This window comes from Aeromicrobium sp. SORGH_AS_0981 (genome assembly GCF_031453195.1).
Classification (GTDB): domain Bacteria; phylum Actinomycetota; class Actinomycetes; order Propionibacteriales; family Nocardioidaceae; genus Aeromicrobium.
Map to the genome: position 1 here is coordinate 2363163 of NZ_JAVIZD010000001.1, position 56761 is coordinate 2419923.

Consider the following 56761-nt stretch of genomic DNA (forward strand, 5'->3'; position numbering starts at 1 on the left):
GCGCCGGAGGCGCTGCGTGCTGCAACGACGGCGCAGGACGCTGCTCGTCGGGCGCTGCGGCACGTCACGAAACTGCCGGAATTTCCGCTGTGTCGCGTTGACGGTGGGGGAAGGTGGGGTAGGGTGGTGCGAAATGGAGCACTTGGGGATCTCTTCACGACGGTGGAGGGCCCGACGCGGGAGACGAGGTGAGGGGAGGTGGGCATCGATGCGGACAACTTCTTCGGCACCTACACGCCCCGCCTCGACGACAAGTCGCGCCTCTTCCTGCCGGCCAAGTTCCGCCCGCGGCTCGAGGGCGGCATCGTGCTGACCCGCGGGCAGGAGAACTGCATCTACGGCTGGACGACCGAGGCCTTCGGCGCGTTCACCGACCGCATCCGCGAGACGCCGTTCACCAACCGTGAGGCCCGCAACTTCGTGCGCATGCTCTACTCGGGCGCCTCCTCGGAGGTCCCCGACAAGCAGGGCCGCATCTCCATCCCGCCGGTGCTGCGCACCTGGGCCGGGCTCGAGCGCGACGTCGCCGTCGTCGGCGCGATGGACCGCATCGAGATCTGGGACGCCCGCCGCTGGGACGAGTACTCCGCCGGCCAGGAGGAGCAGTTCTCCGACATGTCCGACGAGGTGATGCCCGGCATCTTCTGAGCCCGCGAGGTCCGACCTCCGCCTGTCCGGTCCTGGCATCACTTCCCCGGTGCCAGAGCCGTACGGACGGGGATCAGGCCGCACGGTCGCCCTCCGCACCACCGTCCACCCCCACAGCCCGCTCCACGGAGCCCCGAGCACCCGAGGAGGTGCGATGCACCAGCCCCGACGCGTCCGGCACGAGCTCGCCGACGCCGCCGTCCTGATGGCGTTCTCCGCCGGCGTCTCCGTCGCCCTCGCGCTGCTCATCGGGCTGGCCGTCACCCTCGTGGCCGGTGCCGCGTGACGCAGGACGACGGGGTGGGCACCCCGGACGCCCGGCACGTGCCGGTCCTGCTCGACCGGTGCCTGGAGCTGCTCGAACCCGCCCTGACCGCGCCCGGCGAGCGCCGCCGCGTCGTCGTCGACGCGACCCTCGGGCTCGGCGGCCACACCGAGGCGATGCTCCGGCGCTTCCCCGACGTGCACGTCGTGGGCGTCGACCGCGACACCGAGGCCCTCGCCCGTGCCCAGGCGCGCCTCGAGCCCTTCGGCGACCGCGTCACCTACGCCCACGCCGTGTACGACGAGCTGCCCGACGTCCTCGCCGACGCCGGGCTGCGCCGCGTCGACGGCGTGCTCTTCGACCTCGGCGTCTCCTCGATGCAGCTCGACCTCGCCGACCGCGGGTTCGCCTACGCGCAGGACGCGCCCCTCGACATGCGCATGACGCCCGGGGTCGGGCCCACGGCCGCCGACGTGCTCAACACCTACCCGGCCGACCGGCTCGCGCGCGTCCTGCGCGTGCACGGCGAGGAGAAGTTCGCCCGACGGATCGCCGACGCCGTCGTCGCCGCCCGGGAGACCGAGCCCTTCACCCGCAGCGCCCGCCTGGTGGAGCTCGTCCGCGACAGCATCCCCGCCGCCGCCCGCCGCACCGGGGGACACCCGGCCAAGCGGACCTTCCAGGCGCTGCGCATCGAGGTCAACGACGAGCTCGCCGTGTACGCCCGCGCGCTGCCCGCCGCGCTCGACGCCCTCGCCGTCGGCGGTCGCGTCGTCGTCCTGTCCTACCACTCGCTCGAGGACCGCATCACCAAGCGCGCCCTCGCCGACGTGACCACGCTCGACGTGCCGCACGGGCTGCCCGTCGTGCCTGCCGGCCTCGAGCCGCGCTTCAGGCTCCTCACCCGCGGCGCCGAGCAGGCGAGCGAGGCCGAGGCCACCGACAACCCCCGCGCCCGGTCGGTCCGGCTGCGCGCCGTCGAGAGGGTCGCCGCATGAGCACCATGCACGCCGCGCGTCCGCGCCAGAGGACGGCCCGTCAGGCCCGCCCGACCACCCTCCCGCTGCGGCTCGTCGCACCCGTGCGCAGCCGCGCCGGCCGGGCGCCCTTCGTCGTCGTCGTGCTCACCGTGCTCGGCATCGGCCTCGTCGGGCTGATCCTCCTCAGCACCGTGCTGCAGGCCCAGGCCTTCGAGATCGCCCGCCTGCAGTCCAGGGCCGACGCGCTGACCGTGCAGGAGCAGGACCTGCGCCGCGAGGTCGAGCGGCTCCAGGCGCCCGCGGACCTCGCGCAGCGCGCCGTCCTCCTCGGCATGGTGCCCAACACCAACCCCGTCTTCCTCCGCTCGAGCGACGGCAAGGTCGTCGGCGACCCCGTGCCCGCCGAGCCCCGCAGCAACGTCGAGAGGGTCGATCGATGAAGCGTCAGCGTCTCTCCCGCACCCGGCTGCGGGTCAGCCTCCTGCTCGTCGTCAGCCTGTTCATGCTCTTCGGCGTCCGGCTCTTCTGGATCCAGGGCCTCGACGCCCAGGCCTACGCCGCCATGGCGCGCAACGCCAGCACCCAGCCCGTCACCGTGCCCGCGCCGCGCGGCGACATCCTCGACCGCAACGGCGAGGTCATCGCGACCAGCGTCGACTCGCTCACCCTCACCGCCGACCCCACCCTGACGACGAAGAAGGCCCCGCAGATCGCGCGCATCCTCGTCTCGAGCCTCGGCGAGGACCGCGTCGACTACTTCGACCTCATCGAGAAGCTGCGCACCCCCGACACCCGGTTCGTGGTCCTCGAGAAGAACCTGCCCGCGGCCAAGGGCCAGAAGGCGCTCCAGGCGCTGCGCAAGGCCGGCGCGGCGGGCGTCTTCAGCCAGAAGACGACCATGCGCACCTACCCCGGTGGCCGGCTCGCCGCCAACCTCGTCGGCTACATGAGCCAGACCAAGGACTCCGACACGCCCGTCGGCGTGCAGGGCATCGAGCGCCAGTACGACGCGCTGCTCACCGGCAAGGACGGATCCGCCACCTACGAGGTGTCGCCGACCGGGCAGCGGATCCCCATGGCCGACAGCACCGTCGTGCCGATGAAGCCCGGCCAGGACGTCCAGACCACCATCGACCGCGACCTGCAGTGGTACGCCGACCAGCGCCTCGCCGACGCCGTGCGCTCCGCGGGCGCCGACTGGGGCCTGGCCATCACCATGGACGTGCGCACCGGCCAGGTCGTCCAGCTCTCGCAGGCCCCCACCTTCGACCCCGGCTCGAAGGCGACCATGCAGGACTCCAACACCGTCTCGCGGTTCGTGCAGACCGTCTACGAGCCCGGCTCCGTGCTCAAGACCATCACCATGGCGGCGCTCGCCGACCAGGGCAAGATCGCGCCGGACACGCAGATCAGCGTCCCCGGCAAGATGGTCATCGACAAGTTCCCCATCGGCGACTACTGGCAGCACGGCACGCTCAACCTCACCGCCGCCGGCGTCATCGCCAAGTCGTCGAACCTCGGCACCATCGTCGCCGCGCAGCAGATGAGCAACCAGACGATGCACGACTACCTGCGCAAGTTCGGCTTCGGCGTCGGCTCCGGCGTCCAGCTGCCCGGTGAGTCCAGGGGCATCCTCGCCCCCGCCGCCAGCTGGACCAAGGCCAACCACGCCACCATCTCCTTCGGACAGGGCATCTCCGTCACGGCGCTGCAGGTGGTGCGCGCCGTCGGCGCCATCGCCAACGGCGGCGTCATGGTCGACCCGTCCGTCGTCAGCGGGTTCGTCGACGCCGACGGCCACCGCACCGACGCCAAGGAGGTGCCCTCCCGACGCGTCGTCTCCAAGAAGGCGGCCGCCGAGGTCACCCGCATGATGGAGGCCGTCACCGCCGACGACGGCACCGCGCCCGCCGCGCAGATCCCCGGCTACCGCGTCGCCGGCAAGACCGGCACCGCCTGGCGGGTCAACCCCGTCACCGGACGCTACGTCCGCGGGCAGAACACCGTCTCGTTCATCGGCTTCGCACCCGCCGACGAGCCCCGCTTCATCACCTACGTGGTGCTCGACAAGCCGTTCGCCAACGCCGGCGGTGGCTCGACCGCCGCCCCCGTCTTCCACGACATCATGTCGATGGCCCTCGAGCGCTTCGGCGTCGCGCCCACCGGGTCGCGCTCGCCGAAGGTGGCGCAGACCTGGTAGCCGGGCGCGCTCGTTCCTCGCGCTGCAGCACGGCTCGGCTTCGCTCGCTGGCGCTCGCTCGCCGCTGAAGTGAGTTCGGGGCTCGGTTGGCGTGGCTTGCACGGGGTGGGGGTGGAACGAGTTCCGGGGTGGGGTGAGGGGATGGCGGGGAGTCGCTACGTTGGACCGGTGACCGACAGCGAGGACCTCCCGACGACCATGCGGACCCGGCCACGTGAGGTGGCGCGGCGGACGCTCGCCGACGTCGCCCAGCACCTCGACGCACCGCAGCCGGTGGGGGAGGACCCCGTCGTCACCGGCATCAGCCTCAGCACCCGGACCCTGCAGCCCGGCGACCTCTACGCCGCCCTGCCGGGCAGCCGGGTCCACGGCGCCGACTTCGCCGACGCCGCGAAGGCAGCCGGAGCCGTCGCCGCGCTCACCGACGCCGACGGCGCCGCCCGCACGGCGGGCCTGCCGACCGTCGTCGTCGACCGTCCCCGCAGCCGGCTCGCCGAGCTCAGCGCCTGGTTCCACGACCACCCCACGCGGGCGTTCACGACCTTCGGCATCACGGGCACCCAGGGGAAGACCACCACCACCTACCTCGCCGAGTCCGCGGTCGGCAGCGCCCGCAGCGCCGTCGTCGGCACCATCGGCACCCGCGTCAAGGGCGTCCCGGCCGCCTCCGCGCTCACCACCCCGGAGGCGCCGGACCTGCAGGCGCTGTTCGCCGTCATGCGCGAGGAGCAGGTCGAGGTCTGCGCCATGGAGGTCTCGAGCCACGCGCTGGTGCAGGGCCGTGTCGAGGGGTTCGCCTTCGACGTCGCCGCCTTCCTCAACCTGGGGCGCGACCACCTCGACTTCCACCGTGACCTCGACGACTACTTCGCGGCCAAGGCCAGCCTCTTCACGCCCGAGCACGCCGAGCGGGCCGTCGTCAACATCGACGACGAGCACGGCCGACGTCTCGTCGACCTCACGCCGCTGCCCGTCGTCACCTTCTCCACCGCCGGACGCGTCGCCGACTGGCGGGCCGCCAACGTCCGACCCCACCGGCTCGGCACCGACCTGGAGGTGCTCGGACCCGACGGGCTCGAGCTCGACCTGCACGTGCCGCTGCCGGGCGTGTTCAACGTCGCCAACGCGCTCGCCGTCATCGCCTCCCTCGCCACGGTCGGCCACGACCCGGTTGACCTCGCCGCCGGCATCGCGACCAGCCCCGGCGTCCCCGGCCGGATGGAGCGCGTCGACGCCGGGCAGGAGTGGACCGCCGTCGTCGACTACGCGCACAAGCCCGACGCCGTCGAGGCGGTCCTCACCGCGCTGCGTCCGGTCACCCCCGGCCGGCTCGTCGTCGTCATCGGCGCCGGAGGCGACCGCGACCTCGGCAAGCGCCCCCTCATGGGCGAGGTCGCCGCCCGGTACGCCGACCTCGTCGTCGTCACCGACGACAACCCGCGCACCGAGGACCCCGCGGCCATCCGGCGGGCCGTCCTCGCCGGTGCGGAGGGCGGGGCCGCCGAGGTCGTCGAGATCGCCGGTCGACGCGATGCCATCGCCCACGCGGTCGCCGTCGCACGACGCGGGGACACGGTCGTGGTGGCCGGCAAGGGGCACGAGCAGGGTCAGGAGATCGGCGACGTCGTCCACCCGTTCGACGACCGCGAGGTGCTGCGCCGCCTCGTCGAGGAGCACGCATGATCCCCCTCAGCCTCGCCGCGATCGCCCAGGCCGTCGGCGGCGTCGTGCACGGCGACGGCGACGTCGTCGTCACCGGACCCGCCACCCTCGACTCGCGCGCCGTGACGCCCGGCGGGCTCTTCGTCGCCCTGGCGGGGGAGCGGGTCGACGGGCACGACTTCGTCGGCGCCGCCCTGCAGGGCGGCGCGGTCGCCGTGCTCGCCTCGCGACCCGTGGAGGCGCCGACCGTCGTCGTCGACGACGTCACCGACGCCCTCGGCCGGCTCGCCCGGCACGTCCTCGACCTGCTCGACGTCCAGGTCGTCGCGCTCACGGGCTCCCAGGGCAAGACCAGCGTCAAGGACCTCCTGGCCCACCTCCTCGGCCGGGTCGGGCCCACCGTCGCCACGGCGGGCAACTACAACAACGAGCTCGGCGTCCCGCTGACCGTCCTGCGGGCCGATCTCGCCACCCGCTACCTGGTGGTGGAGATGGGGGCCCGGGGGATCGGGCACGTCGCACGCCTGTGCCGCGTCGCGCCGCCGCACGTGTCGACCGTCCTCAACGTCGGCAGCGCGCACGTGGGCGAGTTCGGGTCGGTCGACAACATCGCGATCGGCAAGGGCGAGATCATCGAGGGGCTGCGACCGGGTGGCACCGCCGTGCTGAACGCCGACGACGCGCGCGTCGACGCCATGGAGCCTCGCGTGCCTGCGGGCTGCGCGGTCGTCCGGTTCGGCCGCGCCGCCCAGGGTCCTGACGACGTGCGCGTCGTCGACGTGACGCTCGACGCCCACGGCGAGCCCGACGTCGTGCTCGAGCACGGGGCGGAGCGCTGGACCACGCACGTGCCGCTCCTCGGCGTGCACCAGGCGTCCAACGCCGCAGCCGCGCTCGCCCTGCTCGCCGGGCTCGGGCTGCCGGTGGCCGGCATCTCGCTCGATGACTACGCACCCGCCACCGCGCAGCGCCTCGAGCGGCACGAGCGGGCCGACGGAGTCGTCGTGCTCGACGACTCCTACAACGCCAACCCCGAGTCGGTGCGTGCGGCGCTGGAGGCGCTCGCGGGGCTCGGTGCGCAGCGCCGCGTGGCGGTGCTGGGGGAGATGCTCGAGCTCGGCGCCGACGCCCACGCCCGGCACGTCGAGGTCGGGCGGGCCGCGGCAGAGCTCGGGACGTCGCTCGTCGTCGCGGTCGGCGACGGGGCACGCGGCATCGCGGAGGGCGCCGGCGACGTCGGCCTCGCCGTGCCCGACGTCGACGTGGCCCTCGACACGCTCCGGGCGTGGCTCTCCCCGGGCGACGCGGTCCTCGTGAAAGCATCGAGAGGCGCGCGCCTCGAGCGGGTCACGGCGCGCCTGCTCGAGCCCTGACCGGCATACTCGACCCGGACCACCCCAGCCCGACCAGCCCAGCCCGACCAGCCCAGCCCGACCAGCCCCGCCCGACCAGCCCCGCCCGACCAGCCCGCTCCCGCCCAGCCCCGCCCCCCGAGAGGACCACCGCCCGCATGCTCGCCGTCCTGATCGCCTCAGCCCTCGCCCTCGTGGGCACCCTGCTGGGCACGCGCGTGGCCATCAACGTGCTGGTCAAGAAGGGCTACGGGCAGCTGATCCGCGACGACGGCCCCACCTCGCACCACGTGAAGCGCGGCACGCCGACCATGGGCGGCACGGTCATCATCCTCGCGTCGCTGCTCGCCTACGCGATCGCGAAGCTGGTCACCGGCTACCCGCCCAGCGCCTCGGCCCTGCTGCTGCTGTTCCTCTTCGCGGGGCTCGGGCTCATCGGCTTCCTCGACGACTACATCAAGATCTCCAAGCAGCGCAGCCTCGGGCTGCGCAGCAAGGCCAAGATGATCGGCCAGGTGCTCGTCGGGCTCGTCTTCGCGGTGCTGGCCATCGGCTGGGAGGACGAGAACGGACGCACCCCGATCTCGCACGCGGTCTCCTTCGTGCGCGACATCCCCGGCACGCAGCTGCCCACCGTGCTGCTCGTCGTCTGGGTCCTGCTCATGATCGCCGGCGCCAGCAACGGCGTGAACCTCGCCGACGGCCTCGACGGCCTGGCCACCGGCGCGTCCGTCATGGTCTTCGGCGCGTTCGTCGTCATCAACGTCTGGCAGTACAACCAGAGCTGTGCGACCGAGCAGGTCAGCCGCTGCTACGAGGTGAGGGACCCGCTCGACCTGGCGGTGGTGGCCGCGGCCATCACCGGGGCCTGCTTCGGCTTCCTGTGGTGGAACGCCTCGCCCGCGAAGATCTTCATGGGCGACACCGGGTCGCTGTCCCTCGGCGGCGCCATGGCCGGGTTCGCGCTCATGACCCGCACCGAGCTGCTCCTGGTGATCATCGGCGGCCTGTTCGTCGCCATCACGTTCTCGGTGATCCTCCAGGTCGCGTACTTCAAGGCCACCGGCGGGAAGCGGATCTTCCGCATGGCACCGCTCCAGCACCACTTCGAGCTGCTCGGCTGGGCCGAGATCACGATCGTCGTCCGGTTCTGGATCATCAGCGGACTGTGCGTGGCCGCCGGTCTCGGCGTCTTCTACTGGGAATGGCTCGCCTTCCGATGAGCGCGGAGCACCCGCGTCGCGACGTCGAGAGCCTCGGCGTCGGCGACGACTGGACGGACGTGCGCGCGGTCGTCACCGGCTTCGGGGTCAGCGGGTTCGCTGCGGCCGACACCCTGCAGCACCTCGGGGCGAGCGTCACGGTCCTCGACGAGCGCGTCCCCGACGCCGGCTCGGCCCGCGCCGAGCAGGCCACGCTGCTGGAGACGCTCGGCGTCACGCTGCGTCTCGAGCCCGGCGCCACGGCCACCCTGCCCGACGACGTCGACCTCGTCGTCACCTCGCCGGGCTGGCGCCCGGAGTCGCCGGCGCTGCGCGCAGCCGCCGAGCGCGGCGTGCCCGTCTGGGGCGAGGTCGAGCTGGCCTGGCGCCTGCGCGGTCCCGACGCGCCGCCGTGGCTGTGCGTCACCGGCACCAACGGCAAGACGACCACCGTGCAGATGCTCGACGCGATCCTGCGCGCCGGCGGGCTGCGCAGCGCCGCGGTCGGCAACGTCGGACGCCCCGTCCTCGAGGCGGTCATGGACCCCGAGCCGCTCGACGTCCTCGCCGTCGAGCTCTCCAGCTTCCAGCTGCACTGGAGCTCCTCGCTCGCCGCGGAGGCGTCGGCCGTGCTGAACATCGCCGACGACCACCTCGACTGGCACGGCACGCTCGACGCCTACGCCCACGCCAAGGGCCGGGTGTACGAGAACGTCGAGCGGGCGTGCGTCTACAACGTCGAGGACCCCCGCACCGAGCAGCTCGTGCGCGACGCCGACGTGCAGGAGGGCGCCCGCGCGATCGGGTTCACCCTGGGCGTCCCCGCACCCGGCATGCTCGGCGTCGTCGACGGCCTGCTCGCCGACCGTGCCTTCGCCCCGGACCGTCAGACCAGTGCCGCCGAGCTCGGCTCGGTCGCCGACCTGCCCGACGACGCGCCGCACACCGTGGCCAACGCCCTCGCCGCCGCGGCGCTCGCCCGCGCGCACGGGGTCGAGCCGAGGGCCGTGCGCGACGGGCTGCGCGGGTTCCGCCGGGGACCGCACCGCGCCGACCTCGTCGCCGAGGTCGACGGTGTCCGCTACGTCGACGACTCCAAGGCCACCAACCCCCACGCCGCCCTGGCGTCGCTGCGCGGCGTCGAGTCGGCCGTGTGGATCGCCGGCGGGCTCGCCAAGGGTGCCCGCTTCGACGAGCTCGTCGAGGCCGCCCGCGAGCGGCTGCGCGGTGTGGTGCTCATCGGCACCGACCGCGCCGTGGTCGCGGAGGCGCTGGCCCGACACGCGCCGGATGTGCCCGTCACGGAGGTCGTCGGCGGGGAGGATGGCCTCATGGACGACGTCGTCGCGGCAGCGGCCGCCCTCGCGCGCACAGGTGACACGGTGCTGCTGGCGCCCGGCTGCGCGTCCATGGACCAGTTCCGTGACTACGCCGCACGGGGCGACGCCTTCGCCGCGTCGGTGCGCCGGCTCCCCACCGCGTGAGCGTGCGATGAGCACCACCGACAAGTCGCCGCGGTCCTCCGGCAGCGCCGTCGCGGGCGCCCAGCGTCTGCTCGACCGTCCGCTCGCGTCGTACCAGCTCGTGCTCGGCACCACGGCGCTGCTCCTCGGCCTCGGCCTGATCATGGTCCTCAGCGCCAGCTCGGTGCTCTCGCTGCAGGTCTACGGCAACTCCTTCGCCATCGTGCAGCGCCAGCTCGTGCTCGCCATCGTCGGCCTGGCCGGCGCCTACGCGGTCACGCGCATCCCCATGACGCTGCTGCGCCGCCTGATCCTGCCCGGTCTGCTGGTCTCGATCGCCCTCACGCTCGCCACGTTCATCCCGGGCGTCGGCGTCGAGGTCAACGGCAACACGAACTGGATCCCCGTGGCTGCCGGGTTCCGTCTGCAGCCGTCGGAGTTCCTCAAGCTGACCCTCGTGCTCTGGATCGCCGACCACTACGCGCGCCGCCAGAAGCACCTCGACAACCCGCGCCTCGTGCTGCTGCCGATGACGCTCGTCGCGGGCTTCTGCGCCGCGCTCGTCGTCGCCCAGAACGACCTCGGCACCGCCCTGGTGCTCTTCGCGGTCATCGTCGGCATGCTGTGGGTCGTCGGCCTGCCCGGACGCTTCCTCGGCGCGATCGTCGCGTTCGTGGGCGTCCTGCTCGTGTTCTTCGTGGCCACGGCGCCGCACCGCGTCGCGCGCATGCTGAGCTTCCTCAACCCGATGGCCGACCCCGACAAGGACGGCTACCAGGCCGTCCACGCGATGATGGGCTTCGCGCGCGGCGGCTTCGGCGGCGTCGGGCTCGGCGGCAGCCGCCAGAAGTGGGGCTCGCTGCCCGAGGCGCACACCGACTTCATCCTCGCCGTCGTCGGCGAGGAGCTGGGGCTGCTCGGCAGCCTCGTCGTGCTGGTCCTGTTCGTGCTGCTGGCCGTCGCCGGCGTCCGCATCGCCACCCGCAGCCGCGACCCGTTCGCGCGCTACGCGGCCGCGGGCGTCACCATCTGGATCACCGCGCAGGCGGCCATCAACATCGCCATGGTGCTCGGGCTGCTGCCCGTCATCGGCATCCCGCTCCCGCTGCTGTCCTACGGCGGCTCGAGCGTCCTCGTGACCCTGGTCGGCTGCGGCGTCCTCCTGCGCTGCGCCACCACCGAACCAGGCGCCGCCCGCGCGCTGGCCGCCGGCAAGGCGCGCCGCGCGCGCAGCAGCGCCGCCCGGAGGCGTTGACCGTGCGTGCTCTCCTCGCCGGCGGTGGCACCGCCGGCCACACCTCCCCGCTCCTCGCGACGGCCGCCGTGCTGCGCGACGAGGGCGTCGACGTGACCTGCCTGGGCACCCCGCGGGGCCTGGAGACCACCCTCATCCCCGAGGCCGGGTTCCCGCTCGAGCTCGTGCCGCCGGTCCCGCTGCCCCGACGCCCCGGTGCGGCGCTGCTGCGCGTTCCCGGACGGCTCCGCGCGGCGGTGCGCGCCACGCACGACGTCTTCGAGCGCGTGCAGCCCGACGTGGTCGTCGGCTTCGGCGGCTACGTCTCCGTCCCGGCCTACCTCGTGGCGCGACGTCGCGGCGTCCCGCTGGTCGTGCACGAGGGCAACGCCAAGCCGGGCATCGCGAACCGCCTCGGCGCGCGCTTCACCGAGCACGTCGCCACCAGCTTCCCCGACACGCCGCTGCGGCACGGGAAGTACGTGGGGCTGCCGATCCGTCGCCAGATCTCCGGGCTCGACCGCTCCGCCGCGCGGGCCGAGGGTCGCGCGCACTTCGGGCTCGACCCCGACCGACCGACGCTGCTCGTCACGGGCGGCTCGCAGGGCGCCCGCCGCATCAACCAGGCGGTCAGCGGTGCCGCGCGCGACCTCGCCGGGGCCGGCGTCCAGGTGCTCCACGCCGCCGGGCGGCCCGAGGAGGTCGTGCTCGAGCGTCCCGCCGACGCCCCGCCGTACGTCGTCGAGCAGTACATCGACCGGATCGACCTCGCCTACGCGGCCGCCGACCTCGTCGTCTGCCGGGCCGGGGCGAACACCGTCACCGAGGTGGCCGCCGTGGGGCTGCCGGCGGCGTTCGTCCCGCTGCCGATCGGCAACGGCGAGCAGGCCCTCAACGCGCACCCGGTGGTGCAGGCGGGCGGCGGCCTGCTCATCGACGACGAGGCCATGACCTCCGCCTGGGTCGACCAGGTCGTCGTGCCGCTCGTGCAGGACACCGAGCGCCTGGCCCTCATGTCGGCGGCGGCGACCGACCTCGTGCCGCGCGACGCCGACGCCCGGCTCGCGCGCATGGTCCTGGCCGCCGCAGGTCGGGAGCTCGGTCGATGAGGGTCCCCGTCCCCGACCACGTGCCCGGCCCGCACGACCTCGGCCGCGTCCACCTCGTCGGCATCGGCGGGGCGGGCCTGTCCGCGATCGCACGGCTGCTCGCCCAGCAGGGCGTGACCGTCAGCGGCAGCGACGCCGCCGACGGTGCCGTCGTGCGCGCGCTGCGCCAGGAGGGCATCACGGTCCACGTCGGGCACGCGGCGGAGCACGTCGAGGGTGCCGACACCGTGATCGTCTCCACCGCCGTCCGCGAGGACAACCCCGAGGTCGTGGCCGCCACGTCGTCGGGCGCCCGGCTCTGGCCACGGTCGGCGGGCCTGCGCTCGGTCATGACCGACCGGCGCACGGTCGCCGTCGCGGGCACGCACGGCAAGACCACCACCACCGCCATGCTGACCTGCGCCCTCGTGGCCGCCGGTGCCGAGCCGTCGTTCGCCATCGGTGCCGAGGTCGCGAGCCTCGGCACCAACGCACGCGTGGGCACCGGCGACGTGCTCGTCGCGGAGGCCGACGAGAGCGACGGCGCGTTCCTGCACTACGACCCCGCGCTCGCGGTCGTGACCAACGTCGACGCCGACCACCTCGACACGTGGGGCACGGAGGAGGCCTACGCCGCCGCCTTCGAGCAGTTCGTCGCGACGGTCGGCGAGGTGCTCGTGCTCGGTGCCGACGACCCGGGAGCCGCCGCCCTCGCCGCCGCGGGCACCGCGCGCGGGCTCGACGTCGTCACCACGGGCCTGGGCGACGGCCACGACCTGCGGGCGCGCGACGTGCAGGTGGCCGCCGGGGCGACGACCTTCACCGTCGACGGCCTCGGTCTCTCGGGCCTGCCGGTCCGGCTGGCCGTGCCCGGCGCCCACTACGCGCAGGACGCGCTCCTCGCGCTCGCGGTCGGCCTGCGGCTCGGTCACCCGGCCGAGGCCCTCGTGGAGGGCCTGGCCGCCTACGGCGGCGCGCGTCGCAGGATGGAGCGGCTCGGCGAGGTCGACGGCGTGGTCGTCTACGACTCCTACGCCCACCACCCGACGGAGATCCGCGCCGACCTCGCGGCGGCCCGCTCCATCGCGGGGGAGGGGCGGCTCGTCGTGGCCTACCAGCCGCACCTGGTGAGCCGCACGCGTCTCTACGGCGTGGAGATGGGCCGAGCCCTGTCGGCGGCCGACCTCGTCGTGGTCGCCGACCTGTACCTGGCCCGCGAGGACCCCGACCCCGCCGTCACGTCGGTCCTCGTGGTCGACGCCGTCGACGGTCCGCCCGCCTCCGTGGGTGGGCCCGTGGCCGACCTGCACGACGTCCTCCTGCCGCAGGTGCGGCCGGGCGACCTCGTCCTCACGCTCGGTGCCGGCGACGTGACCGTCGTCGGTCCGCGTCTGCTCGACGCGCTGCGCGCCCGCGGGACGGGCGGGGCATGACCGAGCAGCGCTTCCACGAGCGGCGTCGACGCGACCGCCGGAAGCGGCTGCTCCGCTGGGCCGGCGGCCTCGGCGGCGTCGTCCTCGTCGGCGTGCTCGTCTGGCTCGTCTGGTTCTCCCACGTCCTCGGGGTCCGCGACGTCGAGGTGGAGGGCACCAGGACCCTCGGGGTCAAGCAGGTGCGCTCGGTCGCGGACGTCCGCCTGGGTACGCCGCTGGCGAGGCTCGACACCGCCGCGGTCGAGGCACGCGTGGCGGGACTGCCGGCGGTCGAGCGCGTCGAGGTCCGACGCAGCTGGCCCCGCACCGTCCGCGTCGAGGTCACCGAGCGCACGGCCGTCGCCTGGACCAGGGTCGACGGCGACGTGCGCGCCCTCGACCGCTTCGGCATCGACTACCGGACCCTGCGGCAGCCGCCCCGAGGCCTCGTCGAGGTCAGCACCTCGGCCACCGACCCGCGGCAGCGCCAGCTGGCGGTCGTCGCCGCGGCCGCGGTCGTGGCCCGGCTGGAGAAGGACGACCCCGACCTGGTGAAGGCCGTCCGTGCCGTCGAGGCGCCGAGCCGCGACGCCGTGACGCTGCGGCTCTCGCGCGACCGCACGGTCACGTGGGGGAGCGCGGCCAAGCCGGAGCAGAAGCTGAAGGTCCTGCGGGCCCTGCTGCGCATCCGGGCGCGCGGCTACGACGTCAGCGCGCCCGAGCAGCCCACCACGCGCCAGTAGCGGCGCCGGCCCTCGTGGCCCCGGTCGAGCGTGGCCGGACCGTGACGCGTGACGTGCGTGGGCCAGAGCGCACGCGACGCGCGGCGTGTCGTCCGTGACGGCGTCCGCGCGCCGCGTAGCGTGATCCTCGGACGACAGGTTGACATAACTATAACCCTGACGTTCACGTTCAGACTTGAGGGAGACCCCCTCCAGCCCTCCTCCTGAAAGGCATCGCACATGGCGGTCCAGAACTACCTCGCCGTGATCAAGGTCGTCGGCATCGGCGGCGGCGGCGTCAATGCCGTGAACAGGATGATCGAGGTCGGCCTCAAGGGCGTCGAGTTCATCGCCATCAACACCGATGCGCAGGCGCTGCTCATGAGCGACGCCGACGTCAAGCTCGACGTCGGCCGCGACTCCACGCGCGGCCTCGGTGCCGGCGCGAACCCCGAGATCGGCAAGCGTGCCGCCGAGGACCACGCCGAGGAGATCGAGCAGGCCATCAAGGGCGCCGACATGGTCTTCGTCACCGCGGGCGAGGGTGGCGGCACCGGCACCGGCGGCGCCCCTGTCGTCGCACGGATCGCGCGCTCGCTGGGCGCGCTGACCATCGGCGTCGTCACCCGCCCGTTCACGTTCGAGGGTCGCAACCGCTCCGGCCAGGCCGACGCGGGCATCCAGGCGCTGCGCGAGGAGGTCGACACCCTCATCGTCATCCCGAACGACCGGCTGCTGTCGATCAGCGACCCCAACGTGAGCCTGCTGGACTCCTTCCGCCAGGCCGACCAGGTCCTCCACCAGGGCGTCTCGGGCATCACCGACCTCATCACGACCCCCGGCCTGATCAACCTCGACTTCGCCGACGTGAAGTCGGTCATGTCCGACGCCGGGTCCGCGCTCATGGGCATCGGCTCGGCGCGCGGTGAGCAGCGTGCGGCCGTGGCCGCAGAGATGGCCGTCTCCAGCCCGCTCCTCGAGGCCTCCATCGAGGGCGCGCGCGGCGTGCTGCTGTCGATCGCCGGTGGCTCCGACCTCGGCCTGTTCGAGATCAACGAGGCCGCGGGTCTCGTCGCCGACGCCGTCCACCCCGAGGCCAACATCATCTTCGGTGCCGTCATCGACGACGCCCTCGGCGACGAGGTGCGCGTGACGGTCATCGCGGCAGGATTCGACGGTGGCGAGCCGAAGGCGCGCGACGCCTCCCAGCCGGCGCTGCTCAAGGAGCAGGCGGCGCAGGAGCCGGCCACGCCGAGCACGCCGCCGCCGACCGCCGAGACCTACACGGGGCAGAAGTACTCCTCGTCGACGCAGGCCGACCCGCTGCCGTCGGGCGACCCGCGCTCGGTCCCCACGCGCGAGCCGCGTGAGGTGCCCTACGGCGACGACCTCGACATCCCCGACTTCCTGCGCTGAGCACGGCGTCGCCCGCGCGCGCTACCGTCGACGACGTGTTCTTCCACCAGGACCTCGGCTGGGCGCAGGTCGGCTTCACCGACGCCAGCACCGACCTCGGCCGCAGCGACGCGGCCGAGTCGGTGCAGGCGCGACGTCGGGCCGCGCGGTCGGTGGCCGGAGGGCTCGACGCAGGATCCGACGGCACGCTGGACGTCGTGTCGATGCACCAGGTCCACGGACCCGACGCGGTGCTCGTCGGTCGCGGCACGCCGACCCCCACCGCCGACGCACTCGTCACCCGGACGCCCGGGGTCGCGCTCGTGGTGAGGGTCGCCGACTGCACGCCCGTGCTGCTCGCCAGCGAGGACGGGTCCGTCGCTGCCGCGGTGCACGCCGGCCGGGAGGGGTTGGTGCGCGGCGTCGTCCCCCGCGCGGTCGAGCGCGTCGCCGCCGACGGGCCGACCGCACCGCTGCACGCCTGGGTCGGACCCCGCGCGTGCGGTCGCTGCTACGAGCTGCCGGCCGACCTCGCCGACGCGGTCGACGCCGCCGTCCCGGGCACCCGCTCGACGACGTCCTGGGGCACCCCGGCGGTCGACGTGGGCGCCGGTGTGGTCGCGCAGCTGGAGGCGCTCGGCGTCACCGTGCACGACGTCGGCGCCGGAGCCTGCACGATCGAGGACGACCGGTTCTGGTCGCACCGACGCCAGGGCGAGCGCGCGGGCCGCATGGGCGGCGTCGTCGTGCTCGCCGCGGAGGGCAGCCGATGACCCGGGCCGAAGAGCTCGCTGCCAACCTCGCCGAGGTGCGGGCCCGCGTCACGCAGGCGTGCACAGCCGCCGGTCGCGCACCCGAGGACGTCACCACCATCGTCGTCACCAAGACCTACCCCGCCTCCGACGTCGCCACGCTCGCCGGGCTCGGCGTCACCGACGTGGGGGAGAACCGCCACCCCGAGGCCGGCGACAAGGCCGCCGAGCTGCCGTCGCTGCTGGCCGACGGGGTCACGGCGCCGCGCCAGCACTTCGTCGGTGGGCTGCAGACCAACAAGGCCGGCGCCGTGGCACGCTACGCCGACGTCGTCCAGAGCGTCGACCGCGCGAAGCTCGCCCGGTCCCTCTCGCGAGGGGCCGAGGCCGCCGACCGCGACCTCGTGCTGCTCCTGCAGGTCGACTTCGACCTCCAGGACCCCGGTCGCTCCGGCGCCGCGCCCGACGACGTCGCGGCGCTCGCCGACCTCGTCGCCGAGCTGCCCCGCGTGCACCTCGGCGGCCTCATGACGGTCGCCCCGCTCGGCGTCGCCCCCCGGCCCGTGTTCGAGCGCCTGCGCGAGCTGTCCGAGCAGGTGCGCGCGCAGCACTCCGACGCGCGCATCGTCTCGGCGGGGATGAGCGGCGACTTCGAGGACGCGGTCGCCGCCGGCGCGACACACCTGCGGATCGGGCGCGCGGTGCTCGGCGAGCGGCCTCCGCTCCGGTAATCTCACCAGTGTCGTTCACCGACACCTCTTCTTCCTCCGAGCCCCCGCTCACCCGCACCCGACGGAGACATCATGGCTGGCGCAATGCGAAAAGTAGGCGAGTACCTGGGCCTCGTCGAGCAGGCTGACTTCGACGAGTACGACGACGAGCCCACCGGTCCGGTGCCGGCCGTCCGTCGTGAGGAGGAGCGGACCCCCGCGGTGCGCGCCCCCGAGCGTCGGGCGCAGGTCGCGTCGATCGACGACCACCGCCGCACGCCCCGCGCCGTCGAGCCGGCGCCGTCGATGCTCGCCCGCATCGAGACGGTCACGCCGCGCACCTACAACGACGCGCGCACGGTCGGCGAGCACTACCGCTCCGGCGTCCCGGTCATCATGAACCTCTCGGAGATCGACGACGACGACGCCAAGCGCCTCGTCGACTTCGCGGCCGGTCTCGTGTTCGCGGTGCGCGGCACGATCAACCGCGTCACGTCGAAGGTCTTCCTGCTGTCGCCGGAGAACATCGAGGTGACCGACGAGGACAAGCAGCGCATCGCCGCGGGCGGTTTCTACAACAACGGCTGATGGCGCTCTCCACCATCGGGCAGGTCCTCAGCTTCGTCCTGCTCGTCTGCATCCTCGTGCTCATCGCACGGCTCATCCTGGACTGGGTCCAGCTCCTCGCGCGGTCGTGGCGACCCACCGGGTTCGTCGCCGTGCTGTGCGAGGGGATCTACACCGTCACCGACCCGCCGCTACGTGCGGTGCGCCGCGTGATCCCGCCGGTCCGCCTGGGATCGGCCATGCTCGACCTGTCGCCGATGGTGCTCCTGATCGGGATCTACATCCTCCAGGCGATCGTGAACAACACGCTCGTCGGTCGGTGAACACCGCACGGCGTCCGCGGACGGGACGCGTGTGGCAGCAGTGAACGGTGACCGAGTACGGTGGGTCAGAACCACAGTCTTCGAGACGAAACCACGACACGAGGTGAACTCATGCCCCTGACGCCAGAGGACGTGCGCAACAAGCGCTTCACTCCGGTACGTCTCCGCGAGGGTTACGACATGGGCGAGGTGGACCAGTTCCTCGACGAGGTCGAGGCCGAGCTGGAGCGACTCACCGTCGAGAACGAGGAGCTGCGCGCCAAGGTCGCCGCGGCCTCGACCGGCGAGCCCACCGGTCTGATCCCTGCCGTCAAGGCGGAGCCCGCGCCGGCCCCGACACCCGAGCCGGAGCCGGAGCCCGAGCCGGAGCCCGAGCCGGTCGTCGAGAAGGCGCCCGAGCCCGCTCCCGCCCCGGCCCCCGCGCCGGTCGTGGCCGCCACCCCCGAGCCCGCGCAGACCCGCGCGAGCAGCATCGGCGAGGCATCCACCGCCGCCGCGCGCCTGCTCGAGATCGCGTCCACCAACGCCGACCAGCTCATGGAGCAGGCGAAGGAGGAGGCCGACCGCATCGTCGGTGAGGCCCGCACCAAGGCCGAGCGCCTCACCAACGAGTCGCGCGGCAAGGCCGACCGCCTCGAGACCGACGCCCGCATCCGCGCGCAGAAGCTCGACGAGGAGACCAACGAGCGCCGCCAGCAGGCCGTCGCCGCCATCGAGCGGGAGCGCTACGAGCTCCAGCGCGAGGTCGAGCACCTGCGGGCCTACGAGCGCGAGTACCGGGCCCGGCTCAAGAACTACTTCCAGAGCCAGCTCGACCAGCTCGCGGCGAACGAGAACACCCCGGCTGCCGCCAACCAGGGCCAGAACGACGGGTCGCCCCGCCGCCTGCGCTCCCTGCTCGGCGACGAGGACAGCAACGCCTCGCTCTGACACCAGCACGACGAAGGCCCCCACCGTCCGGTGGGGGCCTTCGTCGTCCCCGACCGAAGATTCCCAGGTCGACCTGGGAATCTCCGCGGACCACGGGAAACTCAGCGAGGCACGGAGAGCAAGCCGTGCTTGGAGGAGATTCCCGTGCCCGGTGGGGAGATTCCCAGGTCGACCTGGGAATCTCCCCACCTGTGCAGGGCGTCAGGCCCTGACCACGGCGACCCGGGCGCTGGCGCCGGTGACGTCGATGCTCGTGCCCTCGGCGAGGTCGCCGAGGTGCACCGACGTCGCGAGCGTCTCGCCCGCCACGAGCGACTCGTGGGTGCGGACCGCGTCGAGGACGGCGGCGTCGCCGTCGACGTGCAGGACGATCCGGTCCGAGACCGACAGGCCGGCGTCGCGTCGGGCCTGCTGGACGCCGCGCACGACGTCGCGAGCCAGGCCCTCGGCCTCGAGCTCGGGCGTCACGGTGGTGTCGAGCGCGACGAAGCCGCCGCGGGGGAGCACCGCGATCTCGGTGCCGCCCGACGCGCCCGCCACCTGCTCGAGGGTGAACTCGCCCTCCTGCAGCGCGATGCCGCCGGACGTGACCGTGCCGTCGTCGGCCACCGACCAGTCGCCCGACTTCGACCCCTTGATCGCCTGCTGCACGTCCTTGCCGAGACGCGGACCGGCGACGCGGGCGTGCACGGTCAGGCGCGACGTCAGCCCGTGCGCGGCGGCCTCCTCGGAGTCGGCCGCGACGAAGCGGACCTCCCGCACGTTCAGCTCGCGGGCGACGACGTCCTCGAACCCCGACAGTGCTGCAGGGTCGGGCACGGCGACCTCGAGCAGGGGCAGCGGCAGCCGCACGCGCAGCGCCGCCGCCTTGCGCAGCGCCGACCCGGCGGAGCAGACCTCACGCACCTGGTCCATCGCGTCGACGAGGGCGTCGTCGACGACGAACGCGTCGGCGTCGGGCCAGTCGGTCAGGTGCACCGAGCGCCCGCCGGTGAGGCCGCGCCAGATCTCCTCGCTGACCAGCGGCAGCAGCGGGGCGACGACGCGGCACACCGTCTCGAGCACGGTGTAGAGGGTGTCGAACGGCGCGCGCTGCTCGTCGCTCAGCTCGCCCTCGGCGTCGGACAGCCAGAACCGCTCGCGCGAGCGTCGGATGTACCAGTTCGTCAGGACGTCGAGGAACTCACGCGTCGACTCGCAGGCCTCGGCGATGGCGTAGTCGTCGAGATGGGTCGTCATCTCGCGCACCCAGCGGCCGAGCTTCGCGACCACGTACCGGTCGAGCGGGTCGGCCGGAGCCGCCTCGAGCGGACGCGCGTCGTACCCGGCCGCGTTCGCGTACAGCCCGAGGAACGCCCAGCTGTTCCACAGCGGGATCATCACCTGGCGCACGCTGTCGCGGATGCCCTGCTCGGTGACCACCAGGTTGCCGCCGCGCAGGATCGGCGACGCCATGAGGAACCAGCGCATCGCGTCGGCGCCGTCGCGGTCGAAGACCTCCGAGACGTCCGGGTAGTTGCGCAGCGACTTGCTCATCTTGTTGCCGTCGGAGCCGAGGACGATGCCGTGGCTGACGCACGTCTCGAACGCCGGCCGGTCGAACAGCGCCGTCGCCAGCACGTGCAGCGTGTAGAACCAGCCGCGCGTCTGGCCGATGTACTCGACGATGAAGTCGGCCGGGAAGTGTCCCTCGAACCACTCGCCGTTCTCGAACGGGTAGTGGTTCTGCGCGAACGACATCGACCCGGAGTCGAACCAGACGTCGAGCACGTCGGGCACGCGGCGCATCATCGACGTCCCGGTCGGGTCGTCGGGGTTCGGACGCACCAGGTCGTCGACGTACGGACGGTGCAGGTCGGGCACGCCGTCCTTCAACGGCAGCGTGCCGAAGTCGCGCTCGATCTCCTCGAACGAGCCGTAGACGTCGATCCGCGGGTACGCGGGGTCGTCGCTCTTCCACACCGGCACGGGGGAGCCCCAGAAGCGGTTGCGGGTGATCGACCAGTCGCGCGCGTTCTCCAGCCACTTGCCGAACTGTCCGTCGCGGATGTGGTCGGGCACCCAGCGGATCTGCTGGTTCAGCTCGACCATGCGGTCCTTGAAGGCCGTCACGCGGACGAACCACGACTCGACGCCCTTGTAGATCAGGGGCTGACGGCAGCGCCAGCAGTGCGGGTAGGAGTGGTCGTACGTCTCGCGCCGCAGGAGCAGCGTGCCCGACGTGACCGCGCCCGTGCCGTTCTTGAGGTTGTCGATCACGTGCGGGTTCGCGTCGAAGACCTGCATGCCGGCGTAGTGGCTGACCGGCTCCGTGAACCGGCCGTCCTTCGCCACGGGCATGACCGGCGCGATGCCCTCACGGTCCGTGACCTCCTTGTCGACCTCGCCGAACGCGCCGGCGCTGTGCACCAGCCCGGTGCCGTCGGTGGTCGTGACGGCCTCGTCGGCCGCGACCACGCGGAACGCGTTCTCGTGGTCGGCGTAGTAGGAGAACGGCGGCGCGTAGACCAGGCCGACGAGGTCGGCGCCGGTGCCGCGCCACACGACGGTCGGCTCGTCGCCGAGCTCGCGGGCGTACGCGCCCAGGCGCGCCTCGGCGAGGACCAGCCGGGTGTCGCCCGCCGCCCGCGGCCCGGCACCCCCGCCGGGCTCGTGCTCGACCGCGACGTAGTCGATGTCGGTCCCGACCATGACCGCGAGGTTCGACGGCAGCGTCCAGGGCGTGGTGGTCCAGATCATCAGGCGCGCGCCCTGCAGCTCGCCGGGCGTCGTGATCTCGAAGCCGACGGTGACGGCCGGGTCCTGCCGGTTCTGGTAGACGTCGTCGTCCATCCGCAGCTCGTGGTTCGACAGCGGCGTCTCGTCGTTCCAGCAGTAGGGGAGCACCCGGAAGTCCTCGTACACGAGGCCCTTCTCGTGCAGCTGCTTGAACGCCCAGATGACCGACTCCATGTACTCCGGGTTCAGCGTCCGGTAGTCGTGCTCGAAGTCGACCCAGCGGGCCTGGCGCGTCACGTACGCCTCCCACTCGCCGGTGTACTTCAGCACCGACGCACGGCACGCCTCGTTGAACCGGTCGATGCCCATCGCGACGATCTCGTCGGTCGTCTTGATGCCGTTGAGGCGCATCGCCTCGAGCTCGGCCGGCAGCCCGTGGGTGTCCCAGCCGAAGCGACGCTCGACCCGGCGGCCGCGCATCGTCTGGTAGCGGGGGACGAGGTCCTTCACGTAGCCCGTCAGCAGGTGCCCGTAGTGGGGCAGGCCGTTGGCGAACGGGGGACCGTCGTAGAAGACGAACTCGTTCGAGCCGTCCTCGCCGGGGTCGCGGGCGTCGACGCTCGCGCGGAAGGTGCCGTCGTCCTTCCAGTACGCCAGGACACGCTCCTCGATGTCGGGGAAGCGCGGCGTGGAGGGGACGTCGCCGGCGGGCTGGTCGAGGCCCGTCTGCGCCTTGGGGTACGTCATGCGGCTGCTCCTGGAGGGGTCGTTCTCTGCCTCGAGGACGACCCTGGGGAGGACCGCGGTACCACCTCGGTTGCCGCCGCCGGACCTGCCGACCGCGACCACTCGTCGAACGGCTGTGACGGGCCACCCGTCCGGTTCTACTGAGGCCTTGGGGGAGGCCCGTTCTTCCGGAAGCTCGCCGCTGATGACGGCTCGGACGCTGCTGGAGCCAGCGTACTCCGCCCGTCGGCGCGACCGCGCCCTGGGCGAAGTTGTGCCTCTAGGGGCCCGGGTCTACTGTTCCCGCATGACCGAGACCACCCTGGCCGTGCGGGGCGACGAGGATCCCTGGACCTCCGACGAGACCGCGGCCGTCCGCGCCGAGCTGGAGGACGACCTCGTCCGGCTCCGCAAGGAGCTCGACCTCTCCGCCAAGGAGCTGCAGGACCTGCTGCGCGACGGCGTCGACGGCGCCGGCAACGACCAGGCCGACGTCGGCTCCACGAGCCTCGAGCGGGACGCGGAGATGTCGCTCGCCGCGAACCAGCGCGTCCTCCTGCTGCAGACCGAGAAGGCGCTCGACCGGCTGGGCAAGGGCACGTACGGGGCCTGCGAGACGTGTGGCGAGCCGATCGGCAAGCTGCGCCTGCAGGCCTTCCCGCGCGCCACGCTCTGCAAGGCGTGCAAGCAGCGCGAGGAGCGTCGCTGACCCTGCGCGTGGGTCCCCGTGGGACGATGACGGCGATGCCTGAATCCTCCGAAGCGGCCTCCGTGCCCACGCCCCGTCGTCGGGTCGTGCCGCTGTTCCTCGCCGTCGTCGCCGTCGCCTGGGTGGTCGACCAGCTCACCAAGGTGCTCGCCGTCGACCGGCTCGCCGACCGCGCCGAGCCGATCCGCCTCGTGCCTGGCGTGCTCGAGCTGACCTTCCTGCGCAACCCTGGCGCGGCGTTCGGCATGGGCGCCTCCATGACGGTGCTGCTCAGCCTGGTCGCCGTCGCGGTCTGCGTCGCCGTCGTGCGGCTCGCGGCCCGGCTGCGCGACCGGGTCTGGACCGTGGCGCTGGTGCTGCTGCTCGCCGGCGCGCTCGGCAACCTCACCGATCGCGTCTTCCGCGAGCCCGGACCCTTCCGCGGCCACGTCGTCGACTTCATCGACTACGGCGGCCTCTTCGTCGGGAACGTCGCCGACATCTACCTGACCGTCGCGGCCGTCCTCGTCGTCATCCGCACCTGGCAGGGCGTCGGCATCGACGGCACCCGGGCCGAGGCGGACGAGTCCGGCGCGAAGGACCGCGCATGAGCGCCGAGGTCGGGCAGGAGCACCGGGTCATCTCGGTGCCCGAGGGCCTCGCCGGTGAGCGGGTCGACTCCGCCCTCGCGCGTCTGCTGGGACTGTCGCGCACCCGCGCGAGCGAGCTGGTCGCCGAGGGCCACGTGCTCCTCGACGGCCAGGTGCCGCAGAAGTCCGAGCGCGTCGAGCCCGGCGCGCTGCTCGAGGCCACCATTCCCGCGCCCCGGGTCGCGACCGTCGTCGCCGAGCAGGTCGAGGGCATGAGCATCGTCTACCAGGACGACGACATCGTCGTCGTCGACAAGCCCGTCGGCGTCGCCGCCCACCCCAGCGTCGGGTGGGAGGGGCCCACCGTCGTCGGGCACCTGGCCGGCGCCGGTGTCCGCATCTCCACGTCGGGCGCGCCGGAGCGGCAGGGCATCGTGCAACGGCTCGACGTCGGCACGAGCGGCCTCATGACGATCGCGAAGTCCGAGCGGGCGTACAGCGTCCTCAAGCAGGCGTTCCGCGACCGCACGGTGGAGAAGACGTACCACTCGCTCGTGCAGGGTCACCCCGACCCGCACACGGGCACGATCGAGGCCCCGATCGCCCGGCACCCGAAGCACGACTTCAAGTTCACGGTGCGCGCCGACGGCCGGCCCAGCGTCACGCACTACGACACGCTCGAGGCGCACCGGTTCGCGTCGCTGCTGACCATCAAGCTCGAGACGGGACGCACGCACCAGATCCGCGTGCACATGAGCGCGCTGCACCACCCCTGCGTCGGCGACCTGCAGTACGGCGCCGACCCGACGCTCGCGGCCCGGGTCGGGCTCGACCGGCAGTGGCTGCACGCCGTCCACCTCGGCTTCGACCACCCGACCACGGGCGAGCGCGTCGACTTCGAGAGCCCCTACCCGGCCGACCTCGCCCACGCCCTCGACGTCGTCCGCGACGCCCACTGACCCACCCCCACCACCCTCACCCCCACCCCGCTGAGTGTGACGTTTGCGGGGTGGATCCGCGCTTTTCGGCCCGCAAACGTCACACTCAGCGGGTCAGAGCCAGGGGCGGGCGCCCGGCCAGGTGGACCACCACCGGGGAGGGTCGAGCGTCCAGCGACGTCGAGACGTGCGGGCGGCGTCGAGTCGGCCTCGGACGATGCGCGCGCTCAGGCCCCACCGATCGCGATGGTCGAGGGCCGTCGCGCGCACGACCACGCACCCGGCGCGCTCGAACGCCTCCTCTCGACGGTTGTCGAGCGTGTGCTGCTCGATCTCACGGTGCCCGGCCCCGTCGGTCTCGATCACCAGTCCGGTCTCGGGGTCGACGAGGTCGGCGACCCCGAGCAGGGCACCGTCGAGGTCGAAGAGTGGAGCGTTGACCCGAAGGCCCGTCAGACCTGCGTCGAGCTGGGCGACGAGCCGGGTGCGGGTCTCGGCCGGGCTGGCAGAGCGTTCGGAGGCGAGGTCGAGAGCCCTGCGGACCTGCACGACTCCGCGGACCTTGACGTGACGAGCCTCGACCCGACGCACGGCGTCCAGCGTCGTACGGGGCCGGCGGTGCGTGGCGCTGACCGCCATGTCGATCGCGACGACGGCGGCCCGCAGGTCCGGTGCCGTACGCGCTTCGTCGAAGGCGGCTCGAGCGAGCGTCGTCACAGCGACACGCTCCCCGACGTCGACCGCCGTGAGCTCCTCGGCAAGGATCCGGCCGCGGAACGGCGTGATCACGTCGCGACGTCGGAGCTGGGTGCCGGGCGAGCAGTGGACCAGCGCCGGCCGCACCCCGTCGCCGGTCCGCCCGTCGAACCAGTCGTTGCCCTGGAGGAACAGCGAGGCCCAGCCGCCGAGCGCCGTGCCGGGGAGAAGCAGCCCGACGGCGTCGTCGACCCGCTGCACGTGCGCGGCCGCGTCGAGCCCGGCTGGCCGCAACAGCCCATGGGCGCGGCGCTCCATCGTCGGACCGCGGGCCACGTCGGGGGTCAGGCCCGTCCGAAGGTGGTGCGCGGTGCGACGGGCGTGCATGGTCCCACCGTCGCGTCGACCTGGCGCGCGGTCATCCCGCCGTCCACACCCCGCTGAGCGTGACGTTCGCGGGCCGATTCCTGGGATTCTGGCCCGCGAACGTCACACTCAGGGGGAGCGGCGTCACACTCAGCGGGGTGGGGAGGGGCGTCTGGGAGGATGACGGCATGCCCAGCCAGCGTGTGCGCCAGTCCGAGAAGCTGAGGGACGTCCTCTACGACATCCGCGGACCCGTGAGTGCCCGCGCCGCCGCCCTGGAGGCCGAGGGGCACCGGATCCTCAAGCTCAACATCGGCAACCCGCAGCCGTTCGGGTTCGACGCGCCCGCGGAGATCCTGCAGGACGTCATCGCCGCCCTGCCCGACTCCGCCGGCTACTCCGACTCGCGCGGCATCCAGTCGGCCCGTCGCGCCGTCGTGCACCACTACCAGCTGGTCGACGGCTTCCCGGCGCTCGACGTCGACGACGTGTGGATCGGCAACGGCGTCTCCGAGCTCATCCAGATGGCCCTGCAGGCGTTGCTCGACAACGGCGACGAGGTGCTCATCCCCATCCCGGACTACCCGCTCTGGACGGCCGTGACCAATCTCGCCGGCGGCACGCCCGTGCACTACCGGTGCGACGAGCAGAACGAGTGGAACCCCGACCTCGAGGACCTCGAGTCCAAGATCACCGAGCGCACGAAGGTCATCGTCGTCATCAACCCGAACAACCCGACGGGCGCGGTCTACTCGCGGGAGACGCTCGCCGGCATCGCCGACCTCGCGCGCCGGCACGGGCTCGTCCTCATGGCCGACGAGATCTACGACAAGATCCTCTACGACGACGCCGAGCACGTCTCGCTCGCGACGCTCGCGCCCGACGTCCTCACGCTGACCTTCAACGGCCTGTCCAAGGCCTACCGGGTGTGCGGCTACCGCGCGGCGTGGCTCGTGGTCACCGGACCGCTCGAGGGCGCGCGCGACTACCTCGAGGGCATCACGCTGCTCGCGTCGATGCGGCTGTGCCCCAACGTCCCGGCCCAGAACGCCATCCAGGTGGCGCTCGGCGGGTACCAGAGCATCAAGGACCTCGTGCTGCCCGGCGGCCGCCTGGTCGAGCAGCGCGACACCGCCGTCAAGGAGCTCAACGCCATCCCGGGCGTGTCCGTCGTGGAGCCCAAGGGCGCCCTCTACGTGTTCCCGCGGCTCGATCCCGAGGTGCACGAGATCCGCGACGACCAGCAGCTCGTGCTCGACCTGCTCCTCAAGGAGAAGATCCTCCTGACGCAGGGCACGGGCTTCAACTGGCCCGACCCCGACCACCTGCGCATCGTCACGCTGCCGTGGGCGCAGGACCTGCGCGACGCCATCCAGCGCCTCGGCAACTTCCTCGCCAGCTACCGCCAGGACTGAGCCCGCTCGGGGTCCGGATCTCATCCCTTCGGACGATGAGTTCTGTCGGCGCGACAGGGCATGATCGTCCCCAGGTGTTCCATCCCGGAACACAGGGCGGAGAGATGGTTGATGGCCGACATGATCCGGGCCACCGGGCTCGTCAAGCGCTACAAGGGGGTCGAGGCGCTGTCCGGACTCGACCTGTCGGTGCCCGAGGGCACCGTCCTGGGCCTGCTCGGTCCCAACGGGGCGGGCAAGACCACCGCCGTGCGCATCCTCGCCACGCTGCTCAAGGCCGACGGCGGCACCGCCGAGGTCGCCGGGGTCGACGTCGCGAAGGACCCCGAGGGCGTCAAGGCGCGGATCGGCCTCTCGGGCCAGTACGCCGCCGTCGACGAGTACCTCACCGGCTTCGAGAACCTCGACATGATCGGTCGGCTCTACGGCATGGGTCGCGCCCAGGCCCGCGACCGCGCGCGTGAGCTGCTGGAGCGCTTCGACCTCGCCGACGCGGGGGACCGCCCCTCCAAGACCTACTCCGGCGGCATGCGACGCCGCCTCGACCTCGCCGGCGCGCTCGTCGCGGCCCCGCCGGTGATCATCCTCGACGAGCCGACCACCGGGCTCGACGTCCGCGCGCGGCAGCAGATGTGGGGCGTCATCCAGGAGCTCGTCCGCTCGGGCGCCACCCTCCTGCTCACCACGCAGTACCTCGAGGAGGCCGACGTGCTCGCCGACGAGATCGTCGTCATCGACTCCGGCCGTGCCATCGCCCGCGGCACCGCCGACGAGCTGAAGGCCCGGACGGGTGGCGAGCGGGTCGAGGTCGTCGTCGCCGACCCCGCCGACCGCGACGCCGCCGCCCGGCTCCTCGCGACCGTCGCCACGGCAGAGGTGCAGGTCGACGCGAACGGCCGTGGCCTGTCCGCGCCCGTCACCGACGGCGTCGCGCGGCTCGCCACCGTCCTGCAGGCCCTGCAGGAGCAGCAGCTCGCCGTCGTCGACGTCGGACTGCGCCGTCCGACGCTCGACGACGTCTTCCTCAGCCTGACCGGTCACGCGACCGCGTCGGACACCGCCACCGACCAGAAGGACGAGGCCACCGCATGAACGCCACCAGGGTCGTGAGCGACGGCTGGGTCGTCGCCAAGCGCAACGTCATCAAGATCAAGCGGGTCCCCGAGATCCTCGTGTTCGTCCTGATCTCGCCGATCATGTTCGTCCTGCTGTTCGCGTTCGTCTTCGGCGGCGCGATCGACGCGGGCGAGGGCCTGAACTACCGCGAGTTCCTCATCGGCGGCATCTTCGCCCAGACCGTCGTGTTCGGCGCGACGTTCACGGGTGCGGGCCTGGCCGAGGACATGCAGAAGGGCATCATCGACCGCTTCCGGTCGCTGCCGATGTCGCCGTCGGCCGTCCTCGTGGGCCGCACGACGTCCGACATCATCTACAACGTCCTGTCGCTCGTCATCATGGCGCTCACCGGCCTGCTCGTCGGCTGGCGGGCGCGCGAGGGCGTCCTCGACATGCTGGCCGGGTTCCTGCTGCTCCTGCTGTTCGCCTACGCGGTCAGCTGGGTCATGGCCTGGGTGGGGCTGATCGTGCCGAGCGTCGAGGTCATCAACAACGCCTCGTTCATCGTCATCATGCCGCTCACCTTCGTCTCGAACGCCTTCGTCCCGACGCAGGACTTCAACTCCTTCCTGCGCCCGTTCGTGGAGTGGAACCCGGTCTCGGCGGTCACCCAGGCGTGCCGCGAGCTGTTCGGCAACGTGCCCGCGGGGCCGGTCGACAGCACGGCGTGGAGCCTGCAGCACCCGGTGCTGTACACGCTGCTCTGGGTGGCGCTGATCCTCGTGGTCTTCGTGCCCCTCTCGATCCGCCGCTACCGGGTCTCCGCCGCGCGCTGAGGCCCCGATCCCGACCCGTCCCCGCGTGTGCTGGCGGGACGGGTCGGGACCCTCGCGTAGGCTGGCCTCCTTCCCCTCCACCGCCCCTCGGGGCCGTCCGTCCGCCATGTCTGGAGGCGCATCACCCGATGCCGAGCGACTCGTCCTTCGTGCACCTGCACAACCACACGGAGTACTCGATGCTCGACGGTCACGCACTGCTCGACGGCATGTTCGCGCGCACCGCCGAGCTCGGCATGCCGGCCATCGCGATGACCGACCACGGCAACGTGCACGGCGCCTACGACTTCTGGTCCAAGGCCCGCAAGCACGGCGTCAAGCCGATCATCGGCATCGAGGCCTACCTGACGCCCGGCACGCACCGCAGCGAGCGGCGCAAGGTCAAGTGGGGCCGTGGTCTCACGGGCGACGAGGAGGAGGGCGGCAAGGACGTCGCCGGTGGCGGCGCCTACACGCACATGACGATGCTGGCCTCCACGACGGAGGGCATGCACAACCTCTTCCGGCTGTCGTCGCGCTCGAGCCTCGAGGGCTACTACTACAAGCCCCGCGCCGACCGCGAGCTGCTCGCCGAGTACAGCTCCGGGCTGATCGCCACCACGGGCTGCCCGTCGGGCGAGGTCCAGACCCGGCTGCGGCTCGGGCAGTACGACGAGGCCGTCCAGGCGGCGTCGGACTTCCAGGACATCTTCGGCAAGGGGAACTTCTTCCTCGAGCTGATGGACCACGGCATCCCGATCGAGCGTGAGGTCCGCGACGACCTCCTGCGCCTGGGCAAGCAGCTCGGGCTGCCCCCGGTGGCCACCAACGACTGCCACTACACGCACCCCGAGGACGCCGACGCGCACGACGCGCTCATCTGCGTCGCGTCGGGCAAGTCGATCGCCGACCCGAAGCGGCTCAAGTTCGACGGCGGCGGCTACTACGTGAAGTCCGCGGCGGAGATGCGCGAGCTGTGGGAGGACCGCTACGGCATGAAGGAAGCGTGCGACAACACGCTGCTCATCGCCGAGCGCTGCGATGTCGAGTTCTCCGAGAACACCGGCGGCTACATGGCACGGGCCGACGTCCCTGAGGGCGAGACCGAGGAGAGCTGGTTCGTCAAGGAGGTGTGGCGCGGGATCGAGTCGCGCTACCCGGGCGACGCGCTCACCCAGGAGGTGCGCGACCGCGTCGAGATGGAGCTCGAGGTCATCAAGACCAAGGGCTACTGCGGCTACTACCTCGTGGTCGCCGACTTCATCAACTGGTCGAAGGACAACGGCATCCGGGTCGGTCCGGGTCGTGGCTCCGGCGCGGGCTCGATCGCCGCGTACGCGCTGCGCATCACCGACCTCTGCCCCCTCACCCACGGCCTGATCTTCGAGCGCTTCCTCAACCCCGAGCGTCCGTCGATGCCCGACTTCGACATCGACTTCGACGAGCGTCGGCGCGCGGAGGTCATCCGGTACGTCAGCGAGAAGTACGGCAACGACCGCGTCGCCTACATCGCCACCTTCGGACGGCTGAAGTCCAAGGCCGCCATCAAGGACGCCAACCGCGTCCTCGACTACCCGTTCAGCATGGGCGAGCGGATCAGCAAGGCGCTGCCCGCCGACATCATGGGCAAGGGCGTGCCGCTCAAGCAGCTGTTCGACCCGAGCCACAAGCGTTACAACGACGGCAAGGAGTTCCGCGAGCTCCACGAGAGCGACGCCGAGGTCCGCAAGATCTACGAGACGGCGCTCGGCCTCGAGGGCCAGATCCGCAACTGGGGCGTGCACGCGGCCGGCGTCATCATGAGCAGCGAGCCGCTCGTCGACATCGTGCCGATCATGCGTCGCGAGCAGGACGGCGCGATCATCACCCAGTTCGACTACCCGATGTGCGAGTCGCTCGGGCTGGTCAAGATGGACTTCCTGGGTCTGCGCAACCTGACCGTCCTCGACGACGCCCTCCTCAACATCAAGGCCAACCGGGGCGAGGAGGTCGTCCTGGAGGACCTCACGTTCGACGACCCGGCCACCTACGACCTGCTGTCGCGTGGTGACACGCTCGGCGTGTTCCAGCTCGACGGCGGACCCATGCGGGCCCTGCTGCGCAGCATGCGTCCGGACAAGTTCGAGGACATCTCGGCCGTCGGCGCGCTGTACCGCCCCGGACCGATGGGCGCGGACTCGCACAACAAGTACGCGCGGCGCAAGAACGGCCGCGAGGCGATCGAGCCGATCCACCCCGAGCTGGAGGAGCCGCTCAAGGACGTCCTGGGGGAGACGTACGGCCTGATCGTCTACCAGGAGCAGGTGATGGAGATCGCCCAGGTCCTGGCCGGGTTCAGCCTCGGACAGGCCGACAACCTGCGTCGCGCGATGGGCAAGAAGAAGAAGGAGGAGCTCGACAAGCAGTACGCGGGCTTCCAGGCCGGCATGCTCGAGCGCGGCTACTCCCAGGCGGCCATCACCGCGCTGTGGGAGATCCTGCTCCCGTTCTCCGACTACGCCTTCAACAAGGCCCACTCCGCCGCGTACGGCGTCATCTCCTACTGGACCGCCTACCTCAAGGCCAACTACCCGGCCGAGTACATGGCCGCGCTGCTCACGAGCACCCGCGGCGACAAGGACAAGTCGGCCATCTACCTCGCGGAGTGCCGCCGGCTCGGCATCCAGGTGCTGCCGCCGGACGTCAACGACTCCGTCTCGAACTTCGCCTCGGTGGGCGAGGACATCCGCTTCGGGCTCAGCGCCGTGCGCAACGTCGGCGAGAACGTCGTGGCCGGCATCGTCGCGGGCCGGGAGGAGAACGGTCCGTACCAGGACTTCACCGACTTCCTCGACAAGGTGCCCACGCACGTCTGCAACAAGCGCGTGCTCGACTCCCTCATCAAGGCCGGTGCGTTCGACTCGCTGGGCCACCGTCGTCGCGCCCTGACGACGATCGCCGAGGACGCGGTCGACCAGTACATCGACCTCAAGCGCAACGCCGCGATCGGCCAGGACTCCCTGTTCGGCGGGATGGACGACGCGTTCACGGGCGTCACCGTCAGCGTGCCGGACATGCCGGAGTGGGAGAAGACCCAGCTCCTCGCGTTCGAGCGCGACATGCTCGGCCTCTACGTCTCCGACCACCCGCTCATGGGGCTGGAGCACGTGCTGAAGGCCAGCAGCGACTGCTCGATCGGCGATCTCATCGCCGACGCCGAGCGCCCCGACGGCACGACCGTGCGGGTGTGCGGCCTGATCACCGCGGTCCAGCGCCGGCTCAGCAAGAAGGGCGACACCTGGGCGCTCGTGACGGTCGAGGACCTCGACGGCAGCATCGACGTGATGGTCTTCCCCGGCGCGTACAACCTCGCCGCGCCCGTGCTCGTGCCCGACACCGTCGTGGTCGTCAAGGGACGCCTGCGCCGCAAGGACGACAGCGTCGAGCTCAACGCGCTCGAGGTGACCATGCCGGCCATGGGCTCGGGCGGGCAGGCCGACGCCCCCGTCGTCGTCACGCTGCCGGTCGCGCGGTGCACGAGCGACACCATCGGCACGTTCAAGCAGGTGCTGGGCAGCCACCCCGGCATGACCGAGGTGCACCTGCGCCTCGTCGGCACCGGTACCACCAAGGTCATGCGTCTTGACGACAGCCTGCGGGTCAAGCCCTCCTCGTCGCTCATCGCCGACCTCAAGGAGCTCCTGGGGCCGCATTGCCTGGGATGAAGGGATCAGGAATGAGGCGCACGGTCGTGCAGGTGGTCGCCCTGGTGGTGGTCCTGCTCGTGCTCGCGGGAGGTGCCGCAGCGTTGTGGGTCGCGCTCGCGTCGCCGCCGCAGTGGGAGGTCACGCAGCAGGGTGTCGTGCTCACCGAGGAGGCCTCGGGTGCCCAGGTCGGCGTCGAGCTGTTGTTCGTCGTCATCGGGGCGGCCGTGGCAGCGCTCTGGGGCCTCGTGGCCGGCTTCGTCCTGCGCCGTCTCGGCTGGGTCGTCGTGCCGCTGACCGTCGGGGCCACGCTGGCCGCGTCGGTGCTCACCTGGCGCCTCGGTGTCGAGCTCGGACCGGAGGGCCCCCTGGCGTCCCGCGACCTGCCCATCGGCACCCGGATCCCGGCCCAGCTGGCCGTCGACTCGCCGGCATCCTTCGTGGTGTGGGCGATCGCGGGGCTCGTCGGCGTCTTCGTCGTCACCTGGGCGGCCGGCCGACGCCCCGACGTCAGCGAGCGATCGGCCCCGGCACTCCACCCGTGAGCCGCAGCAGGTCGGCGGGGGAGAGCTCGATCTCGAGCCCGCGCCGCCCACCCGACACGTGCAGCGTGTCCCACAGCTCCGCGGTCTCGTCGACGACCGTGCGGTGCGTGCGCTTCTGGCCGAGCGGCGAGATGCCCCCGACGACGTAGCCGGTGGCCCGCTCGGCCCGCGCCGGGTCGGCCATCGCGGCCCGCTTGCCGCCGAGGGTCGACGCGAACGCCTTGAGGTCGAGCTGGAGGGTCACGGGCACCACCGCGACGCAGAGCTCGCCGTCGACGTCGGCGAGCAGCGTCTTGAAGATGCGATCGGGCTCGACGCCCAGCGCCTCGGCCGCCTCCCAGCCGTACGACGTCGAGCGAGGGTCGTGGACGTAGCGGTGCACCTGGTGCTCGACCCCGGCGCGCAGCACGGCAGCGAGCGCCGGCGTCGCCTCAGCGTCGGACGTCTTCCGCGCCATCGGCGGCCTCCTCCTGCTCCACGGGCCCTGCGGTGCGACGCTCCAGCGTCGCCCGCACGATGAGGCCGACGACCAGGGCCCAGAACGCCGCCCCGACGCCGAACAGCTGCAGACCCGACGCGGCGACGAGGAACGTGACGGTGGCGCTCGTGCGTCCGGCGTCGGTGGCGAGCGCGGCGACCATCGACGCGGCGAAGGTCGAGAGCAGCGCCAGGCCGGCGACCGTCTCGACGATCCCGGCCGGCGCGGCCTCGGTGACCGCGACCAGCGCACCGGAGGTGAGGGCGAGGAGCAGGGCGACGAGGCCGGCCGTGAACGCCGCCACCCAGCGGCGCTCGCGTGGACCCGCCCCGTCGCCCGCGGCCAGCGCGGCCGAGATCGCGGCCAGGTTGATGGCGTGACCGCCGAACACGGCCGCCGCCGACGTCCCCGCCCCGGTCGTGACCATCGACGCGCGCCACGGCACGGTGAAGCCGAAGCTGCGCATCACGGCGACGCCCGGCACGTTCTGCGAGGCGAGCGTGACGACGGTCAGTGGCACGGCGATGCCGACCACCGCCGCGACGGTGAGCGTCGGGGTCGTGGGCTCGAGGCGGGGGAGGAGGTGCCCGGTGGGCACGGAGGTGCCCGTCGTGGCCAGGGAGACGCCGATGACGACGAAGGCGGCGAGCAGCGCCAGCGGGACCGCCCAGCGGGGCGCCCACCGGGTCGCGAGCAGCCACACCAGCACGACCGGGCCGACCGCGGTGGGCGCGTCCGCGAACGCGGTGAACGGCGCGAGGCACAGCTGCAGCAGCACCCCGGCCAGCATCGCCTGCGCCAGCGGCACCGGGATCGCAGCCGCCAGCCGACCGAGCCAGGGGACCAGCCCGGTGAGGGCGAGCAGCACGCCGGTCAGCACGAACGCGCCGACGGCGGCAGGCCAGCCACCCTCGACCGGTCCGGTGCTCACGAGCAGCGCCGCGCCCGGCGTCGACCACGCCAGCGTGACCGGCAGGCGGGTCCACAGCGCGAGCCCCGACATGAGCACACCGAACGCGACCGTGAGCGCCAGGAGCCCGCTGGCCGCCTCGTCGGGCGAGGCGCCGACGGCACGCAGCCCCGCGAGCACGACCGCGAACGACGACGTGAACCCGACCACCGCGGTGACCACGCCGGCCACGATCGGCTGCTGCAGGTCGCGGGACGTCACGGGGCCTGATCCTAGGCGCAGGGCCAGTCCCTAGAATCAGTGCGTGATCAGACGCCTCGACCTCCGCACCGACCCGACCGCCGAGCTGCCCCGCGCGCAGCAGGACGTCGAGCACGCGCTGCACGTGGTCGGGCCGCTGTGCGACGACGTCCGGGCGCGCGGCGAGGAGGCCGTGCTCGAGTACGGCGAGCGCTTCGACGGCGTCCGTCCCGCGTCGCTGCGCGTCGCGCCGGAGTACCTGGAGAAGGCGCTGGGCGACCTCGACCCCGCGATCCGCGCCGGTCTGGAGGAGTCGATCGCCCGGCTGCGCACCACGTGCGAGGCCGAGCTCGAGCAGACGGTCGTCACCACCGTCGCCCCGGGCGCCACGGTCGAGCGGCGCATCGTGCCCATGCAGCGCGTGGGCCTCTACGTGCCCGGCGGACTCGCCCCGCTCGTCAGCACCGTCGTCATGAACACCGTCCCGGCACAGGTGGCCGGCGTCGGCTCGATCGCCCTCACCTCGCCCCCGCAGGCCGAGTTCGACGGCCTGCCGCACCCCACGATCCTCGCGGCGTGCGCGCTGCTCGGCATCGACGAGGTGTACGCGGCCGGGGGAGCGCAGGCCCTCGCGCTGCTCGCCTTCGGCAGCGTCGCCACGGGCGGCAGCGTGCGGCCCGTCGACCTCGTGACCGGACCGGGGAACATCTACGTGGCCGCCGCCAAGCGCTACCTGCAGGGCACGGTCGCCATCGACTCCGAGGCCGGCCCCACCGAGATCGCCGTCATCGCCGACGACACCGCCGACCCCGCCTTCGTCGCGGCCGACCTCATCAGCCAGTCCGAGCACGACCCGATGGCGGCCAGCGTGCTCGTCACGCCCAGCGACGCGCTCGCCGACGCGGTGACCGCCGAGCTGGAGCGCCAGGTCCCGACTGCCACGCACCAGGCGCGCATCAGCACGTCGCTCGCCGGACCGCAGTCGGCGATCGTGCTGGTCGCCGACCTCGACCAGGCTGTCGACGTCGCCAACGCGTACGCCGCCGAGCACCTCGAGATCCAGACCGCCGACGCGGCGGGCGTCGCCGCACGCATCGTCAACGCCGGGGCGATCTTCGTCGGCGCGTGGACACCGGTCTCCCTCGGCGACTACGCCGCCGGCTCCAACCACGTGCTGCCCACGGCCGGTTGTGCCTGCCACTCCTCCGGTCTCTCGGTGCGCGCGTTCTGCAAGAACGTGCACGTCGTCACCTACACCGAGGCCGCCCTGCGCGAGGTCGGGCACCACGTGGAGGTGCTGGCCGCCGCCGAGGACCTCCCGTCGCACGGTGCCGCCGTCGCCGTGCGCACCGCCCGGCCGGCGTCCGACGCGCGATGAGCGTCCCCGAGCCCGATCGCCGCCCACGGCCCGGCACCCCCGCCGAGTGGCTGCCGATCCGCGACGAGCTGCGCGACGAGGAGCCGTACGGCGCGCCGCAGATCGACGTGCCGGTGCGGCTCAACACCAACGAGAACCCGTATGGGCCGAGCGAGGCGGCCGCCGCCGACGTCGCCGAGGCCGTGCGCGCCGCCGCGCTCGACCTCAACCGCTATCCCGACCGCGAGGCCACCGCGCTGCGCGAGGGGCTCGCGGCCTACCTGTCGCGGGACACGCCCGGTGTCGACCTCGACGCGTCGCGCGTGTGGGCCGCGAACGGCTCGAACGAGATCATGCAGCAGGTCCTGCAGGCGTTCGGGGGGCCGGGGCGCACGGCGCTCAGCTTCGCGCCGACCTACTCGATGTACCCCGAGTACGCGCGCAACACCCACACCCGCTGGGTCGCCGGACGTCGGCGTGACGACTTCGGCATCGACGTCGCCGCCGCCGTCGCGCTCATCGAGGCCGAGCAGCCCGACGTGGTGTTCCTGACGTCGCCGAACAACCCGACGGGCACCGCGCTCGACCCGGCCCACACCCGGGCCGTGCTCGACGCCGCACCCGGCATGGTCGTCGTCGACGAGGCGTACGCCGAGTTCCGGCGCGCAGGCACGCCCAGCGCGCTCGAGCTGCTCGCCGACCACCGACGGTTGATCGTCACGCGCACCATGAGCAAGGCGTTCGCCCTCGCCGGAGGTCGCCTCGGGTACCTCGCCGCGCACGCCGACGTCGTCGACGCCCTGCGCATCGTGCGGCTGCCGTACCACCTGTCGTCGGTCACGCAGGCCACCGCGCTGGCGGCGCTCCAGCACACCGACGAGCTGCTCGCCAACGTCGACGCGCTGCGGGTCGAGCGCGACCGCACCGCCGACCGGCTCCGCGAGCTGGGCCTCACCGTCGCCGACTCCGACGCCAACTTCGTCCTCTTCGGCACCTTCGAGGACCGGCACGCCACCTGGCAGGCCCTCGTCGACCGTGGCGTGCTCATCCGCGAGACCGGACCCCTAGGATGGCTGCGCGTCTCCATCGGGACGCCGTCCGAGATGGACGCGTTCTTCACGGCACTCCAGGAGGTCATCGCATGAGCAGCAGGGCTGCCCGCATCGAGCGGAAGACCTCGGAGTCGCACGTCGTCGTCGAGCTCGACCTCGACGGCACCGGGAAGCACGACATCTCCACCGGCGTCGGCTTCTACGACCACATGCTCACGGCGCTGTCGCGGCACTCGCTCATCGACCTGACGGTCCGCACGGAGGGCGACCTGCACATCGATGCCCACCACACGGTCGAGGACACCGCCATCGGCATCGGCGACGCGTTGCGCGAGGCGCTCGGCGACAAGGCCGGCATCACCCGCTACGGCACCGCGACCGTCCCGCTCGACGAGGCCATCGCCACCTGCACGGTCGACGTGTCCGGTCGGCCCTACTTCGTGCACACCGGCGAGCCCGAGCGGCAGATCACCGTCGTCATCGGCGGCGACTACTCCGGCTCGCTGACCTCGCACGTGTTCGAGTCGATCGCCCACCACGCGGGCCTGACGATGCACATGACGCTCACCGCCGGTCGCGACCCGCACCACATCGCCGAGTGCCAGTTCAAGGCGCTCGCGCGGGCACTGCGCGAGGCCGTCGCGATCGACCCTCGGGAGACGGGCATCCCGTCGACCAAGGGGGCGCTGTAGTGCCGACCGCGACGTCGCGGCCCACGGTCGCGGTGCTCGACTACGGCTCCGGCAACCTGCGCTCGGCCGTCCGTGCGGTCGAGCGCGCCGGCGCCGACGTCACGCTGACGTCCGACCCGGCGGTCGCTGAGTCGGCCGACGGCCTGCTCGTGCCCGGCGTCGGGGCGTTCGCGGCCTGCATGGAGGGGCTGCGCGCGGTCGACGGCGAGCGCATCATCGAGCGCCGGCTCATCGCGAACCGTCCCGTGCTGGGCATCTGCGTGGGCATGCAGATCCTCTTCGGCGAGGGCATCGAGCACGGTGTCCGCTCCGTCGGCTGCGGCGAGTGGCCCGGCACGGTCGAGCGCATCCAGGCCCCGATCGTCCCGCACATGGGCTGGGACACGGTCCAGGTGCCCGAGGGCTCGAGGATGTTCGCCGGTCTCGAGGACGAGCGGTTCTACTTCGTGCACTCCTACGGTGTGCGCCGGTGGGAGCTCGACGTCGAGGGCACGTCGTTCACCGCCCCGCGGGTCACGTGGACCGAGTACGGCGGCGACCGCTTCGTCGCCGCCGTCGAGAACGGGCCCCTCTGGGCCACGCAGTTCCACCCGGAGAAGTCCGGCGACGCCGGCCGCCGCCTCCTGGAGAACTGGCTCGCCACCTTCTGACCTGCATCCGCTGGTCGACGCGTCCGCTGGTCGAGTAGTCAGGATGGCGAGCGCCAGCGAGCACGTGCTGACGTATCGAGACCATCCGGCAGCGGATCAGCGCGGGCCGAGCCCCAGCGTGAGCGTGGAGTGGTCTCGATACGTCCGACCGCGCTCCTTCGTCGCCGCTCGGCCTACTCGACCAGCGAGTCATTCCGCTGGTCGAGTAGTCAGGACGGCGAGCGCCAGCGAGCTCGTGCTGACGTATCGAGACCACTCGGCAGCGGCCCGGCGCGGGCCGACCTCCAGCGACGGCTTGGAGTGGTCTCGATACGTCGCCACACGTCTCGTCCCTCGGCGGAGGCGACTACTCGACCAGCGGATGGTTCCGCTGGTCGAGTAGTCAGGACGGCGAGCGCCAGCGAGCTCGTCCTGACGTATCGAGACCACCCGGCAACGGCTCAGCGCGGGCCGAGCCCCAGCGTGAGCGTGGAGTGGTCTCGATACGTCCGACCGCGCTCCTTCGTCGCCGCTCGGCCTACTCGACCAGCGAGTCATTCCGCTGGTCGAGTAGTCAGGACGGCGAGCGCCAGCGAGCACGTGCTGACGTATCGAGACCATCCGGCAGCGGATCAGCGCGGGCCGAGCCCCAGCGTGGGTGTGGAGTGGTCTCGATACGTCCGACCGCGCTCCTTCGTCGCCGCTCGGCCTACTCGACCAGCGGAACGCTCCGCTGGTCGAGTAGTCCGAGCGAGCTTGCGAGGCTCGGACGTATCGAGACCACCCGGCAGCGGATCAGCGCGGGCCGAGCCCCAGCGCGGGTGTGGAGTGGTCTCGATACGCCCGGAGCACGCTCGTGCCTCACCGCTCCGCGCTACTCGACCAGCGGATGGTTCTGCTGGTCGAGTAGTCCGAGCGAGCTCGCGAGGCTCGGACGTATCGAGACCACCCGGCAACGGCTCAGCGCGAGCCACCCCGCAGCGACAGCTTGGAGTGGTCTCGATACGTCGGACCCAGGCTCGTACCTCGCCAGGCCCGACTACTCGACCAGCGACGCCCACCGCTGGTCGAGTAGTCAGGACGGCGAGCGCCAGCGAGCTCGTCCTGACGTATCGAGACCACCCGGCAACGGCCCAGCGCGAACCAGCAGGAACCCCACTGTCCACAGGAGTTTTCCGGGCTGGAGGGGGGTGTCGGAGGGGGTGCCTAGGTTGGAGACATGAGCCCCACCGACACCCTCCTGGCTGACGCGGCGACCGCGTCGGCGCGGGTGTGGGCGGGTGAGGCGGAGCAGGCGCGGGCGGTGCTGCGGTTCGTGGAGACCCGCCGCACCGACGCCCTCACCCAAGGCCTGTCGGCTCGTCAGGTCGAGGACGCCCGGCAGGTCGCCATCCTGGAGGTCGCGGTCGAGCTGAACGTGGCGCAGGGGTTCGTGGCGAACCTGGTCTCGGCCACCCGCACCCTCGTGATGGACCTGCCCACCGTGTGGGCTGGCCACCTGCGGGGTGAGGTCGATCGGGCCAAGGCCCGCGAGATCGCCTCGACCGCCTGGAAGCTGCATGCGCCGGAGAACGTGACCCGGTTGGACGAGACCGTGCTCGCCTACGCCACCAGCCACACGTTGGGTCAGCTGAAGGGGTGGCTGCGCCGGTTCCTCGTCCGGGTCGAGCCCGACCACGCGATCGAGCGCCGCCAGGCCGCCCAACAGGACCGCACCGTCACCATCACGGCCCTGGATGACGGGATGAGTCTGCTGCAGGCCCTCATCCCCACAGCTGATGCCCTCCTCATCGACCGGGACCTGACCCTGGCCGCGAAGGCGTCCCGCAGCCAGACACCAGACGATGAGCGGACCCTGGCCCACGCTCGTGCGGACGCGCTCGTCGACACCCTCCTGCGCCGCGACCAGCCCATCACCGACACCGACGCCGGCCGCACACCGGTCGGCACGTCAGGGCGTGGCCGCTTCCACGTCGGCATCACCGTCTCCCTGGCCACCCTGCTCGGCCTCTCCAGCGAGCCGGGCGTCTCTGCCGACGGGCAGCACGTCCTCGACCCCGCCCTGCTCGCCGAGCTCGCTGCTCAGGACGGGACCCTGTTCTCGCGGTTGTTGACCGACGAGAACGGCGGGATCCTCGACGTGACCGAGCTGGGCCGCTTCCCCACCCAGCCCCTACGCAGGGCGTTGAACCTCATCGACGGGACCTGCGACGTGCCCGGCTGCACCCGACCCGCCACCGGCTGCGACATCGACCACCAGATCCCCTACGACCCCGACCCACCACCAGGCCAACAACCCGGACCCACCACCGCAAGCAACCTGCACCACCGGTGCCCACACCCCACCACGGCCTCAAGACCCGAGGAGCCCTCACCGTCACCCACGACGAGGACGGCAACGCCCACTGGCACCTACCCACCCGCACCATCGAGGCCGAGACCGCGTTCACCCGCGCCTGGACCCGACGACCCCGCACCATCCAGTTCGTCGAGATCCACCACACCCACCCCGACCACATCCAGTACCGACCCCGATGAGACGGGGCGCGGTTACCTGCGAACGGGCGTCGATAGCATCGCCCGCGTGAGTGACTACCTGGAGCTGCTGCCCGCCGTCGACGTCAAGGGCGGCCAGGCCGTCCAGCTGGTGCAGGGGGTCGACGGCTCCGAGAAGCGGTTCGGCGACCCCGTCGAGGCCGCCCTGCGCTGGCAGTCCGCGGGCGCGGAGTGGATCCACCTCGTCGACCTCGACGCCGCGTTCGGCCACGGGCACAACCGCGACCTGCTCGCGCGGATCGTCGGCACCCTCGACATCGACGTCGAGATGTCCGGCGGCATGCGCGACGACGAGTCGCTCGCGGCCGCCATGGAGGCCGGGTGCCGCCGGGTCAACATCGGCACCGCCGCCCTGGAGAACCCCGAGTGGTGCGCCAAGGTCATCGCCGAGTGGGGCGACCGGGTCGCCATCGGGCTCGACGTCCGCGGCACGACGCTCGCCGCACGCGGCTGGACCCGCGACGGCGGCGACCTGTACGAGACGCTCGCCCGCCTCGACGCCGAGGGCTGCGCGCGCTACGTCGTCACCGACGTCAACAAGGACGGCATGCTGCAGGGACCGAACCTCGACCTGCTGCGCGACGTCTGCTCCCGCACCGACCGGCCCGTCGTCGCGTCGGGCGGCGTCACCACGCTCGCCGACATCGAGGCGCTCATGGGGCTCGTCGACATCGGCGTCGAGGGCGCCATCGCCGGCACTGCGCTGTACACCGGACAGTTCACGCTCGAGGACGCGCTCGCCCTGACCCGCGGCCAGGCCCGACCGGAGGCGTGACCATGCCCGCGGGATCGGTGTGGGACCGCTTCGAGGCGGACCCGCGCGATCCCGCGCACACCGCGCTGCGCGCCTCCGACGCCGACCGCGACGTCGTCCTCGGTGTGCTGCGCGACGCGTACGCCGCCGGGAAGGTCGACACCGCGGAGTACGAGCGGCGCGTCGACGCGGCCCTGGAGGTCGTCCGCCTCGGGCAGGCGCTGCCGCTGCTCGACGACCTCGCCTCGACCCGGTCGCCGGCCCGACGGGCACGCCGCGCCCCCGAGGGGGCCTCCGTGCGCGAGGAGGCCCTGGCCACCTTCGAGCGGGACCTGCGCGACATGCGCACCGGGTGGGTCGCGCTGTCGGTCCTGCTCGTCGGCATCTGGGGCGCGACGTCGGTGACCGCAGGGGACCTGTTGTTCTTCTGGCCGGTGTTCCCCGTGCTGGCCGTCGGCGTCGGGTACCTCTCGCACCGGCTCAACCCCGAGAAGCACGTCGAGGAGCTCGAGGAGAAGATCGCCCGCAAGCGTCGTCGACGTCGCGAGGACTGAGATCAGGTCAGGCGCGACACGAGTCCGACCAGCCCGGACACGGCGCCCACCAGCAGGGCGAGCAGGAGCAGCGCGAGGACGAAGCAGCCGACCCAGTCTCCGAACGACATCTCGTCGTCGTCGACGACCCCGGCGTTCGGCGGCGGCAGCGGGAACCGCTCCATGTACTCCGCCAGGTGCGCCTGGGAGCAGAACCGGAACGTGTCCTTGGCGGCGTCGACGAACCAGTCGTCGCCCCACTCGTCCTCGGAGATGCGGCGGTGGACGTTCACGACCATCGCGTCGTCGGACGTCACGTCGATCGTGCCGCGGCAGAGGAAGCACTGGTAGGTCGCAGGCACCGGGGAAGCATAGCCATCGGTAGGCTCGGCGGGTGAGCCTCGCCGTCCGTGTCATCCCCTGCCTCGACGTCGACGCCGGGCGCGTCGTGAAGGGCGTCAACTTCGTCGACCTGGTCGACGCCGGCGACCCCGTCGAGATGGCCCGCGTCTACGACGCCGAGGGCGCGGACGAGCTGACCTTCCTCGACATCACGGCCTCCAGCGGCGACCGTGCCACGACCTTCGACATCGTCGGCAGCACGGCCGAACAGGTGTTCATCCCGCTGACCGTCGGGGGAGGGGTGCGCACCGTCGACGACGTCGACCGGCTGCTGCGCGCCGGCGCCGACAAGGTCGGGATCAACACGGCCGCCATCGCGCGACCGGAGGTGATCGCCGAGATCGCGCACCGCTTCGGCAACCAGGTGCTCGTGCTGAGCGTCGACGCCCGACGCAGTCCCACGAGCGGCGACGGTGCTCAGCCGAGCGGCTACGAGGTGACCACGCACGGCGGTCGGCGCAGCGCCGGACTCGACGCCGTGGAGTGGGTGCGTCGTGCGGAGGAGCTGGGCGTCGGCGAGGTGCTGCTGAACTCCATGGACGCCGACGGGACGAAGGCGGGCTACGACCTGGAAATGATTCGGGCGGTCCGCAGCGTTACCCAGGTGCCACTGATCGCCAGTGGTGGCGCCGGACGGCTCGAGCACTTCGCTCCCGCGGTCGAGGCCGGTGCCGACGCCCTGCTCGCCGCGAGCGTGTTCCACTTCGGCGAGCTCACGATCGGACAGGTGAAGGACACCTTGCGAGCAGCTGGACACCGTGTCAGGTAGCGACCTCGGGTCGGCCCAGCAGGACCGGATGATGCGCCGGGGCTTCGGCCTCCTCGGGCGCGGCATCGTCGAGCAGAAGGCGCTGTTCACCGTCTCGGCGGTCGGCAGCGTCCTGTTCGGCGCGATGACCGTCGCCGACGCCTGGGTGCTCGGCTGGGCCACCGACCACGTCATCCGGCCCTCCTTCGCACGGGGCGAGGTGGTCCAGGGGGCGCTCTGGACGGCCATCGGCCTGTTCCTGGCCGTCGCGACCCTGCGCGCCCTCGGCGTCATCGCCCGTCGGCTGATCGGCGGCATCGTCTACTACCGGCTCGTCGCCACCTACCGCCGCAAGGTCACCCGCCAGTACCTCGCGCTGCCGATGTCGTGGCACCACCGCCACCCCACCGGACAGCTGCTCTCCAACGCCAACGCCGACGTCGAGGCCGCGTGGGCGGTGTTCATGCCGCTGCCGATGGCCGTCGGCGTCGTCGCGATGCTCGCGGCCGCGCTCGTCGCGATGGTCGAGGCCGACTGGGTGCTGACCATCGTCGGCCTCGTCGTCTTCCCGGCGCTGTTCGGCATCAACGTCTTCTACCAGCGCTGGCTGTCGCCGCGCGTGGCCCGCGCGCAGGCGCTGCGCGGCGACCTCAGCGCGGTCGCGCACGAGTCCTTCGACGGCGCGCTGGTCGTCAAGTCGCTCGGCCGTGAGGCCGAGGAGACCGAGCGGTTCACGCGGGCCACCCACGAGCTGCGCGACGCGAACATCGCGGTCGGGCGCATCCGCAGCATCTTCGACCCGCTGCTGGAGGCGCTGCCGAACCTCGGCATCCTCCTCGTCCTGGTGCTCGGCGTCGGCCGGGTCGCCAGCGGCGCCGCCGAGCCGGGCGACGTCGTGCAGGTGGCCTACCTGTTCACGGTCGTCGCCTTCCCGGTGCGCGCGATCGGCTGGGTCCTCGGCGAGCTGCCACGCAGCGTGGTCGGCTGGGACCGCGTCGACAACGTGCTGCAGGCGACCGGCTCGATGGCCTACGGCGACGGCACGGTCCCGGGCTCCGGCGCGGTCGACCTGCGCCTGCGCGGCGTGGCCCACCGCTTCGACGACGCCGAGCACGACGTGCTCCAGGGCGTCGACCTCCACGTGCCCCGAGGCAGCGTCACCGCGCTCGTCGGCGCGACGGGCAGCGGCAAGAGCACGCTCACGACCCTCCTGTCCCGGCTGGTCGACCCGCGACGCGGCACCGTCGAGGTCGACGGTCTCGACCTGCGCACGCTCGACCACGGGGCTCTCGCGGGCACCGTCGCGGTCGTCCCGCAGGGCACGTTCCTGTTCGACGACTCCGTCCGCGAGAACGTGACCCTCGGCCTCGACGTCCCCGACGAGGACGTGTGGGAGGCGTTGCGCACGGTGCAGGCCGACGGGTTCGTGGCACGTCTCGCCGCCGGGCTCGACACCCAGCTCGGCGAGCGTGGCACGACCCTGTCCGGCGGTCAGCGCCAGCGCCTCGCGCTCGCCCGCGCCCTGGTGCGCAGGCCCCGCCTGCTCGTCATGGACGACGCGACGAGCGCGGTCGACCCGGAGGTCGAGCAGCGGATCCTGCGGGCGCTCGCGGAGCGCACGTCCGACGGCAGCGGCCCGACCGTGCTCGTCGTCGCCTACCGCAAGGCCACCATCTCCCTCGCCGACGAGGTCGTGCTGCTCGACGGCGGCCGCGTGGTCGAGCGGGGGACCCACGAGGAGCTGCTGGAGAGGTCGAGCGTCTACCGCGACCTCGTCGACGCCTACGACCAGGCGAGGGAGGCGAGCGCATGAGCAGCGACACCGCGCTCCCCGGCGTCACGCCGGTGCGCGCCACCGGCGGCCAGATCGTGCGCCGCGGGCTCGCGCTCTCGCCGGCCATCCGCGACGGCCTGTGGCTGACCCTCCTGCTGGCCGTGCTCAGCACCGTCGGCGGCTCCGTGGTGCCCGTGGTCATCCAGCGCACGATCGACTCCGGTCTCGGCGACGGCGGCACGACGTCGCTGTCCGCGATCGGGCCCTACCTCCTCGGCGCGCTCGTCCTCGTGCTGCTGACGGCCGTCGTCGCCTACTGGATGCGGGTGCGGCTGTTCGTCGCGAGCGAGCGCGGCCTGGCCGAGCTGCGGGTCACCGCGTTCCGGCACGTCCACGACCTGTCGATGCTCACGCAGAACGCCGAGCGGCGCGGCGCCCTCGTCTCGCGGGTCACGTCCGACGTCGACCAGGTGTCGCTGTTCCTGCAGTTCACCGGCATCACCATCGTCATCAGCATCGGCCAGATGCTGGTCGCGACGATCATCATGGCGTTCTACTCGTGGCAGCTCACGCTGGTCGTGTGGGTCTGCTTCCTGCCGCTCGTCGTGAGCCTGAAGTTCTTCGCCGGGCGGCTCAGCCGCGCCTACGACACCGTCCGCCGGACGGTCGGCGAGATGCTCGCCGTCGTCGCCGAGCCGGTCGTGGGCGCGTCGGTCGTCAAGGCGCACGCCATCGAGGAGCGCACGCAGCAGCGCGTCGACGACGGCATCCAGCGCAACCTCGACGCCAACGTCCGCGCCCAGAGGCTGGTCGCCGTCACGTTCGCGTCGGCGGGGCTCGCCGGAGGCCTGGCGAACGCCGGCGCCATCGCGGCCGGTGTCGTGATCGGCGTGGCCGGCGGGCTGTCGATGGGCACCGTCATCGCCTTCGCCTTCCTCGTCGGGCTGCTCGTCGGCCCGGCGCAGATGGCCACCCAGGTGCTCACGGAGGCGCAGAACGCGATCGCGTCGTGGCGGCGCGTCATCGAGCTGCTCGACACGCCCGCCGACGTCGTCGACCCCGGCCCCGACGGCCTCGCGCTGCCCGACGAGGTGCTCGGTGCGCGCTTCGAGGGCGTCGGGTTCGCCTACCCCGGCGGCCCGGAGGTGCTCTCCGACGTCGACGTCGTGATCGAGCCGCGGCAGCGGATCGCCGTCGTGGGGGAGACGGGGTCGGGCAAGACGACGTTCGCGAAGCTGCTGACGCGCCTCATGGACCCGACCCGCGGCACCGTGCGGCTGGGCGACACCGACATCACGCAGGTCGCCTTCGACGACCTCCGCCGGCACGTGCTGATGGTGCCGCAGGAGGGCTTCCTGTTCGACGCCACGCTGCGGGAGAACCTGCGGTACGGCCGGCGGGACGCGTCCGACGAGGACCTCCTGGCGACGGTGGCCGACCTGGGGCTCACGGACTGGTTCGCGACCCTGCCGCGAGGCCTGGACACGCCGGTCGGCCAGCGTGGCGAGTCGTTGTCGGCGGGGGAGCGGCAGCTGGTGGCGCTCGTGCGCTCGGCGCTCGCCGACCCCGACTTCCTCGTGCTCGACGAGGCCACCAGCGCCGTCGACCCGCAGACGGAGCTGCGCGCCACGCGCGCCCTGGAGACGCTGCTCGACGGGCGCACGAGCGTCACCATCGCGCACCGTCTGACCACCGCCGAGAACGCCGACCGGGTGCTCGTGTTCGACGCCGGCCGGCTGGTGGAGGACGGGTCGCACGCCGCGCTCGTCGAGGCCGGCGGCGTGTACGCCCGCCTGCACGCCAGCTGGGTGGCGCAGGCGTCGTTGGGCATCGCGCCGGTCGCCGACTGACCCTCTGGGAGGATGGACCCGTGAGCTCCCTCGACCCTGCCGTCGCCGCACGGCTGAAGCGCGATCCCGCCGGCCTCGTGCCGGCCGTCGTCCAGGACGCCGGCACGCACGCCGTCCTGATGGTCGGCTGGATGGACGACGAGGCGCTGCACCGCACGCTCACCACGGGGCGCGGGACCTACTGGAGCCGCAGCCGCCAGGAGTACTGGGTGAAGGGGGAGAGACCTCCGGCCACGTGCAGCACGTGCGCGAGGTCCGGCTCGACTGCGACGGCGACACGCTGCTCGTGGTCGTCGACCAGGAAGGTCCCGCCTGCCACACCGGTGCCACCACCTGCTTCGACGCGGACCGGCTGCTGTGACCTCACCCGCTGCCGCGCCGACCCGCGGCCGTCGGCTGTACGCCCCGTCGGTGCTCGGCCTGCTGGTCGCGGGCGGCGTCGCCTGGGTCGCCCTCGGGCGCCCGTGGGCCAGCACCCGGCTCGCGCCGCAGGGCCTCCCGCCCGCCGACGTGGTGGTCACGGGTCGCGACGTCGCGCCGCTGGCCGCCGCGCTGGCCGTCGTCGTCGTCACCGCCGCGCTCGCCGTGCTCGCGACGCGCGGCCGGGGGCGGTGGGTCGTGGGCGTGCTGGTCGTGCTCCTGGGGGTCGGCGGGGCGGTCCTCGGCGTGCTCGGCGGCACGGGCGACGGCTCGCGCGACGCCCTCGTGGCCGCGGCGGAGCAGTCGCCCGCGTTCACCGGCGAGGGCCTCGGCCGCGTCGCGACGTCGCCGTGGCCGTTCGTCGCGGCCGGCGGCTTCGCGGTCGCGGCGCTGCTCGGCGCCGTCGTGGTCCGACACGGACGTGCCTGGCCCGGCATGAGCGGACGCTACGACGCGCCGTCGCGCCGCCCGGTCGTCGAGGACCCGTGGAAGGCGCTCGACGAGGGACGCGACCCGACCGTGTGACGAAAGTCCCTCCACGAGCCGCCGCGGACGTAACCCCGGGTGCCGCGCCTCGTTGACCCGTGCGACACCGAGAAGCGGTGACCACGAGTGGAGGTCGAATGCGCGTCCTCGTGCACGACTACAGCGGGCACCCGTTCCAGGCCCAGCTCAGCCGCGAGCTCGCCCGGCGCGGGCACGACGTGACGCACTCCACCTGCAACGCCTACGTCTCCGGCAAGGGCCGTCTCGAGGCGCAGCCCGGCGAGACGATCCGCTTCGAGACCGTCGGCGACGGCATCGTCTTCGACAAGGGCCGCTTCGTGCAGCGACTGCTGCTGGAGGTGCGCCTCGGTGTCGAGCTCGTGCGCCACGTGCGCCGCGTCCGTCCCGACGTCGCGCTCATGTCGAACGTGCAGATCCCGACGCTCGTCGTCTTCGCCGCCGCCATGGCGCTGTTCCGCCAGCCCTGGGTGCTGTGGCACCAGGACGTCTACTCCGTGGCCGTCCGGTCCTTCGCGGGCGCCAAGCTGTCGCGCTCCTTCCGTGCCGTCGCGCTCGCGTTCGACCTGGCCGAGCGCTGGACGTCGCGGCGTGCCAGCCAGGTGGTCGTCATCGCCGACTCCTTCGTCCCGGTGCACGAGCGGTGGGGCACGGCGGACAAGACGACCGTCATCGCCAACTGGGCCCCGCTCGACGAGATCGTGCCCGTCCAGCGCAAGAACGACTGGGCCGTGGAGCACGAGCTCGACGACGTCCAGACCCTCCTGTACTCCGGGACCCTCGGCCTCAAGCACGACCCGGCCCTGCTGGTGCGGCTGACGGCCGCCGTGCGCGAGCTCGGTCGTCCCGTGCGGCTCGTCGTCGTGAACGAGGGCCCCGCGGCCGACGTGATCCGCGCCGAGGCCGACCGGCTCGACGTCCCGCTCACCCTGCTGCCCTTCCAGCCCTACGAGCGTCTTCCCGAGGTGCTCGGCAGCGGCGACGTCCTCGTCGTGCTGCTCGACCAGCAGGCGGGGGCGTTCTCGGTGCCGTCCAAGACGCTCTCCTACCTGTGCGCAGGACGCCCCGTCGTCGGCCTGATGCCCGAGGAGAACGCCGCCTCCGACCTGGTCGAGCGCGCCGGTGGCCACGTCGGCCGTCCCGAGGCGGCCTCGCTGCCCGCGGCGGCGGCCTGGGTCGACGCCCTGCTCGCCGACGACGAGCGGCGCGACACCGTGCGCGCGCAGGCGCGTGAGCTCGCCGAGCAGGAGTTCTCGCTGGCCGGCTGCGCCGACCGGTTCGAGGCCGTGCTGCAGCGAGGTGCGCGATGACCGCCACGTCGAGCAGTGCCGCCCTGCGAGCGGACGCCGGCCCGGACGTCGTCGACCCCATCCCCGCCGGCACCGTGCCGTTGGTCGTGGTCGGCCCGCGCACGCGCGTCGGTCGCAGCCTGCTGGCCCTGCGCGAAGGACCTGTGCTCGCCGTCTCGCGCCACGCCGACGACACCGCGGCGCTCGCGGGTGCCGACGTCCTCGACGTCGAGGACGACGACCTCGGGACTCGGCTGGCCGGTGCGTCGGCCGTCGACGTCGCCGTGTGCGCGCTGGGCCCCGTCCACCCGGGCGCCCCCGACCACGACCGCGACGTCGCGGGCCTGCGCCGCGACCTCGGACTCCTGCGCCGCGTCCTCGCTGCCGCGGACGGCCGCCCGGTCCGCATCGTCCTCGTGTCCTCGGTGGTCGCCCTGGCGCCCACGCCCGACCGGCGCTACTACGGCGGCGCGAAGAGCCTCGTCGAGCAGCTGCTCCTCGAGCTCGTGGCCGCCCACCCGCACGCACGCCTCGACGTGCTCTACCCCGGCCGGCTCCTGGCCGCGGGGGAGGGCACCCGCCCGTGGCACCGGCTGCACGCGCGGTTCGACCGCGTCGCGGCACACGTCGAGCGCGCGCTGCGGGCGTCGCAGCCGCTCGGCCGTCGTCGCGTCGTCGGTCTCGACGCCCGCCTCTGGCTGGCCGTCCGTTCCCTCTCCCTCGTCGTCCAGGGCCTGCGCCCCGGACGCGTCGATCCGTCCGCTGAGCTCGTCGAACCGAAGGTGGCCCCCTGATGTGGAAGAAGCGCGCACTCGACCTGTTCCTCACCGTCGCCGGGGCGATCGTGTGGGTGCCGGTGGTCCTCACCGTCGCGGCCGGCATCCTGCTCGCGGAGGGACGCCCGGTGTTCTACCGCTCCCGCCGGCGGGTCAGCAGCGACGAGGTCGTGCTGCTGACCAAGTTCCGCACGATGGTCCGCAACGCCGACAAGCTCGTCAACCGTGACACCGTCCCGGTCGACGACACCACCCGCTTCCTCAACATCCCGGCGGACTCGCCGCTGTACACGCGCATCGGGCGGTTCGTGGAGCGCTTCGCGCTCACCGAGCTGCCGCAGCTGTGGCACGTCGTGCGCGGCGACATGAGCGTCGTCGGCAACCGCCCGCTGCCGCAGAACGTCATCGACTGCCTGCGCGAGGAGTTCCCGCAGGTCTCCGACCGCTTCCTGACCCGCGCCGGGCTGACCGGACCGGCCCAGCTGGTCGGGCGTGAGGCGCTCGGCGACGCGGAGCGCCTCGACCTCGAGGCCGCCTACTGCCGTGCCTGCCTCAACGGCTACCAGGCGCGCCTGGACATCGTCATCCTGGCCGCCACGATCCTCGGCGTCCTGGGCATCGGTCGCGACCGCGACGCGCGCGCCGTGCACGCCCTCATCGCCCGCCACTCCGGACGCTCGCGCTCGTACGCGCTCGCGCCCACCGGCTCGACGCGCTCCGCTGGAGGTCGCGCCAGCGGCGCCGCCGCGCACCGGTAGGCTGTCGGAGTCGTCCCCCTCGCAGGAGAGAGAGCTGCATGTCGCACGGATCGTCGCCCGCGTCCTGGACCGCCGTCCTGGTCTGCCTCGCCGGCTTCACCATCGGCGGGATCGCTCTGATCCCCGAGCCGCACTGGGTGCCCTTCACGATCGGCGCGGCGCTCGCCGTGATCGCCGGACCGCTCGGCCTGGTCATGTCGCGCATGGGCTTCGGCGCCGAGCGCGCCCCCGGCCACGGTGCGACGGCGCACGGCGTCGACGAGCACCGCGGCGTCACGGACTGACCCCACCGTGAGCAGCGACGGGCCTGCCTGGGGCGAGCGGCCCGAGTCGGACGCTCCGACGCCGCCGCCCGCTGCCCCCGCCCCGCAGTACCCGACCTACCCGGGCCAGACGCCCGGGGGCGACGTCGCCGGTGCGCCGCACCCGGTGGCACCCACCGCGTCCGGCGCGTCCCCGACGCTGCCGTCCGCCCCGCCCGTGAGGGTCGCGGCCGAGCCGGCCGGGTGGTGGATCCGCGTAGCCGCGGCGTTCGTCGACTTCCTCGTCCCGTTCGTCCTCACGTGCGTCCCCTTCGTCGCGGGCTTCGTGGTCGCGTTCTCGGACTCGCGGTACGACGAGGCCACCGACACCGTCACCGACGTCGAGCCGGGCGGCTTCGTGATCACCGGGCTCGCCGTCGTCGCGTTCCTCGCCTTCGACGCGTGGAACCGGGGCCTGCGGGTGGGCTACCGCGGCGAGAGCCTCGGCAAGCAGCTCGTCGGCGTGCGCATCGTGCGTCGTGACGGCACCGTCACCGGACCTCTCGAGGGATTCTTCCGGTGGATGATCGCGATGTTCCTGCAGTGGACGTTCGTCGGCCTGCTGGTCGACCTGCTGTGGCCCCTGGGCAACGACGCGCGGCAGACGGTCCACGACCTCGCCGTCGGCACGTTCCCGATCCGCACCTGACCAGCCCCGACACGCCTGGCAGGGCTCGGCTGGACCCGGCGTCCGCACCACGCTTGGATGGTGGCAGAGCCGGGGCAGCACCCGGCCCGACCGGAGGAAGAGATCCATGGAGCCGTTCCCCGCCAGTCCCGAGCCGGAGTACCGACCCGAGGGCAAGGGCCCTCGCCCGGCGTCCGTCGCCACCGCCGTCAAGCTGATCTGGGCCAACGTCGCGCTGAGCCTGCTCTCCGCGGTGCTCGCCTTCGCGATGCTCGACGACCTCATCGACCAGGCGATCGACAACGCCGGCTCCGGCGCGACGATCGACCGTGACGCGGCCCGTATCGGCGCCATCGGCGCCGTCGTCTTCGGCCTGATCATCGGCGTCGGCCTCGCGGCGCTGTTCGCCTACTTCATCGGCAAGGGCGCCAACTGGGCGCGCATCGTCTACACGGTCCTCATCGTGATCGGCGTGCTCGGGTCGCTGGCGCAGCTGGGCGGCCAGCCGCCCGTCCTGCTCGTGCTCTCGCTCGTCAGCCTCGCGATCGGCATCGCCATCGTGGTGTTCCTCTACCGCCCCGACGCGAACGCGTACTTCAAGAAGAAGGCCTGAGCCGGACGCCCGCCGCCCCGGTCCGATCCCGCACGATCGGACCGGGGCGGTCGTGCGTGCGCACCCCAGGACCCAGGGCCGCCGTCCGCCTGCTGCGCGGGTACCCTCGGGGGAGCAGCTCGAACCCTGACGAGGAGGTGGCCATGACGGTGCTCGACGACATCCTCGCGGGCGTCGCGGAGGACCGCGCCGCCCGACAGGCCACCTGCTCCCTCGAGCAGCTCAAGGAGCAGGCGCGGCTCCAGCCGCCGGCCCTCGACCCGATGCCGACCTTCCGCGCCGACGGCGTGAGCGTCATCGCCGAGGTCAAGCGAGCGAGCCCCAGCAAGGGTGCCCTCGCGGCCATCAAGGACCCCGCAGGTCTCGCGGCCGACTACGCCGCCGGTGGTGCCGCCACCATCAGCGTGCTCACCGAGCGCCGTCGCTTCGACGGCAGCCTCGACGACCTGCGTGCCGTCCGCGCCCAGGTCGACGTGCCGGTGCTGCGCAAGGACTTCATCACCACCTCCTACGAGCTTTGGGAGGCCCGTGCGGCCGGCGCCGACATGGCGCTGCTCATCGTCGCGGCGCTCGACCAGGAGGCGCTCGTCAGCCTCATCGAGCGGGCCCGGTCGATCGGCCTGACGCCGCTCGTGGAGGTCCACGACGAGGACGAGGTCGACCGCGCGCTCGACGCCGGAGCCGAGCTGATCGGCGTCAACGCCCGCGACCTGAAGACGCTCGAGGTCAAGCGCGACACCTTCGAGCGGCTCGCGCCGCGCATCCCCGACGGTGTCGTCCGGGTGGCCGAGTCCGGCGTGCGCGGTCCGCACGACGTGCTGGAGTACGCACGCGCCGGGGCCCACGTCGTCCTCGTCGGCGAGACGCTGGTCCGCGGCGACGACCCGCGCGCCAGCGTGGCCGACCTCGTCGCCGCCGGCGCACACCCCGCCCTGCAGCAGAGGCCCTGACGTGGTGCTGACAGCCCTGTGGCGATGGTGACGGTCGACCCCGCCCCACCGACACCTCCGTACCCCGTCACCCCAGGGAGACACCCATGACCGTCTACGCCCAGCCGGACGCCACCGGCCACTTCGGCCGCTTCGGTGGCCGCTTCATGCCGGAGGCGCTCGTCGCCCCGCTCGACGAGCTCGCGGAGGCCTGGGCCGACGCGCAGGCCGACCCGTCCTTCCTCGGCGAGCTCGACCGCATGTTCCGCGAGTACGCCAACGTGCCCAGCCCGCTCTACGACGCCACCCGGTTCTCCGAGGCGGTCGGCGCACGGGTGCTGCTCAAGCGCGAGGACCTCAACCACACCGGCGCGCACAAGATCCGCAACGTGCTCGGCCAGGCGCTGCTCGCCAAGCGCATCGGCAAGCCCCGGGCCATCGCCGAGACCGGCGCCGGCCAGCACGGCGTCGCCTCGGCCACCGCGTGTGCCTACCTCGACCTCGACTGCACCGTCTACATGGGCGAGGTCGACACCGAGCGCCAGGCGCTCAACGTCGCCCGGATGAAGATGCTGGGCGCGGAGGTCGTGCCCGTCACGACCGGCAGCCGCACGCTCAAGGACGCCATCAACGAGGCGCTGCGCGACTGGGTGGCCAGCGTCGACCACACCTCCTACCTGTTCGGCACCGCGGCCGGGCCGCACCCGTTCCCGACGATGGTGCGCGACCTGACGCGCGGCATCGGCGACGAGGCCCGCCGCCAGGTCCTCGAGCTGACCGGCAGCCTGCCCGACGCGGCCGTCGCGTGCGTGGGCGGCGGCTCGAACGCCATCGGCCTGTTCACGGCGTTCATCGACGACGCCGACGTGCAGCTGCTCGGGGTCGAGGCCGGCGGCGACGGCTACGAGACGGGCCGCCACGCGTCGCCGATCACGGCCGGCGACGTCGGTGTGCTGCACGGGGCGCGCTCCTACCTGCTGCAGGACGAGGACGGCCAGACGATGGAGTCGCACTCCATCTCCGCCGGGCTCGACTACCCCGGTGTCGGGCCCGAGCACTCCTACCTCGCCTCCATCGGCCGCGCCCGCTACGTGCCGGCCACCGACGCCCAGGCGATGTCCGCGTTCGACCTGCTCTGCAAGACCGAGGGCATCATCCCGGCGATCGAGTCGGCCCACGCGCTCGCCGGCGCCGTGGAGCTCGCGAAGGAGCTCGGCCCCGACGCGACGATCCTCGTCAACCTGTCCGGCCGCGGCGACAAGGACGTGCACACCGCGGCCGAGTACTTCGGCCTGATCGACGGTCCCGTCGTGCTCGAGGAAGGCGTCGAGGAGTGAGCAGCATCGACGCGCTCTTCGAGCGCACGCGCGCCGAGGGGCGCGCCGCGCTCGTCGGCTACCTGCCCGCCGGCTTCCCCGACGTCGAGACCTCCGTCGCCGCCCTGACCGCCATGGTCGAGGGTGGCTGCGACCTCGTCGAGATTGGCCTCCCGTACAGCGACCCGGTCATGGACGGCCCCACCATCCAGGAGGCGGCCGAGACGGCGCTGGCCAACGGGTTCCGCACGAGCCAGGCGTTCGACGTCGTGCGTCGCGTGACCGAGGCCGGCGCGCCCGCCGTCGTGATGACGTACTGGAACCCGGTCGAGCGCTACGGCGTCGACCGCTTCGCCGCCGACCTCGCCGAGGCCGGGGGAGCGGGCCTCATCACGCCCGACCTCATCCCCGACGAGGCCGAGGAGTGGGAGAAGGCGTCGCGCGAGCACGGGCTCGACCGCACCTACCTGGTCGCGCCCTCCTCGACCGACCGCCGGCTGTCGATGACCGCCGACGCCGCGAGCGGGTTCATCTACGCCACTGCCGTCATGGGCGTCACGGGCGCCCGGCAGGAGACCAGCTCGCTGGCGCCCGAGCTCGTCGCTCGGCTGCGCGAGGTGACCGACAAGCCCGTCGGCGTCGGTCTGGGTGTCAGCAACGGCGGCCAGGCGCACGAGATCGCCCAGTACGCCGACGCCGTCATCGTCGGGTCCGCCTTCGTGCGCCGGCTGCTCGACGCGCCCGACGCCGCCAGCGGCGTCGAGTCGGTCCGTGAGCTGGCCCGTGAGCTGCGCGAGGGAGTCGTCCGATGATCCTGTCGAGCGCCGGCCTGGTCACCTACATCCCCAGCCCCTCCACGGGTGTCTGGCACCTCGGACCCTTCCCGCTGCGCGCCTACGCGATCGGCATCATCGTCGGCGCTCTGCTCGCGATCTGGATCGGCGAGCGACGCTTCGTGGCCCGCGGCGGACGCGAGGGACTCATCAGCGACGTCGCGATCTGGGCGATCCCGTTCGGCATCGTCGGTGCGCGGATCTACCACGTCGCCACCGACCCCGAGCTGTACTTCGGCGAGGGCCGGCGTGCGATCGAGGCGCTGTACATCTGGAACGGCGGGCTCGGCATCTGGGGTGCCATCGCCGGCGGTGCCGTGGGCGCCTACATCGCCTGCCGTCGTCACGACGTCTCCTTCCTGGCCGTGGCCGACGCGCTCGCGCCCGGTCTGCTCGTCGCGCAGGCCGTGGGACGCATCGGCAACTACTTCAACTCCGAGCTGTTCGGGCGCCCCACCGACCTGCCGTGGGCGCTCGAGATCGCGCCGCAGCACCGTCCGGTCGGGTACGAGCAGTTCGCGACGTTCCACCCCACGTTCCTCTACGAGCTGCTGTGGAACCTCGCCGCGGCGGCCCTGCTCGTCGTCCTCGACCGTCGGCTGCGGTTCACGGGCGGCCGGGCGTTCGCGCTGTACGTCATGCTCTACACCGCGGGCCGGTTCTGGATCGAGCAGCTGCGCATCGACACCGCGAACCACGTCCTCGGCGTCCGGCTGAACGTGTTCACCGCGGCCATCGTCTTCCTGGCGGCCCTCGCGTACTTCCTGTGGAGCCGGCGTCGCGACCGCGCCGCGCAGGACGGCACACCCGCCGACGAGGACGCCACCGCCTCCTGACTCGTCCGGACGTCGGGCAGCCAAGCCTGCGCTGCGGTGACAGGACGGCGATCGCGGCCTAGGTTCGTGCCGTGAGCACCCCTGAGCCGCTGCCCGACCCGGGCGCCGTCACCCACGAGCACCCCGACGTCACCGGCGGCTGGCTGAGACCGGCCGTCTTCGGCGCCATGGACGGTCTGGTGTCGAACTTCGCCCTCATCATGGGCGTCACCGGAGGCAGCACCGACCGCACGCCCGTGATCGTCGCCGGCCTCGCGGGACTCGCCGCGGGCGCCTTCTCGATGGCGGCGGGGGAGTACACCTCCGTCGCCAGCCAGCGGGAGCTCGCGCAGGCCCAGGTGGCCATCGAGCGCGACGAGATCGTGCGCAACGGCCCGGCCGAGCAGGCCGAGCTCGCCGCCGCGTTCGTCGCCAAGGGCATCGACGAGGCGACCGCCCGCG

Annotated in this window: 53 protein-coding genes and 2 pseudogenes (1 of these 55 running past the window's edge); 50 read left to right on the forward strand and 5 right to left on the reverse strand. The window is 72.6% G+C overall.

Annotated elements, in window-relative coordinates:
• The first annotated feature begins 198 nt into the window (after positions 1-198).
• The 19 genes from mraZ to QE370_RS12055 all read left to right on the forward strand — a co-directional run bounded on the left by mraZ (position 199) and on the right by QE370_RS12055 (position 18905).
• A complete protein-coding gene (gene mraZ / locus QE370_RS11965; protein WP_241270777.1) occupies positions 199-648 on the forward strand; it encodes a division/cell wall cluster transcriptional repressor MraZ in 450 nt (149 codons plus the stop codon).
• 154 nt (positions 649-802) lie between these two features.
• A complete protein-coding gene (locus QE370_RS11970) occupies positions 803-934 on the forward strand; it encodes a hypothetical protein (protein WP_256475569.1) in 132 nt (43 codons plus the stop codon).
• Between the two features lie 14 nt (positions 935-948).
• On the forward strand, positions 949-1911 hold the full coding sequence (rsmH, locus tag QE370_RS11975) for a 16S rRNA (cytosine(1402)-N(4))-methyltransferase RsmH (protein WP_253026634.1): 963 nt from the start codon (positions 949-951) through the stop codon (positions 1909-1911).
• Positions 1908-2333, forward strand: a complete 426-nt coding sequence (locus QE370_RS11980) for a hypothetical protein (RefSeq protein ID WP_253026632.1) — start codon at positions 1908-1910, stop codon at positions 2331-2333. The genes rsmH and QE370_RS11980 overlap by 4 nt, the downstream gene beginning before the upstream one ends.
• The gene (locus QE370_RS11985) at positions 2330-4093 is read left to right on the forward strand and encodes a penicillin-binding protein 2 (RefSeq protein WP_309634490.1); all 1764 of its coding nucleotides are present in this window, start codon (positions 2330-2332) and stop codon (positions 4091-4093) included. Before QE370_RS11980 ends, QE370_RS11985 begins: the two co-directional genes overlap by 4 nt.
• Positions 4094-4291: 198 nt before the next feature.
• Positions 4292-5776, forward strand: a complete 1485-nt coding sequence (locus QE370_RS11990; protein ID WP_309635260.1) for a UDP-N-acetylmuramoyl-L-alanyl-D-glutamate--2,6-diaminopimelate ligase — start codon at positions 4292-4294, stop codon at positions 5774-5776.
• Positions 5773-7128, forward strand: a complete 1356-nt coding sequence (murF, locus tag QE370_RS11995) for a UDP-N-acetylmuramoyl-tripeptide--D-alanyl-D-alanine ligase (RefSeq protein WP_309634491.1) — start codon at positions 5773-5775, stop codon at positions 7126-7128. Before QE370_RS11990 ends, murF begins: the two co-directional genes overlap by 4 nt.
• A gap of 137 nt (positions 7129-7265) precedes the next feature.
• Entirely contained in the window at positions 7266-8330 is a 1065-nt protein-coding gene (gene mraY / locus QE370_RS12000) for a phospho-N-acetylmuramoyl-pentapeptide-transferase (protein WP_309634492.1), read from the forward strand.
• Complete coding sequence (gene murD / locus QE370_RS12005) at positions 8327-9793, forward strand: UDP-N-acetylmuramoyl-L-alanine--D-glutamate ligase (protein ID WP_309634493.1); 1467 nt, start codon at positions 8327-8329, stop codon at positions 9791-9793. Before mraY ends, murD begins: the two co-directional genes overlap by 4 nt.
• A 7-nt stretch (positions 9794-9800) precedes the next feature.
• Complete coding sequence (ftsW, locus tag QE370_RS12010) at positions 9801-11027, forward strand: putative lipid II flippase FtsW (protein WP_253026620.1); 1227 nt, start codon at positions 9801-9803, stop codon at positions 11025-11027.
• Positions 11028-11029: 2 nt separating this feature from the next.
• Positions 11030-12115 (forward strand): undecaprenyldiphospho-muramoylpentapeptide beta-N-acetylglucosaminyltransferase, encoded by a 1086-nt coding sequence (gene murG / locus QE370_RS12015; protein ID WP_309634494.1) that lies wholly within the window; start codon positions 11030-11032, stop codon positions 12113-12115.
• Positions 12112-13527 carry a UDP-N-acetylmuramate--L-alanine ligase gene (gene murC, locus QE370_RS12020; RefSeq protein ID WP_309634495.1) on the forward strand — a complete coding sequence of 472 codons (1416 nt, stop codon included), beginning with the start codon at positions 12112-12114 and terminating at the stop codon, positions 13525-13527. The genes murG and murC overlap by 4 nt, the downstream gene beginning before the upstream one ends.
• Positions 13524-14249, forward strand: a complete 726-nt coding sequence (locus QE370_RS12025; protein WP_253027153.1) for a cell division protein FtsQ/DivIB — start codon at positions 13524-13526, stop codon at positions 14247-14249. The genes murC and QE370_RS12025 overlap by 4 nt, the downstream gene beginning before the upstream one ends.
• A 219-nt stretch (positions 14250-14468) precedes the next feature.
• Positions 14469-15644 (forward strand): cell division protein FtsZ, encoded by a 1176-nt coding sequence (gene ftsZ / locus QE370_RS12030; RefSeq protein WP_067858267.1) that lies wholly within the window; start codon positions 14469-14471, stop codon positions 15642-15644.
• 35 nt (positions 15645-15679) lie between these two features.
• Complete coding sequence (locus tag QE370_RS12035) at positions 15680-16396, forward strand: polyphenol oxidase family protein (RefSeq protein WP_309634496.1); 717 nt, start codon at positions 15680-15682, stop codon at positions 16394-16396.
• Positions 16393-17106 (forward strand): YggS family pyridoxal phosphate-dependent enzyme, encoded by a 714-nt coding sequence (locus QE370_RS12040; protein ID WP_309634497.1) that lies wholly within the window; start codon positions 16393-16395, stop codon positions 17104-17106. Before QE370_RS12035 ends, QE370_RS12040 begins: the two co-directional genes overlap by 4 nt.
• A 72-nt stretch (positions 17107-17178) precedes the next feature.
• Positions 17179-17673 carry a cell division protein SepF gene (locus QE370_RS12045; protein ID WP_067858258.1) on the forward strand — a complete coding sequence of 165 codons (495 nt, stop codon included), beginning with the start codon at positions 17179-17181 and terminating at the stop codon, positions 17671-17673.
• Entirely contained in the window at positions 17673-17975 is a 303-nt protein-coding gene (locus QE370_RS12050; RefSeq protein WP_067858255.1) for a YggT family protein, read from the forward strand. Before QE370_RS12045 ends, QE370_RS12050 begins: the two co-directional genes overlap by 1 nt.
• 111 nt (positions 17976-18086) lie before the next feature.
• Entirely contained in the window at positions 18087-18905 is an 819-nt protein-coding gene (locus tag QE370_RS12055; protein WP_309634498.1) for a DivIVA domain-containing protein, read from the forward strand.
• A 201-nt stretch (positions 18906-19106) separates the two neighbouring features.
• On the opposite strand, the gene ileS is transcribed toward QE370_RS12055, so the two are convergent.
• Positions 19107-22370: an isoleucine--tRNA ligase gene (gene ileS / locus QE370_RS12060; RefSeq protein ID WP_309634499.1), complete on the reverse strand. Its 3264-nt coding sequence runs from the start codon at positions 22368-22370 to the stop codon at positions 19107-19109.
• A 286-nt stretch (positions 22371-22656) separates the two neighbouring features.
• On the opposite strand from ileS, the gene QE370_RS12065 reads away from it, so the two are divergent.
• From QE370_RS12065 to QE370_RS12075, 3 genes are read left to right on the forward strand one after another with little or no spacing between them, the layout of a single operon-like run.
• Positions 22657-23058: a TraR/DksA C4-type zinc finger protein gene (locus QE370_RS12065; protein ID WP_253024451.1), complete on the forward strand. Its 402-nt coding sequence runs from the start codon at positions 22657-22659 to the stop codon at positions 23056-23058.
• 35 nt (positions 23059-23093) lie between these two features.
• Positions 23094-23648 (forward strand): signal peptidase II, encoded by a 555-nt coding sequence (lspA, locus tag QE370_RS12070; protein WP_309634500.1) that lies wholly within the window; start codon positions 23094-23096, stop codon positions 23646-23648.
• On the forward strand, positions 23645-24586 hold the full coding sequence (locus QE370_RS12075) for an RluA family pseudouridine synthase (protein WP_309634501.1): 942 nt from the start codon (positions 23645-23647) through the stop codon (positions 24584-24586). The genes lspA and QE370_RS12075 overlap by 4 nt, the downstream gene beginning before the upstream one ends.
• Before the next feature lie 93 nt (positions 24587-24679).
• Here QE370_RS12075 and QE370_RS12080 read toward each other — a convergent pair whose 3' ends face one another.
• The gene (locus QE370_RS12080) at positions 24680-25648 is read right to left on the reverse strand and encodes a hypothetical protein (protein WP_309634502.1); all 969 of its coding nucleotides are present in this window, start codon (positions 25646-25648) and stop codon (positions 24680-24682) included.
• 167 nt (positions 25649-25815) lie between these two features.
• Here QE370_RS12080 and QE370_RS12085 point away from each other — a divergent pair, with 167 nt between their 5' ends.
• The 5 genes from QE370_RS12085 (at position 25816) to QE370_RS12105 (ending at position 33141) form a co-directional block, all read left to right on the forward strand.
• The gene (locus tag QE370_RS12085) at positions 25816-27042 is read left to right on the forward strand and encodes a pyridoxal phosphate-dependent aminotransferase (protein WP_067858238.1); all 1227 of its coding nucleotides are present in this window, start codon (positions 25816-25818) and stop codon (positions 27040-27042) included.
• A 111-nt stretch (positions 27043-27153) separates the two neighbouring features.
• On the forward strand, positions 27154-28134 hold the full coding sequence (locus QE370_RS12090) for an ATP-binding cassette domain-containing protein (RefSeq protein ID WP_309634503.1): 981 nt from the start codon (positions 27154-27156) through the stop codon (positions 28132-28134).
• The gene (locus QE370_RS12095) at positions 28131-28934 is read left to right on the forward strand and encodes an ABC transporter permease (protein WP_309634504.1); all 804 of its coding nucleotides are present in this window, start codon (positions 28131-28133) and stop codon (positions 28932-28934) included. Before QE370_RS12090 ends, QE370_RS12095 begins: the two co-directional genes overlap by 4 nt.
• Positions 28935-29062: 128 nt before the next feature.
• Positions 29063-32617 carry a DNA polymerase III subunit alpha gene (gene dnaE / locus QE370_RS12100; RefSeq protein ID WP_253024459.1) on the forward strand — a complete coding sequence of 1185 codons (3555 nt, stop codon included), beginning with the start codon at positions 29063-29065 and terminating at the stop codon, positions 32615-32617.
• 11 nt (positions 32618-32628) lie between these two features.
• Positions 32629-33141 (forward strand): hypothetical protein, encoded by a 513-nt coding sequence (locus tag QE370_RS12105; protein WP_309634505.1) that lies wholly within the window; start codon positions 32629-32631, stop codon positions 33139-33141.
• On the opposite strand, the gene ybaK is transcribed toward QE370_RS12105, so the two are convergent.
• Positions 33107-33598 carry a Cys-tRNA(Pro) deacylase gene (ybaK, locus tag QE370_RS12110; RefSeq protein WP_309634506.1) on the reverse strand — a complete coding sequence of 164 codons (492 nt, stop codon included), beginning with the start codon at positions 33596-33598 and terminating at the stop codon, positions 33107-33109. The genes QE370_RS12105 and ybaK overlap by 35 nt on opposite strands.
• Positions 33573-34790 (reverse strand): benzoate/H(+) symporter BenE family transporter, encoded by a 1218-nt coding sequence (locus QE370_RS12115; protein ID WP_309634507.1) that lies wholly within the window; start codon positions 34788-34790, stop codon positions 33573-33575. The genes ybaK and QE370_RS12115 overlap by 26 nt, the downstream gene beginning before the upstream one ends.
• Positions 34791-34833: 43 nt before the next feature.
• Between QE370_RS12115 and hisD the strand changes: the two genes are divergently transcribed.
• The 7 genes and pseudogenes from hisD to QE370_RS12150 all read left to right on the forward strand — a co-directional run bounded on the left by hisD (position 34834) and on the right by QE370_RS12150 (position 42363).
• The gene (gene hisD, locus QE370_RS12120; RefSeq protein WP_309634508.1) at positions 34834-36147 is read left to right on the forward strand and encodes a histidinol dehydrogenase; all 1314 of its coding nucleotides are present in this window, start codon (positions 34834-34836) and stop codon (positions 36145-36147) included.
• On the forward strand, positions 36144-37271 hold the full coding sequence (locus QE370_RS12125) for a histidinol-phosphate transaminase (protein ID WP_309634509.1): 1128 nt from the start codon (positions 36144-36146) through the stop codon (positions 37269-37271). Before hisD ends, QE370_RS12125 begins: the two co-directional genes overlap by 4 nt.
• Positions 37268-37870 carry an imidazoleglycerol-phosphate dehydratase HisB gene (gene hisB, locus QE370_RS12130; protein WP_253024471.1) on the forward strand — a complete coding sequence of 201 codons (603 nt, stop codon included), beginning with the start codon at positions 37268-37270 and terminating at the stop codon, positions 37868-37870. The genes QE370_RS12125 and hisB overlap by 4 nt, the downstream gene beginning before the upstream one ends.
• A complete protein-coding gene (gene hisH / locus QE370_RS12135) occupies positions 37870-38520 on the forward strand; it encodes an imidazole glycerol phosphate synthase subunit HisH (protein WP_253024484.1) in 651 nt (216 codons plus the stop codon). The genes hisB and hisH overlap by 1 nt, the downstream gene beginning before the upstream one ends.
• A gap of 1198 nt (positions 38521-39718) precedes the next feature.
• Positions 39719-40678 (forward strand): annotated as a pseudogene (locus QE370_RS12140) (DUF222 domain-containing protein); the annotation flags it as partial.
• A gap of 405 nt (positions 40679-41083) precedes the next feature.
• Positions 41084-41830 (forward strand): bifunctional 1-(5-phosphoribosyl)-5-((5-phosphoribosylamino)methylideneamino)imidazole-4-carboxamide isomerase/phosphoribosylanthranilate isomerase PriA, encoded by a 747-nt coding sequence (priA, locus tag QE370_RS12145; RefSeq protein WP_253024488.1) that lies wholly within the window; start codon positions 41084-41086, stop codon positions 41828-41830.
• 2 nt (positions 41831-41832) lie between these two features.
• Positions 41833-42363, forward strand: coding sequence for a DUF1707 domain-containing protein (locus QE370_RS12150; RefSeq protein WP_309634510.1), 531 nt, complete (start codon positions 41833-41835; stop codon positions 42361-42363).
• Between the two features lie 2 nt (positions 42364-42365).
• On the opposite strand, the gene QE370_RS12155 is transcribed toward QE370_RS12150, so the two are convergent.
• Entirely contained in the window at positions 42366-42704 is a 339-nt protein-coding gene (locus QE370_RS12155) for a hypothetical protein (protein ID WP_309634511.1), read from the reverse strand.
• 32 nt (positions 42705-42736) lie between these two features.
• Between QE370_RS12155 and hisF the strand changes: the two genes are divergently transcribed.
• The 16 genes and pseudogenes from hisF to QE370_RS12235 form a co-directional block, all read left to right on the forward strand.
• Positions 42737-43513: an imidazole glycerol phosphate synthase subunit HisF gene (gene hisF / locus QE370_RS12160; protein WP_253024494.1), complete on the forward strand. Its 777-nt coding sequence runs from the start codon at positions 42737-42739 to the stop codon at positions 43511-43513.
• Entirely contained in the window at positions 43503-45305 is a 1803-nt protein-coding gene (locus tag QE370_RS12165; RefSeq protein WP_309634512.1) for an ABC transporter ATP-binding protein, read from the forward strand. Before hisF ends, QE370_RS12165 begins: the two co-directional genes overlap by 11 nt.
• A complete protein-coding gene (locus tag QE370_RS12170; RefSeq protein ID WP_253024496.1) occupies positions 45302-47116 on the forward strand; it encodes an ABC transporter ATP-binding protein in 1815 nt (604 codons plus the stop codon). The genes QE370_RS12165 and QE370_RS12170 overlap by 4 nt, the downstream gene beginning before the upstream one ends.
• A 20-nt stretch (positions 47117-47136) precedes the next feature.
• Positions 47137-47477, forward strand: a pseudogene (hisI, locus tag QE370_RS12175) (phosphoribosyl-AMP cyclohydrolase).
• On the forward strand, positions 47474-48061 hold the full coding sequence (locus QE370_RS12180) for a Trp biosynthesis-associated membrane protein (protein ID WP_309634513.1): 588 nt from the start codon (positions 47474-47476) through the stop codon (positions 48059-48061). The pseudogene hisI and the gene QE370_RS12180 overlap by 4 nt, the downstream one beginning before the upstream one ends.
• A gap of 98 nt (positions 48062-48159) precedes the next feature.
• Entirely contained in the window at positions 48160-49350 is a 1191-nt protein-coding gene (locus QE370_RS12185) for a glycosyltransferase family 4 protein (protein ID WP_309634514.1), read from the forward strand.
• Positions 49347-50123: a hypothetical protein gene (locus tag QE370_RS12190; RefSeq protein ID WP_309634515.1), complete on the forward strand. Its 777-nt coding sequence runs from the start codon at positions 49347-49349 to the stop codon at positions 50121-50123. Before QE370_RS12185 ends, QE370_RS12190 begins: the two co-directional genes overlap by 4 nt.
• Positions 50123-50863: a sugar transferase gene (locus tag QE370_RS12195; protein WP_253023666.1), complete on the forward strand. Its 741-nt coding sequence runs from the start codon at positions 50123-50125 to the stop codon at positions 50861-50863. The genes QE370_RS12190 and QE370_RS12195 overlap by 1 nt, the downstream gene beginning before the upstream one ends.
• A 38-nt stretch (positions 50864-50901) precedes the next feature.
• Positions 50902-51147, forward strand: coding sequence for an HGxxPAAW family protein (locus QE370_RS12200; RefSeq protein WP_067858174.1), 246 nt, complete (start codon positions 50902-50904; stop codon positions 51145-51147).
• 7 nt (positions 51148-51154) lie between these two features.
• Complete coding sequence (locus QE370_RS12205; RefSeq protein WP_253023667.1) at positions 51155-51814, forward strand: RDD family protein; 660 nt, start codon at positions 51155-51157, stop codon at positions 51812-51814.
• Positions 51815-51920: 106 nt separating this feature from the next.
• Positions 51921-52406, forward strand: coding sequence for a hypothetical protein (locus QE370_RS12210; RefSeq protein ID WP_253023668.1), 486 nt, complete (start codon positions 51921-51923; stop codon positions 52404-52406).
• A 143-nt stretch (positions 52407-52549) separates the two neighbouring features.
• Positions 52550-53356: an indole-3-glycerol phosphate synthase TrpC gene (gene trpC, locus QE370_RS12215; RefSeq protein WP_253023669.1), complete on the forward strand. Its 807-nt coding sequence runs from the start codon at positions 52550-52552 to the stop codon at positions 53354-53356.
• 86 nt (positions 53357-53442) lie between these two features.
• A complete protein-coding gene (gene trpB / locus QE370_RS12220) occupies positions 53443-54672 on the forward strand; it encodes a tryptophan synthase subunit beta (RefSeq protein ID WP_253023670.1) in 1230 nt (409 codons plus the stop codon).
• Positions 54669-55463 (forward strand): tryptophan synthase subunit alpha, encoded by a 795-nt coding sequence (trpA, locus tag QE370_RS12225; protein WP_309634516.1) that lies wholly within the window; start codon positions 54669-54671, stop codon positions 55461-55463. Before trpB ends, trpA begins: the two co-directional genes overlap by 4 nt.
• Positions 55460-56320: a prolipoprotein diacylglyceryl transferase gene (gene lgt, locus QE370_RS12230; RefSeq protein ID WP_309634517.1), complete on the forward strand. Its 861-nt coding sequence runs from the start codon at positions 55460-55462 to the stop codon at positions 56318-56320. The genes trpA and lgt overlap by 4 nt, the downstream gene beginning before the upstream one ends.
• 71 nt (positions 56321-56391) lie before the next feature.
• On the forward strand, positions 56392-56761 hold the 5' portion of the coding sequence (locus QE370_RS12235; protein WP_309634518.1) for a VIT1/CCC1 transporter family protein. It continues 353 nt past the right edge of the window; only the first 370 of its 723 coding nucleotides appear in the window; it begins with the start codon at positions 56392-56394; its stop codon lies beyond the right edge, outside the window.

What these genes read in the sequence shown, in the direction of transcription:
- QE370_RS12210 (WP_253023668.1), top strand. Translation starts at nt 51,921, where the DNA reads ATGGAGCCGTTCCCCGCCAGTCCCGAGCCGGAGTACCGACCCGAGGGC.
- murD (WP_309634493.1), top strand. Translation starts at nt 8,327, where the DNA reads ATGAGCGCGGAGCACCCGCGTCGCGACGTCGAGAGCCTCGGCGTCGGC.
- QE370_RS12090 (WP_309634503.1), top strand. Translation starts at nt 27,154, where the DNA reads ATGGCCGACATGATCCGGGCCACCGGGCTCGTCAAGCGCTACAAGGGG.
- mraY (WP_309634492.1), top strand. Translation starts at nt 7,266, where the DNA reads ATGCTCGCCGTCCTGATCGCCTCAGCCCTCGCCCTCGTGGGCACCCTG.
- ileS (WP_309634499.1), bottom strand. Translation starts at nt 22,370, where the DNA reads ATGACGTACCCCAAGGCGCAGACGGGCCTCGACCAGCCCGCCGGCGAC.
- ybaK (WP_309634506.1), bottom strand. Translation starts at nt 33,598, where the DNA reads ATGGCGCGGAAGACGTCCGACGCTGAGGCGACGCCGGCGCTCGCTGCC.
- QE370_RS12190 (WP_309634515.1), top strand. Translation starts at nt 49,347, where the DNA reads ATGACCGCCACGTCGAGCAGTGCCGCCCTGCGAGCGGACGCCGGCCCG.
- QE370_RS12075 (WP_309634501.1), top strand. Translation starts at nt 23,645, where the DNA reads ATGAGCGCCGAGGTCGGGCAGGAGCACCGGGTCATCTCGGTGCCCGAG.
- QE370_RS12185 (WP_309634514.1), top strand. Translation starts at nt 48,160, where the DNA reads ATGCGCGTCCTCGTGCACGACTACAGCGGGCACCCGTTCCAGGCCCAG.
- QE370_RS12170 (WP_253024496.1), top strand. Translation starts at nt 45,302, where the DNA reads ATGAGCAGCGACACCGCGCTCCCCGGCGTCACGCCGGTGCGCGCCACC.
- murC (WP_309634495.1), top strand. Translation starts at nt 12,112, where the DNA reads ATGAGGGTCCCCGTCCCCGACCACGTGCCCGGCCCGCACGACCTCGGC.
- QE370_RS12080 (WP_309634502.1), bottom strand. Translation starts at nt 25,648, where the DNA reads ATGCACGCCCGTCGCACCGCGCACCACCTTCGGACGGGCCTGACCCCC.
- QE370_RS12200 (WP_067858174.1), top strand. Translation starts at nt 50,902, where the DNA reads ATGTCGCACGGATCGTCGCCCGCGTCCTGGACCGCCGTCCTGGTCTGC.
- QE370_RS12025 (WP_253027153.1), top strand. Translation starts at nt 13,524, where the DNA reads ATGACCGAGCAGCGCTTCCACGAGCGGCGTCGACGCGACCGCCGGAAG.
- QE370_RS12150 (WP_309634510.1), top strand. Translation starts at nt 41,833, where the DNA reads ATGCCCGCGGGATCGGTGTGGGACCGCTTCGAGGCGGACCCGCGCGAT.
- QE370_RS12055 (WP_309634498.1), top strand. Translation starts at nt 18,087, where the DNA reads ATGCCCCTGACGCCAGAGGACGTGCGCAACAAGCGCTTCACTCCGGTA.
- QE370_RS12095 (WP_309634504.1), top strand. Translation starts at nt 28,131, where the DNA reads ATGAACGCCACCAGGGTCGTGAGCGACGGCTGGGTCGTCGCCAAGCGC.
- murF (WP_309634491.1), top strand. Translation starts at nt 5,773, where the DNA reads ATGATCCCCCTCAGCCTCGCCGCGATCGCCCAGGCCGTCGGCGGCGTC.
- QE370_RS12085 (WP_067858238.1), top strand. Translation starts at nt 25,816, where the DNA reads ATGCCCAGCCAGCGTGTGCGCCAGTCCGAGAAGCTGAGGGACGTCCTC.
- ftsW (WP_253026620.1), top strand. Translation starts at nt 9,801, where the DNA reads ATGAGCACCACCGACAAGTCGCCGCGGTCCTCCGGCAGCGCCGTCGCG.
- QE370_RS11985 (WP_309634490.1), top strand. Translation starts at nt 2,330, where the DNA reads ATGAAGCGTCAGCGTCTCTCCCGCACCCGGCTGCGGGTCAGCCTCCTG.
- QE370_RS12065 (WP_253024451.1), top strand. Translation starts at nt 22,657, where the DNA reads ATGACCGAGACCACCCTGGCCGTGCGGGGCGACGAGGATCCCTGGACC.
- QE370_RS11970 (WP_256475569.1), top strand. Translation starts at nt 803, where the DNA reads ATGCACCAGCCCCGACGCGTCCGGCACGAGCTCGCCGACGCCGCCGTC.
- trpC (WP_253023669.1), top strand. Translation starts at nt 52,550, where the DNA reads ATGACGGTGCTCGACGACATCCTCGCGGGCGTCGCGGAGGACCGCGCC.
- QE370_RS12040 (WP_309634497.1), top strand. Translation starts at nt 16,393, where the DNA reads ATGACCCGGGCCGAAGAGCTCGCTGCCAACCTCGCCGAGGTGCGGGCC.
- lgt (WP_309634517.1), top strand. Translation starts at nt 55,460, where the DNA reads ATGATCCTGTCGAGCGCCGGCCTGGTCACCTACATCCCCAGCCCCTCC.
- dnaE (WP_253024459.1), top strand. Translation starts at nt 29,063, where the DNA reads ATGCCGAGCGACTCGTCCTTCGTGCACCTGCACAACCACACGGAGTAC.
- lspA (WP_309634500.1), top strand. Translation starts at nt 23,094, where the DNA reads ATGCCTGAATCCTCCGAAGCGGCCTCCGTGCCCACGCCCCGTCGTCGG.
- trpB (WP_253023670.1), top strand. Translation starts at nt 53,443, where the DNA reads ATGACCGTCTACGCCCAGCCGGACGCCACCGGCCACTTCGGCCGCTTC.
- QE370_RS12125 (WP_309634509.1), top strand. Translation starts at nt 36,144, where the DNA reads ATGAGCGTCCCCGAGCCCGATCGCCGCCCACGGCCCGGCACCCCCGCC.
- QE370_RS12105 (WP_309634505.1), top strand. Translation starts at nt 32,629, where the DNA reads ATGAGGCGCACGGTCGTGCAGGTGGTCGCCCTGGTGGTGGTCCTGCTC.
- ftsZ (WP_067858267.1), top strand. Translation starts at nt 14,469, where the DNA reads ATGGCGGTCCAGAACTACCTCGCCGTGATCAAGGTCGTCGGCATCGGC.
- QE370_RS11990 (WP_309635260.1), top strand. Translation starts at nt 4,292, where the DNA reads ATGCGGACCCGGCCACGTGAGGTGGCGCGGCGGACGCTCGCCGACGTC.
- hisB (WP_253024471.1), top strand. Translation starts at nt 37,268, where the DNA reads ATGAGCAGCAGGGCTGCCCGCATCGAGCGGAAGACCTCGGAGTCGCAC.
- QE370_RS11980 (WP_253026632.1), top strand. Translation starts at nt 1,908, where the DNA reads ATGAGCACCATGCACGCCGCGCGTCCGCGCCAGAGGACGGCCCGTCAG.
- QE370_RS12045 (WP_067858258.1), top strand. Translation starts at nt 17,179, where the DNA reads ATGGCTGGCGCAATGCGAAAAGTAGGCGAGTACCTGGGCCTCGTCGAG.
- QE370_RS12050 (WP_067858255.1), top strand. Translation starts at nt 17,673, where the DNA reads ATGGCGCTCTCCACCATCGGGCAGGTCCTCAGCTTCGTCCTGCTCGTC.
- QE370_RS12195 (WP_253023666.1), top strand. Translation starts at nt 50,123, where the DNA reads ATGTGGAAGAAGCGCGCACTCGACCTGTTCCTCACCGTCGCCGGGGCG.